47 protein-coding genes, 1 tRNA gene, 3 pseudogenes and 1 other annotated feature (1 of these 52 running past the window's edge) are annotated in these 57,671 nt (G+C 32.0%); of the genes and pseudogenes, 39 read left to right on the top strand and 12 right to left on the bottom strand.

The window, feature by feature from the left end; all coding sequences use genetic code 11:
- Positions 1-178, top strand: partial view of a divalent cation tolerance protein CutA gene (gene cutA / locus HGPT_RS06605; protein WP_019139055.1) — the 3' portion only. Its footprint begins 140 nt before the window's first position; only the last 178 of its 318 coding nucleotides appear in the window; its start codon lies off the left edge, out of view; its stop codon occupies positions 176-178.
- Between the two features lie 34 nt (positions 179-212).
- Here cutA and HGPT_RS06600 read toward each other — a convergent pair.
- Both HGPT_RS06600 and HGPT_RS06595 read right to left on the bottom strand, forming a co-directional pair.
- Positions 213-289 (bottom strand) — tRNA-Arg (locus HGPT_RS06600).
- Positions 290-324: 35 nt separating this feature from the next.
- On the bottom strand, positions 325-1,722 hold the full coding sequence (locus HGPT_RS06595) for a D-alanyl-D-alanine carboxypeptidase family protein (protein ID WP_155799234.1): 1,398 nt from the start codon (positions 1,720-1,722) through the stop codon (positions 325-327).
- Between the two features lie 166 nt (positions 1,723-1,888).
- Here HGPT_RS06595 and folE point away from each other — a divergent pair, with 166 nt between their 5' ends.
- The 10 genes from folE to ftsH all read left to right on the top strand — a co-directional run bounded on the left by folE (position 1,889) and on the right by ftsH (position 13,761).
- Positions 1,889-2,443, top strand: a complete 555-nt coding sequence (gene folE, locus HGPT_RS06590) for a GTP cyclohydrolase I FolE (protein ID WP_019139054.1) — start codon at positions 1,889-1,891, stop codon at positions 2,441-2,443.
- A complete protein-coding gene (locus HGPT_RS06585; protein ID WP_019139053.1) occupies positions 2,443-2,922 on the top strand; it encodes an HD domain-containing protein in 480 nt (159 codons plus the stop codon). Before folE ends, HGPT_RS06585 begins: the two co-directional genes overlap by 1 nt.
- A gap of 18 nt (positions 2,923-2,940) precedes the next feature.
- Entirely contained in the window at positions 2,941-3,759 is an 819-nt protein-coding gene (gene folK, locus HGPT_RS06580; protein ID WP_019139052.1) for a 2-amino-4-hydroxy-6-hydroxymethyldihydropteridine diphosphokinase, read from the top strand.
- A gap of 58 nt (positions 3,760-3,817) precedes the next feature.
- Positions 3,818-4,327, top strand: a complete 510-nt coding sequence (locus HGPT_RS06575) for a glycoside hydrolase family 73 protein (protein ID WP_245544166.1) — start codon at positions 3,818-3,820, stop codon at positions 4,325-4,327.
- Positions 4,324-4,821, top strand: coding sequence for a hypothetical protein (locus HGPT_RS06570; protein ID WP_019139050.1), 498 nt, complete (start codon positions 4,324-4,326; stop codon positions 4,819-4,821). The genes HGPT_RS06575 and HGPT_RS06570 overlap by 4 nt, the downstream gene beginning before the upstream one ends.
- A 15-nt stretch (positions 4,822-4,836) precedes the next feature.
- Positions 4,837-5,556, top strand: a complete 720-nt coding sequence (locus tag HGPT_RS06565; protein ID WP_019139049.1) for a hypothetical protein — start codon at positions 4,837-4,839, stop codon at positions 5,554-5,556.
- An 801-nt stretch (positions 5,557-6,357) separates the two neighbouring features.
- Positions 6,358-8,094, top strand: coding sequence for a copper amine oxidase N-terminal domain-containing protein (locus tag HGPT_RS08735; RefSeq protein ID WP_019139048.1), 1,737 nt, complete (start codon positions 6,358-6,360; stop codon positions 8,092-8,094).
- Positions 8,095-8,253: 159 nt separating this feature from the next.
- On the top strand, positions 8,254-10,782 hold the full coding sequence (locus HGPT_RS06555; RefSeq protein ID WP_019139047.1) for a ribonucleoside-diphosphate reductase subunit alpha: 2,529 nt from the start codon (positions 8,254-8,256) through the stop codon (positions 10,780-10,782).
- A gap of 13 nt (positions 10,783-10,795) precedes the next feature.
- Positions 10,796-11,836 carry a ribonucleotide-diphosphate reductase subunit beta gene (locus HGPT_RS06550; RefSeq protein WP_019139046.1) on the top strand — a complete coding sequence of 347 codons (1,041 nt, stop codon included), beginning with the start codon at positions 10,796-10,798 and terminating at the stop codon, positions 11,834-11,836.
- An 83-nt stretch (positions 11,837-11,919) separates the two neighbouring features.
- Complete coding sequence (gene ftsH / locus HGPT_RS06545; RefSeq protein WP_019139045.1) at positions 11,920-13,761, top strand: ATP-dependent zinc metalloprotease FtsH; 1,842 nt, start codon at positions 11,920-11,922, stop codon at positions 13,759-13,761.
- Between the two features lie 162 nt (positions 13,762-13,923).
- Here ftsH and HGPT_RS06540 read toward each other — a convergent pair whose 3' ends face one another.
- A complete protein-coding gene (locus HGPT_RS06540) occupies positions 13,924-15,927 on the bottom strand; it encodes a C69 family dipeptidase (protein WP_019139044.1) in 2,004 nt (667 codons plus the stop codon).
- 216 nt (positions 15,928-16,143) lie between these two features.
- Here HGPT_RS06540 and msrB point away from each other — a divergent pair, with 216 nt between their 5' ends.
- The 7 genes from msrB (at position 16,144) to HGPT_RS10555 (ending at position 22,600) form a co-directional block, all read left to right on the top strand.
- Positions 16,144-17,085 carry a peptide-methionine (R)-S-oxide reductase MsrB gene (gene msrB, locus HGPT_RS06535; RefSeq protein ID WP_019139043.1) on the top strand — a complete coding sequence of 314 codons (942 nt, stop codon included), beginning with the start codon at positions 16,144-16,146 and terminating at the stop codon, positions 17,083-17,085.
- A gap of 276 nt (positions 17,086-17,361) precedes the next feature.
- Positions 17,362-18,294 (top strand): glutaminase A, encoded by a 933-nt coding sequence (gene glsA, locus HGPT_RS06530; protein ID WP_019139042.1) that lies wholly within the window; start codon positions 17,362-17,364, stop codon positions 18,292-18,294.
- An 11-nt stretch (positions 18,295-18,305) separates the two neighbouring features.
- Positions 18,306-19,709, top strand: a complete 1,404-nt coding sequence (locus HGPT_RS06525) for an alanine/glycine:cation symporter family protein (RefSeq protein ID WP_019139041.1) — start codon at positions 18,306-18,308, stop codon at positions 19,707-19,709.
- Between the two features lie 753 nt (positions 19,710-20,462).
- On the top strand, positions 20,463-20,810 hold the full coding sequence (locus HGPT_RS10090; protein ID WP_245544165.1) for a helix-turn-helix domain-containing protein: 348 nt from the start codon (positions 20,463-20,465) through the stop codon (positions 20,808-20,810).
- Positions 20,811-20,839: 29 nt separating this feature from the next.
- The gene (locus HGPT_RS10085) at positions 20,840-21,025 is read left to right on the top strand and encodes a hypothetical protein (protein WP_040542710.1); all 186 of its coding nucleotides are present in this window, start codon (positions 20,840-20,842) and stop codon (positions 21,023-21,025) included.
- A 245-nt stretch (positions 21,026-21,270) separates the two neighbouring features.
- The gene (mgtE, locus tag HGPT_RS06510) at positions 21,271-22,497 is read left to right on the top strand and encodes a magnesium transporter (RefSeq protein ID WP_342626068.1); all 1,227 of its coding nucleotides are present in this window, start codon (positions 21,271-21,273) and stop codon (positions 22,495-22,497) included.
- Positions 22,472-22,600: a magnesium transporter gene (locus HGPT_RS10555; protein WP_342626067.1), complete on the top strand. Its 129-nt coding sequence runs from the start codon at positions 22,472-22,474 to the stop codon at positions 22,598-22,600. The genes mgtE and HGPT_RS10555 overlap by 26 nt, the downstream gene beginning before the upstream one ends.
- A gap of 79 nt (positions 22,601-22,679) precedes the next feature.
- On the opposite strand, the gene HGPT_RS08725 is transcribed toward HGPT_RS10555, so the two are convergent.
- From HGPT_RS08725 to HGPT_RS06470, 8 genes are all read right to left on the bottom strand, one after another.
- Positions 22,680-23,159: a DUF4825 domain-containing protein gene (locus HGPT_RS08725; RefSeq protein WP_019139040.1), complete on the bottom strand. Its 480-nt coding sequence runs from the start codon at positions 23,157-23,159 to the stop codon at positions 22,680-22,682.
- 163 nt (positions 23,160-23,322) lie between these two features.
- Positions 23,323-24,069: a 5'/3'-nucleotidase SurE gene (surE, locus tag HGPT_RS06500; RefSeq protein WP_019139039.1), complete on the bottom strand. Its 747-nt coding sequence runs from the start codon at positions 24,067-24,069 to the stop codon at positions 23,323-23,325.
- Between the two features lie 23 nt (positions 24,070-24,092).
- Positions 24,093-24,878 carry an MBL fold metallo-hydrolase gene (locus HGPT_RS06495; RefSeq protein WP_019139038.1) on the bottom strand — a complete coding sequence of 262 codons (786 nt, stop codon included), beginning with the start codon at positions 24,876-24,878 and terminating at the stop codon, positions 24,093-24,095.
- Positions 24,879-24,925: 47 nt separating this feature from the next.
- A complete protein-coding gene (locus HGPT_RS10550) occupies positions 24,926-25,186 on the bottom strand; it encodes a hypothetical protein (protein WP_019139037.1) in 261 nt (86 codons plus the stop codon).
- Between the two features lie 803 nt (positions 25,187-25,989).
- Entirely contained in the window at positions 25,990-27,117 is a 1,128-nt protein-coding gene (locus HGPT_RS06485) for a hypothetical protein (RefSeq protein ID WP_019139034.1), read from the bottom strand.
- Positions 27,098-28,906, bottom strand: coding sequence for a HAMP domain-containing sensor histidine kinase (locus HGPT_RS06480; RefSeq protein ID WP_019139033.1), 1,809 nt, complete (start codon positions 28,904-28,906; stop codon positions 27,098-27,100). Before HGPT_RS06480 ends, HGPT_RS06485 begins: the two co-directional genes overlap by 20 nt.
- Positions 28,906-29,610 carry a response regulator gene (locus HGPT_RS06475; protein WP_019139032.1) on the bottom strand — a complete coding sequence of 235 codons (705 nt, stop codon included), beginning with the start codon at positions 29,608-29,610 and terminating at the stop codon, positions 28,906-28,908. The genes HGPT_RS06480 and HGPT_RS06475 overlap by 1 nt, the downstream gene beginning before the upstream one ends.
- 29 nt (positions 29,611-29,639) lie before the next feature.
- Positions 29,640-30,122 carry an Lrp/AsnC family transcriptional regulator gene (locus tag HGPT_RS06470; protein WP_019139031.1) on the bottom strand — a complete coding sequence of 161 codons (483 nt, stop codon included), beginning with the start codon at positions 30,120-30,122 and terminating at the stop codon, positions 29,640-29,642.
- A gap of 212 nt (positions 30,123-30,334) precedes the next feature.
- Here HGPT_RS06470 and HGPT_RS06465 point away from each other — a divergent pair, with 212 nt between their 5' ends.
- The 9 genes from HGPT_RS06465 (at position 30,335) to HGPT_RS10430 (ending at position 38,214) form a co-directional block, all read left to right on the top strand.
- A complete protein-coding gene (locus tag HGPT_RS06465) occupies positions 30,335-30,907 on the top strand; it encodes a GNAT family N-acetyltransferase (protein WP_019139030.1) in 573 nt (190 codons plus the stop codon).
- A 3-nt stretch (positions 30,908-30,910) separates the two neighbouring features.
- Positions 30,911-31,924 carry a DnaD domain protein gene (locus HGPT_RS06460; protein ID WP_019139029.1) on the top strand — a complete coding sequence of 338 codons (1,014 nt, stop codon included), beginning with the start codon at positions 30,911-30,913 and terminating at the stop codon, positions 31,922-31,924.
- Entirely contained in the window at positions 31,899-32,855 is a 957-nt protein-coding gene (locus tag HGPT_RS06455; RefSeq protein ID WP_019139028.1) for an ATP-binding protein, read from the top strand. The genes HGPT_RS06460 and HGPT_RS06455 overlap by 26 nt, the downstream gene beginning before the upstream one ends.
- Before the next feature lie 26 nt (positions 32,856-32,881).
- On the top strand, positions 32,882-34,084 hold the full coding sequence (locus tag HGPT_RS06450) for a pyridoxal phosphate-dependent aminotransferase (protein ID WP_040542786.1): 1,203 nt from the start codon (positions 32,882-32,884) through the stop codon (positions 34,082-34,084).
- Entirely contained in the window at positions 34,071-34,352 is a 282-nt protein-coding gene (locus tag HGPT_RS06445) for a hypothetical protein (RefSeq protein ID WP_019139026.1), read from the top strand. The genes HGPT_RS06450 and HGPT_RS06445 overlap by 14 nt, the downstream gene beginning before the upstream one ends.
- Before the next feature lie 124 nt (positions 34,353-34,476).
- Positions 34,477-36,078 (top strand): potassium/proton antiporter, encoded by a 1,602-nt coding sequence (locus HGPT_RS06440; protein ID WP_019139025.1) that lies wholly within the window; start codon positions 34,477-34,479, stop codon positions 36,076-36,078.
- Positions 36,079-36,096: 18 nt separating this feature from the next.
- Entirely contained in the window at positions 36,097-36,501 is a 405-nt protein-coding gene (locus HGPT_RS06435) for a hypothetical protein (RefSeq protein ID WP_019139024.1), read from the top strand.
- Positions 36,502-36,548: 47 nt separating this feature from the next.
- Positions 36,549-36,772 (top strand) — a binding site (T-box leader).
- Between the two features lie 108 nt (positions 36,773-36,880).
- Positions 36,881-37,780 (top strand): citrate lyase subunit alpha, encoded by a 900-nt coding sequence (locus HGPT_RS10080; RefSeq protein WP_019139023.1) that lies wholly within the window; start codon positions 36,881-36,883, stop codon positions 37,778-37,780.
- Positions 37,759-38,214 (top strand): citrate lyase subunit alpha, encoded by a 456-nt coding sequence (locus HGPT_RS10430; protein ID WP_019139022.1) that lies wholly within the window; start codon positions 37,759-37,761, stop codon positions 38,212-38,214. The genes HGPT_RS10080 and HGPT_RS10430 overlap by 22 nt, the downstream gene beginning before the upstream one ends.
- Here the strand turns inward: HGPT_RS10430 and HGPT_RS06425 are convergent.
- Positions 38,211-38,954 carry a GntR family transcriptional regulator gene (locus HGPT_RS06425; protein WP_019139021.1) on the bottom strand — a complete coding sequence of 248 codons (744 nt, stop codon included), beginning with the start codon at positions 38,952-38,954 and terminating at the stop codon, positions 38,211-38,213. The two genes, HGPT_RS10430 and HGPT_RS06425, sit on opposite strands and share 4 nt — an antisense overlap.
- Positions 38,955-39,168: 214 nt before the next feature.
- Between HGPT_RS06425 and dpaL the strand changes: the two genes are divergently transcribed.
- The 12 genes and pseudogenes from dpaL to HGPT_RS06370 form a co-directional block, all read left to right on the top strand.
- Positions 39,169-40,377, top strand: a complete 1,209-nt coding sequence (dpaL, locus tag HGPT_RS06420; protein WP_019139020.1) for a diaminopropionate ammonia-lyase — start codon at positions 39,169-39,171, stop codon at positions 40,375-40,377.
- Positions 40,374-41,546: a YgeY family selenium metabolism-linked hydrolase gene (locus tag HGPT_RS06415; protein ID WP_019139019.1), complete on the top strand. Its 1,173-nt coding sequence runs from the start codon at positions 40,374-40,376 to the stop codon at positions 41,544-41,546. The genes dpaL and HGPT_RS06415 overlap by 4 nt, the downstream gene beginning before the upstream one ends.
- A gap of 12 nt (positions 41,547-41,558) precedes the next feature.
- A complete protein-coding gene (locus tag HGPT_RS09290) occupies positions 41,559-42,380 on the top strand; it encodes an N-acyl-D-amino-acid deacylase family protein (protein ID WP_218914856.1) in 822 nt (273 codons plus the stop codon).
- Between the two features lie 41 nt (positions 42,381-42,421).
- Positions 42,422-43,144: an amidohydrolase family protein gene (locus HGPT_RS09285; RefSeq protein WP_019139018.1), complete on the top strand. Its 723-nt coding sequence runs from the start codon at positions 42,422-42,424 to the stop codon at positions 43,142-43,144.
- Between the two features lie 57 nt (positions 43,145-43,201).
- Positions 43,202-44,623, top strand: coding sequence for a dihydropyrimidinase (gene hydA / locus HGPT_RS06405; RefSeq protein WP_019139017.1), 1,422 nt, complete (start codon positions 43,202-43,204; stop codon positions 44,621-44,623).
- A gap of 14 nt (positions 44,624-44,637) precedes the next feature.
- Positions 44,638-46,035 carry a cytosine permease gene (locus tag HGPT_RS06400; protein ID WP_019139016.1) on the top strand — a complete coding sequence of 466 codons (1,398 nt, stop codon included), beginning with the start codon at positions 44,638-44,640 and terminating at the stop codon, positions 46,033-46,035.
- A gap of 231 nt (positions 46,036-46,266) precedes the next feature.
- Positions 46,267-46,407, top strand: a pseudogene (locus tag HGPT_RS08905) (transposase); the annotation flags it as partial.
- Positions 46,408-46,774: 367 nt separating this feature from the next.
- Positions 46,775-48,211 (top strand): APC family permease, encoded by a 1,437-nt coding sequence (locus tag HGPT_RS06390; protein ID WP_019139014.1) that lies wholly within the window; start codon positions 46,775-46,777, stop codon positions 48,209-48,211.
- Between the two features lie 18 nt (positions 48,212-48,229).
- Complete coding sequence (locus tag HGPT_RS06385; RefSeq protein ID WP_019139013.1) at positions 48,230-49,549, top strand: M18 family aminopeptidase; 1,320 nt, start codon at positions 48,230-48,232, stop codon at positions 49,547-49,549.
- Positions 49,550-49,707: 158 nt separating this feature from the next.
- Complete coding sequence (locus HGPT_RS06380) at positions 49,708-52,350, top strand: S-layer homology domain-containing protein (RefSeq protein ID WP_019139012.1); 2,643 nt, start codon at positions 49,708-49,710, stop codon at positions 52,348-52,350.
- 432 nt (positions 52,351-52,782) lie between these two features.
- A pseudogene (purF, locus tag HGPT_RS06375) lies at positions 52,783-54,144 on the top strand (amidophosphoribosyltransferase).
- Positions 54,134-57,671: pseudogene (locus HGPT_RS06370) on the top strand (phosphoribosylformylglycinamidine synthase); the annotation flags it as partial. The pseudogenes purF and HGPT_RS06370, both read left to right, overlap by 11 nt.

The raw sequence follows: 57,671 nt of genomic DNA, 5'->3' as shown, positions 1-57,671 counted from the left end.
TCCAATAGAAGGTGCAAATCCTTATATTGGAAGTCTTGGAAAAGTGGAAGAAGTCCTTGAAAGTAAACTTGAATTTAGGATTAAGGAAGAGGATTTAGAAGATTTAATAAGTACAATTAAGTCCAATCACCCTTATGAAGTTCCAGTTATAAATATTATTGAACTAAAAGATATTTAATAATAAAAAATCACCTGCTAATGCAAGTGATTTGTGGCGTCCACGAGAGGAGTCGAACCTCCGGCCCCACGCTTAGGAGGCGTGTGCTCTATCCTGCTGAGCTACGTAGACCTATAAAATTATTGTATATAAATATTTAAGAAGTGTCAATAAATTATGACACTTCTTTTTTGATCAAGCTGCTTTCTCCATGTTAACAAAGATTTCTTCAAAGACTCTTTTAACTTGTTAATTATTCCCTTTTCATAGACCTTGTCTTTTACGATCAAATCACTTGTATAAACTAGATCATCACCATCATAAAAATTGATTTTTCCAACTGAAGAGCCTGCTTCAATCGGTGCTTTTAATTCATCATCAATTTCTACAATTTCTCTAAATTTATCAGTTGATTTAGAAAGTATGTATCCAACATCTTTTTGGTAAACAGGTATATTTTCATCTTGAGAGTCAAGAACTTCTATGGTTCTAATTTCCTTAAAAGTGTCACCAATAGCATTGTATCCATAATCTTCAAAACCTCTTGTCATAAGTCTTTTGCAGGCAACAAATCTTTCAAAATCAGAGTTTGAACCAGTGGTTATTCCAATTAATCTCATGTCTTTGGATTTACCTTCTTCTCCCTTTTCTAGACCAGTTAAGATGACGCATCTTCCTGCTGCATTGGTATAGCCAGTTTTTAAGCCATCTATTTCTGGAACAATTCCAAGAACTGGGTTTGTGCTATATTCAATAAAATTTCTAGCTGGATCTTCTAATTTATCAATTGTCGTATATTTTAATATATCTGGATGAAACTTTATAAGTTCAGATGCTAGTTTAAACATTTCCCTAGTTGTCATCTTGTTGTAGTCAAGTATTTCATAGTTAGTAAGTCCTGTTGGATTTACCATAAGGGCATTTTTCAAACCAAGATCGGCACATTTGTCGTTCATCATTTTTACAAAAGCATCTGTTGAACCTGCTACATATTTTGCCAAGGCAGTTATAGCGTCATTGCCAGATACTACCATTGAAGCTTCCACTAATTTTTCTACAGTTACCTTATCTCCTTCTTTTAATTTAAAAGAAGAACCTGTCAATGCGGCAGCTTCGTGATCTATTTCAACTTCGTCACTCAAGGATATTTTGCCTTCTTGAATTTTATCCAAAACTACAAAGATAGAAACTAATTTAGAAGTTGAAGCCATGGCACGAACTTCATCTAAGTTATAGCCTTCTAATATATCACCTGACTTATAGTCTCCCAGTAAGTAAGATTTTGTTAAGCTTTCCAGAGGAAGTTCTTCTAATTTTTTTATTTTTTCAGCTTCATATAAATTGGCTTTTTGAACCCCTTCTTTCGTCGGAACTAGAAAATTTTGATTTCTAATTGTATTTGGGTCCACTTCTTTTTCTTCACTTGTTTTATTTTCTGTAGCTATATTATTTTCGCTACTTGCATTTGTATTTTCAATAGATTTAGTATTATCTTCTGCTAATACATTAACTGGAGAAGATAAGAGCACTAGACCTAGAGATAAATACAGAAGTAATTTCTTCATCTTGCACCTCGAAAAATATTGTACCAAATTATAAATAGATTGTAAATTAATGACAATCTTTAGAAATAGATAGAAGTGCTAATTTATGGGTAATGTTATCAATGTAAGAGTCAATATGTTATAATAAATTTTATAAATTTAAAAATAAATCTATGAGGAGATCATAATGGATAAACAAAAAATAGAAAAAGCAGTTGAAATGATAATAGAAGCAATTGGAGAAGACAAAACGAGAGAAGGTCTTTTGGAAACTCCTGCAAGAGTTGCTAGAATGTATGAAGAAGTATTTGCAGGACTTGGAAAGACTGCAGAAGAACATCTTTCTAAAACTTTTGAAATTACAGAAGATAATATTGTTGTAGTAAAAGACATTGATTTTTACTCCATGTGCGAACATCACTTCCTACCATTTTATGGAAAGGCTCACATTGCCTATATTCCAAATGAAAAGGTAGCTGGACTCTCTAAGCTTGCAAGAACTGTGGAAACTTATGCAAAAAAACCACAACTTCAAGAAAGACTTAGCATTGAAGTAGCTGATGCAATGATGAAATACCTTGAACCAAAGGGAGTTCTTGTTGTAATAGAAGCTGAACACATGTGTATGAATATGAGAGGCGTAAAAAAACCTGGTTCAAAAACTGTAACAGCTGTGGCCAGAGGAGTTTTAGAAACAGATGAAAAACAAAAACAAGAAGCCTTTAGATTAATTGAATTTTAATGAAAGAAACAGATTTAATACTAAAGAGCCAAATTTTTAATGATTATCTTAACGAATTAGAAGAGCTTGAAAAGGATAGAATTTTTTGTAAACACAACTACGAACATTTTGTATCTGTTGCGAGAATTTGCTACATTCTAAAATTAGAAGAAAATGTTGATGTCGAAAAAGATATGATTTATGCAACTGCCCTCCTTCATGATTTGGGGAGGGTCCTTGAAATCAAGGAAGGTTTAAACCACGCTATTGGCTCAGTAAAAATAGCAAGAGAAATTTTAAAACTTACAGATTTTTCTGATGAAGAAAAGGAAAGAATCCTAAATTGCATAGGGTCTCATAGGAGTAAGGAAAAAGAAGAAGATGAATTTTTTAACATCTTTTATAGGGCAGACAAACTTTCTAGGCCCTGCTTTAGATGTCCTGCCTACAAGGCATGCAATTGGAGTTTTCACAAGAAAAATCACACAATAATATATTAAAGTATTGATGGGAGAATTATGGATTTTATCAAGATAAAAGATCTAGAAGTCTATGCTAATCATGGACTTTTTGAAGAAGAGAAAAAACTTGGACAAAAATTTTTAATTAGTGCAGAGATAGGCATGAGCTTCAGAGATTGTGCAATAGAAAAGAACTTGGATAGGTCCATTGATTATGGAAAATTATCCCACGAATTATATGACTTATTTAAAAATGAAACTGAAGATTTAATCGAAACTCTGGCTTATAAGATGACAAAATTTATTTTTGATAATTATGAAATAGCAAATACAGTAGATTTGACTATAAAAAAACCTTGGGCGCCAATAAATCTTCCCCTAGATACAGCATCAGTTCGCTGTAAGAAAAAAAGAAGAGATTATTATATTGGAATAGGTACAAATCTTGGCGACAGAGAAGGATATATAAATTCTGCTTTAGAAAAAATGGAAGAAGCAGGTCTAAAAATTTTAGATAAAGCTTCTATAATAGAAACTAAGGCTTGGGGTAAGACTGACCAAGGAGATTTTTTAAACACAGTAATTAAAGTATCTTCTTTTGAAGATCCACATGATCTACTTCATATATTGCAAAAAATTGAATTAGATTTAGGCAGAGTTAGACATGAAAAATGGGGAGAAAGAACTATAGACTTGGATATTCTATTGATTGATAGAGAAATTCACTATACAGATGAATTGATAGTTCCACATCCTTATATTGCAGAACGTGAATTTGTATTGGAATCATTAAATGAACTTATTCCAAACTATTTTCACCCAATCTTAAATAAAAAAATAAGTAAACTTTACGAAGAAGTGAAAGATGAAAATTAAGAGGATTGCTTGTGGCTGCCTTATAATTTTAATATTCTTCTTTGGGATAATTTTCGCTATGAATTTTTTAATCAAATCAAGCTCAGAGAGAAGATCCCAAGAAGAAATAGATTTTAGACAGGCATATATAGAAGATACCGAAAAAATGGCTGTGAGAATAGCTAGAAAAAATAATATTTTGCCTTCTGTAATGTTAGCTCAATCAATACTTGAGAGTAATTGGGGTAGGTCTGAACTTTCTAGAGAATATAACAATTATTTTGGAATAAAAGCAGTAAAAAAAGACCAGGGTGTTGTTTTTGAAACTGAAGAATATGTAGATGGAGAAAGTGGAAGATACATGGAGAATTTTAAAAAATATTCTTCAAAAAGAGAATCTTTCGAACATTATGCAAAACTTCTTTCAACAGCCAAGAGGTATGAAAAAGTAAAAACTGCCAAGAATTACAAAGAAGCAGCTCAATATATAAAAGAAGGCGGTTATGCAACAGATCCGTCTTATGCAGATAAAATAATATCAGTTGTAGAAAAGTATGAATTGGATAAGTATGACGAGGTGGGAAATTGACAAAAGTTAGAAAAGAATGGCTAAAAACTAGCATAATTACAATTATTCTTTCTATTATTTTTCTTGTATTTAAATATAACAATCTAGACACAAATAATTTTGTCAAAGTTTTTAACTTCAAAAGTCTGGCAATTTTCTTAGGTATAGTATCACTCTCCACCATAATTGTATTCTTTTTTGTAGATGAAAAGAGATATAAAGATACAAAATCATTTTTTATTTACATGATTATTTTGATGGCGATTGACATAGTAATAACACTGTTTAGATTTAAATCTCTTCAAGGGGTGAGCCCAGCAGAGTTAGAAATTATAAAATTTGAGATTAAGAAATTATTTTTAAATATTGGAATTTACGTTTTTGTATTCTTGGGGATAATTTCAATGTTGAGAAAAAACGATAAAATTGCAGAAGAAATTGCATTAGAAAAAGAAGAAGCAAATAAAAATATGAAAAAAACTAATGGAAATAAAAAGAAAAAGGAGAAAAAATAAGGAAGAGGATAAAAATTGAATAAAAAAACATCAAACATAGTCTTAATAATATCGGCGATAATACCCTTTGGGCTTCAGTTTTCAGGCTTAAAATCAGAACTTGGAAATGGCTCAGTAATGTATTCAATTATGTGGGCAATAGTAAACTATCTCTTTTTGATGACAGCCCTTGACTTTATAAAAAAGTACAAGGAAATATTAAAGCTAGAGGACTTAAATATTAGAAAGAGAACTTATAACCTTAATGTTTTTGTCTACATAGGATTTTTAATATTTGTAAATATATACTTTTTCCAACAAATGTATGTAAGAAACAACGATATAATAAACTTTTTGGCAAATCCCTTATTCTTAATAGGACTTTTCCTATTATTTATATTTAATTTGCAAAATGGAAAATTCCCAAGTAGAGAAGACAAGGACACTATAATTTATGAAATACCCTTTAAATCATCTATAAGAGATGGCAAAGATAGATTAGGAACAGTTGTCGGATCTTATGGTAAGGGGCTAGTAATTGGAAATAACTTTTTCCCTTACGAAAATATGAAATCTATTTCCAAGTCAAAGGATGATCACATTGTGATAAAAGGAAAAGAGGACTCCAAAAACTATATAGTTAATATTGGTTCTTTAAACTCTGCAAATCAGGCAATTATAGAAATTAACAAAGCCTTAAATGAAGGGAAAATTGACGAGAAAAAAATTAATCTAAAAAAGATAAAAAATTTTTAGGAAAACATTGACAAAAGTATAATCATGCTCTATACTATAGGTAAGCTAGCTAGAGAAAACAAATTGGTAACTAAGAAAAGGTGATTCCAATGACAAGTTTTAAATTATCCCGCAAGGGAAAGGTAGCAAAGTATCTCATTTGAAGTAGCTTAGTGCTAAAGGTTGAATGCTTAATTTAAGAGGTATAGAGCTATAGTTACATAACAATTGAAAATTTTAAAATCAAGAGACTCGTAAGGGTCTCTTTTTTTGTTTTAATTACAAAGTTAAGATTAGATGAATTTTAAGAAATTCGAATTAAAAAAGAAAAATTTATTAAAATTAGTGAAAATTCACGAGAAAGTAAAATGCAAGCAAAAGTTGCTATTTATTTACTTGTTAGATAAATATTTTTGTTATATTGAGTTTGAAAATATAAAAATTAGAAAACTACAAAAATAAAAATTAAATTAATAATTAAGGGTATTTATTATATTAGGATATAGAATATGTTACTTCTATAAAGATTTTATAAAATTCTTGACAAAGGTATTTAACGGCAGTATAGTGTAAATATAAAGTATATACACTTATAAACTTTATTTTACATATTTGTTAAAAAAAGGAGGTGTTGAGGGATTTATTAATACATAGTTATTGTTAAAAAAGTAATATTAAATTAGAGAAGAATTGTACTTTATTATATTATATTCAAATATTAAACTTTGTTAATTATTGTATTTAACACATTTTTTGTAATATTCATTTAATTTGCAATGGTTTTTTATATATAATATAATCATGACAAATAGGAGGTATACTATGAAAAAGAAAATTTTATCTATTTTTCTTGTACTTATTGCAGCCATAACACTTGGCGCTTGTAGTGCAAACACAACAGCTTATCTAGATGCATCTCAAAAAGTTGCAGACTGGAAAGGCTCAAAGGTCTCTGGAAAACTCGAATATAATGTCGAAGTTAAGGATCCTGAAAGTAAAGAAACTGTGAATATTAAGTTCCCTGCAAGTTTTACTGGTGAACAAGTGGGTCAAGATAAGGCACATGTATTGATGGATATGGACTTATCAAATTTAAAGAAAGAAATTGCTAAAAGATCAGATAGCCAAGAAGAAATTGCAGGACTTAATAAAGATGTACCGAATAAAATGAAAATGGACATTTTTGTAAAGGACAATGAAATTATTATGTCAAAGGACATCTTTGCACTTAATAGTGATTCTTTTAAGGACATAAAAGAAGATTATATTTCAATTTCAAATGAAGAAAATGGCATTTCACCAAAAACTACAAAATATTTTAATTCAGAAGAATTTAAGACTGATTTATTAAATTTAATGGAAGTTGCTTTAAAAGATTATAAACAAGAAATTGACTTTAAGGTTGAAGGTAACACTTACACTTTGAATACTACTAGTGATGCTGTCATAGATGAATTTATAAAATCTGCCGATGGCGTTATGAAAAATTGGGATGAAGTTTCAACTTCTGCACTAGCAATTGTTGATAAGGCTGGACTTCCAATGACTGAAGAAGATAGAAAAGACTTTAAAGAACTTAACAAAGAATACAAGGCAGAAGATTTAAAAGAAGCTGCTAAAGGAATTAAAGAAACTATTAAAGGATCAAATTTATCTGAAAAAACTACTTTTGAAGAAAATAAAATGATCCAAGAAATAGCAATGAAAGTTAACGTTGCTGATTTTGTAAAAGTTTCTGTTAAGGGAAATTTTGATACTGTGAAAGACGAAAATGTTAAGATTAACTTCCCAACTTCAGTTAAAAAATTGACTTCAGAAGAATATTTGAAGTTAATAATGCCAGAAGTAAATATGTTAACTGTAAGAGTTAATGGCGAAGATATAACTTTTGAAGATCCTGAAGCTCTTCCAAAGATTATTAATGACAGAACAATGTTAGCTGCTCGTGCTTTTTATGAAAAAATCGGCGCTAAAGTTGAATGGAATGGAAAAGATAGAAGTGTAACAGTTTCAAAAGATAATGATAAGATTGTTTTAAAGATTGATTCTGATAAGGCTCTTGTAAACGGAAAAGAAGTTAAGCTTGATTCACCAGCTACAATTATTAAAGATAAAACTTATATTCCAGTAAGATTTGTATCTGAAGCTTTTGGTTATAAGGTTAAATACGATGCAAACGAAGGAATGCCAATAGTTGATATCTTTAATATTACTGAAAAAGAATTAGAAACAAAACTTCAAGAATTAGAAAAAGAAGATAATTATAAAATGATAGCTTCTATGAAATCTTCTGGTCAAAAAGATGAAGAAATAGAAGAAACTTTAAAGAATCTTTATGAAGGTGAAGAATTAGATAAAATTCTTGCAGCTAAGGCTGAACTTGACAAAGATCCAGAACTTCTAAAGAAATACCAAGATCAAATTCAAAAAGAATTAGATGAAATGCTTGGAGAAGTTCCAGAAGAAAAAGAAGAAAGTAAAGAAGAAGATAAACTTACTGAAAAAACTGAAAAATCTGCAGAAAAAGTAGCAAAAGTATTATTTTCAGTTGTAAAATAAGTTAAAAAATTATCCCAAGAGCAAGTTCTCTTGGGATTTTTTTCTTTTAAGTATTTATATTTTTTCTTTCTTCATAAGCTATTTATAAATTTTTGTTTGTGGTACTATATAGTAGTATATGTTTTAAATAATTAATGAAATCTACTATATGGGGGATTTATGAAAATATTAAAAAGAGATAAGAGAGAGGTTGATTTTGATCATTTAAAGATAAAAAATGCCATTGAAAAAGCCTTTGACTCTGTTGGAAAGACTTATGATGATGCTGTAATAGCATCTTATGCCTTAGATATAAAAGAAAGCCTTTTAAAAAACTATGATCCCAAAAACCCACCAACTGTTGAGGAAATACAGGATCTAGTTGAATTAAAACTTATCGATGAAAAAGAAATTGATGTTGTAAAAGCTTATATACTTTACAGAAATAGACATTCTGAAGAAAGACAAATTTTAGATAAATTTGCAAATTTCATTACAGACGAAAATGTCCTAAAGATTTTGAAGTTTGTTAGGAAAAATTATGATCCAAAGAAGTATGAGCTTGAAAATTTATATAACAAGTTTGAGTCTTTTGTAAAAAAAGATCAAACACAAGATGCCTATCTTTCTGAAATTATTAAGGCTGCCAGTGAACTTACAGATAAAGATGCACCTAGATGGGAATTTATTGCAGCTTTATTTTTAAACTACGACCTAGAAAAGAAAATTAAGAGAAATCTTGAAGATTTTAAAATAAATAATTTTTATGAAAAGATTGTTTTCTTGACTGAAAAGGGCCTTTATGGAAAATATATTCTTGAAAATTATTCAAAAGAAGAAGTTCTTGAACTTGAAGAATATATTGATAATTCTAGAAATAGACTTTTAAATTACTCTGGTTTAGATCTTTTGATTAAGAGATATGTTATAAGAAGTCATGACGGAAGATTTGTTGAAACAATTCAAGAGATGTTTATGGGAATTGCAATGCACCTTGCTATACCAGAGAAAAATAAAATTTATTGGGCAAAGAAATTTTATGATATTTATTCAAGTTTAAAGGTAACTGTTGCTACACCAACAATGTCTAATGCAAGAAAACCTTACAATCAACTATCTTCATGTTTTGTGGACACAGTGCCTGATACTTTAAAGGGAATTTATAGATCAATTGATAATTTCGCCCAAATTTCTAAACACGGTGGCGGAATGGGTCTTTATTTTGGAAAAGTTCGTGCAACTGGATCTGATATTAGAGGATTTAAGGGTGTTGCTGGTGGTGTAATAAGATGGATTAAACTTGCTAATGACACTGCTGTTGCCGTAGATCAACTTGGTGTTCGCCAAGGGTCTGTTGCCTGCTATCTTGATGCTTGGCACAAAGATATTCCAGAATTTTTGCAACTTCGTACAAATAATGGTGATGATAGGATGAAGGCTCACGACATCTTCCCTGCTATTTCTTACCCAAATTTATTTTTTGAATTGGCAGAAAAAGATATCAATGCAACTTGGTATATGTTTGACCCTCACGAAGTTTTAGAAAAAAAGGGTTACGCTCTTGAAGATTTTTATGGAAAAGAGTGGGAAGAAAAATATAGAGAATGTATTGATGATAAAAATATTTCTCGTCGTGAAATGAGCGTAAAAGATTTAGTAAGACTTATAATAAAATCACTTACAGAAACTGGAACACCTTTTGCTTTTTATAGGGACAATGTAAATGAAATGAACCCAAATAAACATGTTGGCATGATTTACTCATCAAATTTATGTACAGAAATTATGCAAAATATGTCTGCTATTGAAACTCTTGAAACTACAATAGAAACAGAAGATGGAGATGAAGTCATTGTCACAAAGACAAAACCAGGCGATTTTGTTGTTTGTAATCTAGCATCACTTGTATTAGGAAATATTGACCTAGAAAATGACAAGGAACTCAAAGATATAGTGGCAACAACTGTTAGGGCTCTAGACAATGTAATTGACTTAAATTATTATCCAATACCTTATGCAAAAGTTACAAATAGAAAATACAGATCCATTGGACTAGGAACAAGTGGTTATCATCATGCCCTTGTAAAAGCTGGAATGGCATTTTCTGATATAGAAGATCACTTAAAATGGGCAGATGATCTTTATGAAAGAATTAATTTTCACGCAATTACTGCATCTATGGAAATTGCAAAGGAAAAAGGATCTTATGATTTCTTTGAAGGTTCTGACTGGCAAAATGGAAATTATTTTGACCTAAGGGATTATAAAGATGAAAAGTGGAATAAATTAAGAGAAGAAGTAAAAGCAAATGGACTTAGAAATGGATATATAATGGCAATAGCTCCAACAGGTTCAACATCAATTATCTCTGCAACAAGTGCAGGAGTTGACCCAGTTATGAATAGATATTTCTTAGAAGAAAAGAAAGGTTCAATCTTACCAAGAGTTGCACCAGACCTTAGTCCACAAACTTTCTGGTTATATGAAAATGCCCACGAACTTGATCAAAACTTTGTAATTGAGGCTGCGGCAATTCGTCAAAGACACATTGACCAAGCTCAGTCAATTAACTTTTATATTACTACAGACTTTACAATGAGAAAGATTTTAAATCTATATATCAAAGCTTGCAAGGAGAAACTAAAGTCTGTTTATTATGTTAGAAGCAAGTCTTTAGAGGTTGAAGACTGCGATTATTGTGCGTCATAAAATAGGAGGAATTATGCAACTTTCAAAAAGAGGTCTCTTTAATGAAAAGGGAGATATTGAAACTTCAAAAAGAAGAGTTATTAATGGAAATACTACAAATTTAAATGACTTTAACAACTTAAAATACTCTTGGACAAGTGATTGGTATCGTCAAGCTATGAATAACTTCTGGATTCCAGAAGAAATAAACCTTTCACAAGATGTTAAGGACTATAGAATTTTAGATAAACATGAAAAAACAGCTTATGATAAGATTTTGTCCTTTCTTATTTATCTTGATTCACTTCAAACAGCTCAAATACCAAAACTGCAATCTTATGTTACGGCAAATGAAATCAATCTTTGTCTTTCAATCCAAGGTTATCAAGAGTCTATTCACTCTCAATCCTATTCTTATATTTTGGACACAATATGTTCTCCAGAAGAAAGAGAAGAAATTCTTTACCAATACAAGGATGATGAAGTTTTATTAAAAAGAAATAAATTTATTGGGGACCAATACCAAGACTTTTATGAAGATGAAAACTTGGACAATTTCATGAAGGCACTTATTGCAAATTATATCTTGGAAGGAATTTATTTTTACTCAGGCTTCTCCTTCTTTTACAATCTTGGAAGAATGGGCAAGATGCCTGGCACAGTTTCTGAAATAAGATATATAAATAGAGATGAAAACACTCATCTTTGGTTATTTAGAAGTATAATTCTTGAAATGAAAAAGGAAAATCCAGAAATATTTACAGATGAAAATATAAAAAAATATAAAGAAATGCTTAAAAAAGGTGTTGAAGAAGAAATATCTTGGGGTAAGTATGTCATAGGCGATGAAATAAGAGGTCTAAATCAAAAAATGATTGAAGATTATATTATGTATCTTGGCAACTTGCGTTCTAGAAATTTAGGTTTTGGAAATCTATTTGATGAAAATATCGATGAGCCAGAATCAATGAAGTGGGTCAGCGAATATTCTGATCCAAATCAAATAAAGACAGACTTTTTCGAAGCAAAGCCATCTGCATATTCTAAATCTTCAGTAATTGAAGATGACCTTTAATAATTAAAAATAATTAAGCCGGATTTTTAATCCGGTTTTTATTATCTTTTAAAGGAATTCATCAAAAAAGAGGGAGGTTTATTATGAATGAAGATAAGGGCAATAATAACAAAAGACCCAAATATAATTTACTTAGATATTATGTAATTGCCATTTTGGCAGTTTTTGCTCTCAACTGGTTGATTCTTCCGATTTTAAGTCAAAATAGTATGGAAAATGCATCTTATTCTGATTTTAGAAAGAATTTAAGCCAGGATAAAATTGAGGAAGTTAGTTTTAAACAAGATCAAATTCTTTATAAATTAAAAGACGACAAGAAAATTTACAAAACTGGAAAAATGGAAGATCCCGACATAGTTAAAGACTTAGAAGAAAAAAATATAGAATACGCATCAGAAATTCCAGAAAAGCCAAGTGTATTTATGTCTTTTGTAATGACTTGGGGATTCCCAATTTTACTATTTTTCTTGCTACAAAGGGCACTGACAAGGAGGATGCAAAACCTTGGTAGTGGTGGAATCTTTGGTGGAGGAAAGAAAATTGAAAAGTATGAACCTAGTGGTGAAACTGTAAACTTTGACGATGTTGCTGGTCAAGAAGAGGCAGAAGAATCACTAGTTGAAATAGTTGACTACTTAAAAAATCCAAAGAAGTATACAGACATCGGTGCAAAATGTCCTAAAGGAGCACTTTTAGTTGGTCCTCCTGGAACTGGTAAAACTTTATTAGCAAGAGCAGTTGCTGGAGAAAGTCACGTTCCTTTCTTCTCTATTGCAGGTTCTGAATTTGTTGAAATGTTCGTAGGTCGTGGAGCGGCAAAGGTTAGGGAACTCTTTGAAGAAGCTAAGAAAAATGCTCCATGTATAATTTTTATTGATGAAATTGACACAATTGGCAAGAAGAGAGATTCAGCTGGAATTGCAGGAAATGATGAAAGAGAACAAACACTTAACCAACTTTTGTCAGAAATGGATGGATTTGACGGAAACATTGGTATTGTAATGCTTGCTGCAACTAATAGACCAGAAATTCTGGATCCAGCTCTTTTAAGACCAGGAAGATTTGACAGACAAATTAGAGTTGAACTTCCAACATTAAAAGACAGAATTGAAATCTTAAAAGTTCACGCAAGATCTTACAAAATGGAAGAAGATATAGACTATTCTTTAATAGCAAGATCTACTGCAGGTGCTTCAGGTGCCCAACTTGCAAATATCTTAAACGAAGCTGCATTAAGAGCTGTTAGGATGGGTCAAGATAAGGTTAGACAAGAAGACATACAAGAATCTATCGAAGTTGTAATTGCTGGAGCACAAAGAAAACAAGATATACTATCTCCAGAAGAAAAGAAGAGGGTGGCCTACCACGAAATTGGTCACGCACTTGTTGCAGCCCTACAAACTGGGTCTGAACCTGTGGAAAAAATTACAATTATTCCAAGGACTTCAGGAGCTCTTGGCTACACAATGCAGGTGCCAAAGGACGAAAAAAATCTTTACACTAGAGAAGATTTAATAAATCACATTACAACTCTTTGTGGAGGACGTGCTGCAGAAGAAGTTATCTTTAATGAAGTGTCAACAGGCGCTGCTAACGACATTGAGAAGGCAACAGAAACTGCAAGGTCTATGATCACCCAATATGGTATGGCTGATGAATTTGGAATGGTTAAGTTCCAAGACTCTGGCTCAAGATATATGGGCGATACTGGAAACATGAATTGCTCTGAAGAAACAAGAAAAGAAATCGACGACTTAATGGTCAGCATAGTTAAAAAAGCTCAAGAAAATGCTAGAAAATTGATTTCTGAAAATAGAGAGGCAATGAAAGAACTTGCTGAATATTTACTTGAAGAAGAAACAATAACTGGTAAAGAATTTATGGAAATCCTATCAAAGTACAAGGACTTTGATGAAGAAAAATAAATTTTATAAATTTGTAACTTGTGAAAAGGTGGCTTAGGCTGCCTTTTTTGATTGCAAAAAAAGGTCTAGGGATAAAAATAAAATCCTAGGTTTTTATGCCCAGGATTTTTTGGATTAGAATTATTTTTACAATTTATCTTTGAATAAAAGTTTTAATTTAAATTATTTTGAAAGTTTTGAAATTATTTGTGCAACTTCTGCTCTTGTCAAGTTTTCCTTTGGAGAGAACTTGTTATTTGAAGTGCCGCTTAAAATTTCCTTGTTAGCTAGGAATTGAATGTCTTCGAAAGCCCAGTCAGAAATTTCTTTTTCGTCGTCAAATACAACAAGTTTTTGAGTTGAAATATCGTCGCCCATTAGTTTTAAATAAGATGCTAAAATGTGAGCCATTTCTTCACGAGTAATATTTTCTTTTGCTATGGCTTTAGAAGTTTTTGGAAGAAGTTTATTTTCAACTGCCCAGTTCATATATTCAGTGTAGAACTTACCAGCTTCGATATTTTTGTCTTTTACTTCAGTGTATTTTGTAGTATCAACATTTCCAAGTCTTCCCAAGATTGTTATAAATTCTCCACGGCTAATTTTTTCGTTAGGAGAGAATTTAAGGTCACTTGTTCCAACCATTAATTTCTTGTCAATAGCTTGGATAATTGCTTTTCTTGCCCAGTGATCAATTAAGTCAGTTTTTGAAACTTTTGAAAGTTCTCCTTGAAGATCTTTTTCTAAATCAAAGGCTTCTTTTTCCCATTCCATTGTTTTATTTGTAGAAAATTCGGCTGCTTTTTCTTTATCTTTTGAATAAAGTTCAATCCATTCTTTTTCGATTTGAGGAAGTTCTTTCATAATCTTATCTTCAAAATCTGTAACAGTCTTTCTTGTTGATTCGCCTAGTTCTTCCCTATTTCCAGAAACTAAATCATTTACAGAAGATCCAACCCAGTAATATGAGTTTGCATCATAAGTTGGTGCATTTTTTTTAGCTTCATCTGTTGAATTATTAATATCAGGGAAAATTGGAATCCAAGGAATATTAAGTGGGCTGCCTAAAGTCATCCACATTAGACCTGGAGCTTCTTTAGGATATCCTTCCTTAATTTGGAAGATGTGAGCTTGCATTGTGTTAATAGATCCTATTGGTCTTTTGTGAGTATTAGGATTTGCTTTTCTTTCAGCCTTGTTATCTGATGGGACATAATCTGTTCCTTCAAACCTATTTCTAAAAACATTTAGAGCGTGATTTATGTCAATTTTTTCACTGCCTTCAGAAAGATCATTTAAAAGGTCAAATCTTTTAGCATCGTAAGGAACTTTTGAATTAGGATCTAGATCATGGATACCAGACCAAACCCTTGAACGGCTAGTTTCAGCAATTTCTTTAGGACCATAAGATCCTGCCATGTCCATAAGTCCATCTTCAGTTTCTTTATAAGTTCCTGCTTTTTTTGCAACTTCAACAATATCTTTTGAAGCAATGACATTTTCCTTGTCATTTAAATCAACTCCACCTAGCCAATAATCGTTAGGGAAGATACTGAATTTGTCAGTTGGATAATTTATTGCAACATATTGGTGACCAGTGTAAATTTCCATATACCAAACTTCGTCTTGATCTCCAAAGGCAACAATATCGCCCATAGATGCACCTTGTTTATCTATTGTGTCAGCCAAAAGTTCAATTGCTCCTCTTGCTGATCTTGCATGAGCAAGTAAAAATGTAGTCATGCTTGCTTCGTTGACACCGTCTTTTACAAAGGGATCAGCCTTTAAAACTTCATCTGATGGGTCAGCAGAAACTGTACAGAAGATACCTACGCCTGCTTCGTTGTAGCCAGCTGCATCATAGACACCTTGTTCCATGTCCTTAGGCTTCTTAGATGAGTCTGGAGTGGAGAAGAACTTTAGTGAGTCTTCCTTGTGTATGTATGTAAATCCGTTGTTTACGTCAACTAACTTGTCGCCCTTTTTGATTTCTCCACGTGGGTGAGTTACAAGTCTCATAGTCCTATTTCTTTGGTAATCTTCAGTCCTTCCAAAGATAAAAGAACCATCAGTAGTTAGGTCCTTGCCGACAATAATACCAGTGCAGGCAAAAGTTGGCACAGCCATGGATAAAACCATGCTAGATGCAAGGCCTGCTACTAATAATTTTTTCTTACTACTTTTCATAATTACCTCCTTAATTCTCCTTTTTATAAAATTGTTTTCCTCATCTATAAATAGAGGAATCAGAGAATCTCATAAATATAAGGTAACACCATTAAATATATGTGTCAATGTTTTATTTTAATACTATAATTTATTAATGTATCACTTAAAATCAATAAACAAAATTATTTATTTAAAAAATTTTGGTTTTTGGGTATAGGTGAATTAGGTGATAATATGAAAAATATTAAAGTTATTTATCTCGCAGGTGGATGTTTTTGGGGAACTGAAGGCTACTTCAAGAGATTAAGTGGAATAAAGAGAACTATTGTTGGTTACGCCAATGGATTTAGTGATGAAACAAATTATGAATCTGTGGCAAGGACTGATCACGCAGAAACTGTAAAAATTTATTATGACTTCTCAAGGATTTCTCTAACAGAAATCTTACTCCATTATTTTAGAATTATAGATCCAAAATCAATAAATAGACAAGGAAATGATATTGGTAGACAGTACAGGACTGGTATCTATTGGGAAGAAGAAGACAAAGACTCTGAACAAATTGTAAGAGATTTTATGAAATATGAAGAAGAAAAATTAGGAAAACTTGCAGTTGAAATCTCTCCTATTAAAAATTTTGTAAAAGCAGAAGACTACCATCAAGATTATTTGGAGAAAAATCCTATGGGTTATTGTCATGTGAACTTGAGTCTTGCAGATGATCCTATAATTGATGATGAAAGAGAATTTTTAAACAAAAACAAAAGAGATTATCTAGATGATATTTCCTATGATGTAATGGAAAATTCTGGAACAGAAAGACCTTTTACAAGTGAATTAAATGATGAGTATAGAAAGGGAATTTATGTTGACAAACTTTCTAGAAAACCACTTTTTGTTTCTAGTGACAAGTTCGATGCTGGATGTGGTTGGCCATCTTTTTCAAGACCAATTATTTCAACTTATCTAGAAGAAGATAGGGACACTTCCTTTGGCATGGTGAGAACAGAAGTAAGATCAAAATCATCAGATTCTCATCTTGGACACGTATTTCCAGATGGACCTAGTGACATGGGAGGACTTAGATATTGTATAAATGGTGCTTCTTTAGATTTTGTTCCTTATGAAAAAATGGATGAAGAAGGATATGGTGAATACAAAATTTTTGTAAAATAATTTAATAAATAAAATATATCTTATATAAATTAAAATATATTAAAAATTATTATTAATATTTTAAGAGACCTAAATTTAGCCAAAGGGTCTCTTTTTTATGTACTTTAATATATTTTTTTATATATTTTCATTTATAAAAAACAATGTTTGCTAGATAATAAAAATGATTTCCTCTACTTGTCATCCTCATAGAATTGAGAAATAATGATTGAAAAAGATTTTTTGATATGATAATCTATTAACACAAGGAAAACAATTCCAAATATAAAAAGGGAGGTGAGAACAATAATTTATACAGAAGAAATTTTAGAAGAAGCCCTTAATTTAGGCAGAAAATACCTACATGAAGGTAATGTTGCAGATTATATTCCTGAACTTGCAAAAGTTAATGCCAATAAGGTTGCAATTTCTACAATCGAAGATGGTGAACTTCACAGTGTTGGTGACTCTAGAGTTAGATTTTCTATTCAATCAATTGTAAAGGTAATTCTTTATTCTCTAGCAATGGAAAATTACAAGGTTGCTGAATTAAAAAAATATGTTGGAGTAAGACCATCTGCAAAACCTTTTAACAGTGTCATTGAACTAGAACTTTCTGAAAAAAGGATTCCAGTTAATCCTTTTATCAATGCCGGAGCAATTATTATAGTAGCTATTTTATATAATGTTTATAGAGAAAAAACTTTTGATGTAATACTTGAAAAGGCAAGCGAGTTTTTGGGAGAAGACGTTGATTACAGTAGAGAAATTGCACAGTCAGAAAAAGAATCTTCTTTCACAAATAGGACACTTATCTATTTAATGCTATCAAGAGAACTTCTACCAAGTGACACACCTGTAGAAGAAGTTTTGGATACATATTTTAAAGCTTGTTCAATTCTTGTTAATACAGAAAACCTAGCTCATATGTCCTATGTTATTTCAAATAACGGTGTTGACACTGAAGGCAGAGAAATCATAACAGCAAGAGAAGCAAGAGTTTTAAGATCACTTATGGCAACTTGTGGTACTTATGACTATTCAGGAGATTTTGCAATAAGAGTTGGGCTACCTGCCAAATCTGGAGTAGGAGGCGGTATTGTAACTGCATCAAAAAACAAAACAGGTCTTGCAGTTTATGCTCCAAGACTTGACAAGCATGGTAACTCTTATAGTGGAGTTAGAATGTTAGAACATTTATCGCAAGAATTAGACTTATCAATTTATTAGAGAGGTAGAAAATGAGAGAATTATTATCAGCCGTCAACGGCGTCTTATATTATCCAATATTAATTATTGTATTGCTTGCCTGTGGATTTTATTTCACAATCAGAACAAAATTTATACAATTTAATTTATTAGGTGAAGCATTTAAAGTTATAACAGAAAAACCAGAAGGAAAAGATGATGTATCTTCTTTCCAAGCACTTATGGTATCAACTGCATCAAGAGTAGGTACTGGTAATATCGTTGGTGTTGCAAACGCAATCTGCCTTGGTGGACCTGGTGCGGTATTCTGGATGTGGATTATCGCACTTATTGGTGGTGCATCAGCATTTATAGAATCAACACTTGCACAAATTTATAAAAAACGTGGAGATGATGGAGTATCCTATGGTGGACCTTCTTACTACATAGAAAATGCCATTGGATCAAGAGGAATTGGAGTTTTATTTGCAATAGCTCTTATTGCAACTTATGCAGTAGGATTTAACATGCTTGCATCTTTTAACCTTCAAGACTCTTTTAGAGTTTATGATTTCTACGTACCAGGAAAAACTTCTTGGATTATAGGTGCAGTTCTTGCAATAATAGCAGGATATTGTGTACTTGGTGGTGGAAAGAGAATTATAAAATATACATCTTTACTAGTGCCAATCATGGGAGTTATTTTCGTAATTATGGCTCTTGTAATGATCGTTATCAATATTACAAATATTCCAGCAATGTTTGGAATGATCTTTAAAGATGCATTTAACTTTAAGGCAATCTTTGGTGGAGTTGCAGGTTCAGCCTTAGTAGAAGGTATTAAGAGAGGTCTTTATTCTAACGAAGCTGGTATGGGTTCTGCTCCAAACGCAGCAGCATCAGCATCAGTTTCTCACCCTGTAAAACAAGGTTTAGTACAAATGATTTCTGTATTCCTAGACACAATTGTAATTTGTTCTGCAACTGCATTTATGTCACTTTCATCAGGAATAGCTCCAACTGAAGATTTAGCAGGAGCACCATTTGTTCAAGCATCACTTTCTACAGTATTTGGAAAATATGGTAACTTATTTATCACAATTTCACTTGCCCTATTTGCTTTCACAACATTACTTGGAAACTTATACTACGTTGATTCTTGTTTAACTTACCTTAACAAAAAAACACCTTCAAAGACATTTATGCTTTGCTACAGAATTATAGCAATCTTATTAATCTTTGTTGGAGCAGGAATTGAAATGTCACTTGCATGGGATATAGCAGACTTCTTAATGGGAGTTATGTGCTTAATTAACATTCCATCAATTTTATATCTTGGAAGCATTGCACTCAAAGCTCTTGAAGATTATAAGAGACAAAGAGCTGAAGGTAAAAACCCAGTATTTAAAGCAGATGCAATTGGAATTGACACTTCTAAATTAGATTACTGGAAATAATATAAGTGTAAGGATAAAAATAATTAAAATATAAAAATAAATTTGATGTGCTCATATAAAAGGGACACAAAAATAATTTAATTTAAACTTAAAAGGGTGTTAGCTATATTATTTAGTTAACATCCTTTTTCTTTTACCAGAAAAATTTTATTTGATTTTTTTAAGTTATTTTTTAAGCTTAAAAATTTGTTGTTATATTAATTAACTTTGAAGTTAAGAATTTTATTTTCTTCTTGTCATGATATGTTATTTTTACTTTAATTTTTTATTAAAAGTATTCTACATAATAAAAACAGTCTTAGCCTAATTATTGTGTATTAAGGAAAATTTTAAAAATTCATGTTAAAAAGATTTGGAGCTTATTAGAAGTAATGAAATTTAAAATTTAATTATATTTAAATTACAGAAAATAAGTTTTAAATTTATTTTAAATAATAGTAAATTTATTTTAAATAATACAAAGTAAGTTTTAAGTTTATCTTAAACACTATAGCTTGTAAAAATATAGATTTTACTTATTTAAATATATTATTAAAAGTAAAAAATTTTTGAAAAAAGCTAAAAAAAGCTTGATGCAACCAAAAGTTGCCCTCTATTTGCTTGTGGTGCTTATATTTTTTTGTTATATTAAATTATAAATTAATATGCTATTTAAAAATTTATTTTAAATTTTGTTAAAAAATAAGTGAGATTAATTTTAAATTAAAAGATGAATATTATTTTATGAAATAAAAACTACAAGGAGATGGACACATGTATGGCGAAAAAATAAAATCCAAGAGAAAAGAAAATAAATTATCACAAGAGGAACTGGCAAATAAACTTGGAATTACAAGACAAGCCATATCAAAGTGGGAAACAGAAAAATCAACGCCAACTATGACAAATCTAAGGGAGCTTTCAGAGGTCTTTGGAGTAGAAATGGCATATTTTATTGGTGATAATAAAGAGGAAATCGAAGAAAAAGACAAAAAAGAAGAAAATATAAAAAAAGTAAACAAGAAAAAAATGGTTTTTAAGGGAATTTGGGATATTTTTATCTATGCCTGTCTCTTATTTATAGGAATTTTCTTTTTTCTGTCTATTATTTTCTTTTTATAGAAAGATTTTTGGGGAGAGATCCCAGTGAAATGCCCTATTTAATATTCACAATTTACATGATAATTGCACTAATATCTTTTCCACAAGCATATAAAGATTTGGCAGAAAAGTTGGAAGGCTTGGAATACAATGTGTTCTCAAAACTTGTTCTTCCAGTAATCTACATGGCATCTCCTATGATAGTCTTTTATTACATTATTAAAAAGAAAAACTAGATCCACCAAAAGAGGTGGATTTTTTATGTGAAAATTAAAAATAGTCTAATTGTTTCTTATATGATAAAATAACAAATATGGAGGTGTTTGTATGGATACCAGTCGACCCTGGATTAAATGTATAAGTCTATGCGATAAAGAAAGTTTTGTGATTTACATATTGTAAGTCTATTTAAGTGTGCCTCTTTACCGCCTAGACAGCGGATTTTTTTATGCAGAAAATCATTAAAGAATAAGGAGGTAACATGAACAACTTAGATAGAGAAAGGTTAAAAAACTTGCAATACAGAATCAACAAGATGGATCCTGTTGATATTGCAGAAAGACTAGAAGACCTCTCAAAAGAAGATATTGCAATTTGGATAAAACTTCTTAATAAGGACCTCTTGGCGGATGCTTTTTCACTTTTGCCTAGAGAGAAAAAAATCGAGATTATAGGCTCGCTTTCTGAAGATAGAATTATGAGTCTTATGAAAGAGTTGGAAGAAGATGAAGTTGTAGATACTTTGCAAGAACTTCCTGCCAACATGGTAAGAAAGTTTATGGACCAATATATAGAAGAAGATAGAAGACCAATTATTAATGAACTTTTGGGATATCCAAAGGAATCTGTTGGTTCTATTATGTCAGTTGGTTTTATATTTGTTAAAAATACTACTACTCCAACAGAAGCTCTTGAAAAAATTATTCATTCTGATCTCGATGCAGATAGGCTAGAACAAGTTTGGGTTACAAATAAATCTTTAGTTTTAATTGGATATGCGAACTTGGCAGACCTTCTTCGTAATAGAAATAAAACTGATGATATTGAAGAATTTATGCACCCTATAAATGCCAGTGTATATGCAACGGATGACCAAGAACTTGTTGCAAAGTTGGCACATAAGTATGATTTATCAGAAATTCCTGTAACTGATTCTGAAGGAAGACTTATTGGTATTGTGCCAGCAGAATGGGCAATCGACGTAATGCATGAAGAGTATGAAGAAGACTTGGGTAACATCCACGGTATTAGTGAATCTTCACCAGAACATTACTGGGACAAGTCAGTCCTAAAACTTGCAAAGGACAGGACAATGTGGCTTATAATTTGTCTTGTGACAGCAACTTTTACTAGTTTTATTATAAAAAAATATGAAGCACTTCTGGCTTCAAGTGTTGCATTGGCTGCTTATATACCGATGCTAATGGACTCAGGTGGAAATGCTGGAACGCAATCTTCTACAACAGTTATTCGTGGTATTTATACAGGAGAAATTGAATTTAAAGAATTTCTTCAAGTTATGTTTAAGGAACTTAGAATAGGTTTAATTGTTGGTGTCATTCTTGTAATTGTAAATATTGTGAGAATGTCCATACTAGATAGTGTAAGTATAGGAGTAACTTTAACAGTTTCTGTTACTCTTTTAACTACAATAGTTTTATCAAAAAATTATTGGTGGAACATTGCCACTTATTGCAGAAAAAATTAATGTTGACCCAACAATAATGGCAGGTCCACTTATTACAACAATTGTGGATACCTTAGTATTATTTGTTTATTTTGAAATAGCGACAATCCTAATAGGAGTTTAAAATAAAAAGAGAAGGATATTTTGATTTGATTCCCATAAGTTTTATTTAGGGAGTTTAAATCATTTATACCTTCTCTTTTTTATTTATCCCAATTATTTATAAAGTTTTCAAAATTTTCTTTATTTTCTGAAATCTCTTCAAGGCTAGTATTTTTTTCTTCCAAGATCTCTTCTATTTCTTTTCTATAAAAAATAAAAATCTTATCTTTTAACTCTTTATTTTTTTCCTCTTCAAAATCTCTGCCACTTTCCACATAATAAATTCTGTCCAGATTTTTTATTAGGGCAAAACTTGTTATGGCATTTTTAAAAATATCTTCTCTTTTTATATTTGATGTATCTTTTACAAAGACTTTAATACCATAGGGCGATTTTCTTGAAAGAATTTCAATTGCTCCCACTTCAAAGTCCTTTGGATAATCTTGATTTGATATTATATGTGAAACTTTGGAGTTGTCACCAACATAATTTGTCTTGTAATTGTAAAGACTATCTGTCCTTCTAGTTTGACAGGCAGATAAAATTAGAATGAGGGCAAATATTATATGTAATTTTTTCAAATTCATCACCTCTTTATTAGATTATAACAAAAAAATAAAAAGTCACTAGGACTTTTTAAATTCATTTATTTACATTATTGTTCTAAAAAATATTCCAAAGATTAAAAAAATTAAAAATAATAAAGTAAATTTGTAATTCACGATTTTTCCTTTCGAGGACTAATTATTTTAACATTTCTCTCAATTCATTTATAAGAGTTAAGTTAGTTACATCGTACAAGAGAGGACTTAGAGTTGCGTAGCCTTCTTTTAGATAGTGGATGTCAGAATCTTTGTCGTTGTTTTCTTTAGGGAAGCCCTTTAATCTCATATTATAACCTTCGCCTTCTTCTGATATGTCGTAGATAGACATAACGTCAGCTCCAACTTTGCAAACTTCTATTCCATTTAGCTCTTCATAATCAAGGTAAGGCACGTTTATATTTAAAACTTGAATCCTTTTTAAATCTTCTATTTTGTTAAAGACATCTACAGCTACTTTTGCTGCAGTTTCAAATTTTGAATGACCCTTTATCCACTGAGCTGACACAGCAATGGCAGGAATATTAAATAAATTTGCTTCAATTGCTGCAGAAACTGTTCCTGAATAAAGGACATTTGTTGCTGCATTAAATCCAGAGTTTATACCTGAAAAGCAAAAGTCAAATTTTTCGTCTAATAAATGGACTGCTGCTCTTACACAATCAGCAGGTGTTCCATAAACGCAAAGGCTTTTAACTTCTTCAAGACCTTCTAATTTTGTCTCTTGAACCATAAGTGGACTCTTAAAGGTAATAGCATGAGATTTACCAGAATTTTCAACATTTGGTGCAGAGATTGTGACCTTGTGTCCTTCTTTTATGAGGGCTCTTGCTAGGATTTCTATGCCTTCTGCATTTATTCCATCGTCATTTGTAAGTAGTATGTTCAAATATTTCCTCCCTTTAAATTCTATTAAAGTTCATAGACTTCTGATGGCACAAATCTAGGTGCAACATCAATTTTGTAGTCTGTGTTTTCTATTTTATTTTCCGATGCAAGGGTATCATTAATTGTCTTTAGTGCCAAGTCTGGCAAGTTGTTGTCTGTGGAAAGATGACCTAAGAGAACTTGCTCTTGTTTCTTTTTCAAAATCATTGAAAGAACTTCTGCTGCATTTTCATTTGAAAGATGTCCCTTAGTAGAAAGTATCCTTTGTTTTGTCGGATAAGGGTAACTTCCATGTACTAGCATATCTACATCGTGGTTTGATTCAAGATAAAAAAGTTCTGAACCATCCATTTTTTCCATGGCATCTTGATTAACCCAACCTGTATCAGTTAAAAGAGAAATCTTTTTATTTCCTTTTATTACAAATCCACAACCACTTGCACAATCATGAAAAGTGGATATGGGCATAATTTCAAGGTCCTTAAAAGTAAAGCTCTTTCCATTTTCAAAGATAAAAGTATTCTTTGGATCGAGTTTTTTAACTGTAGGAAGCATGCCATCTAAAGTCATCATATTTGAAAAAACTTTTAAATCGTGTCTTCTTGATAAAACTCCCACAGATTTTATGTGGTCAATGTGCTCGTGAGTTACAAATACAGCGTCAATGTCACTGGCCTTAACACCAATTTTTTCCAAGTTTTCTTCGATTTTTTTGCCAGAAAGTCCAGCATCTATAATAATTTTTGTATCTTTATATTCAACATATTGGCAGTTGCCACTAGAGCCACTTGCCAAAGAGCAAAATTTCATAAAAACCTCCACACATATTCTAACATAGGCTTTTAAAATTGTTAAGTTCAGTAATTCGATAGAACTGTGTATTCACCGTCTGTAAATTTAACTTTCCAAGAAGGGATGGCACGACCGTTTACTGCACGAGTGATGTCTTCAATATAACCTTGGTCTTCTGGATTAAAGTAAAAACATGGCGTGATTTTTTCTATGGTCTTGTTGTAATAATCACTTTTATTTAAGAGAGATAAAAGGGCTCTTGGAGCAGGTGTCAAAAATATTTTTTGCTCAGATTTATCGAGGGCCTCTAGCCACAGTCTATCCATGGACATGACTCCCCTTTTATCTATTATAAAATTGGTGTAGGAAGATTCTACAGGTATATTGTCAAAAATTTTAGTGTAATTTAGAATATATTTTCCATCAGATTCTTCATAATAACTTAGATAAATATCTCTTGTGTCATATTTTTTATCAAGTAAAAATTTTGTGGCAATTTTTTGTGCTTCTTCAAGATTTTTTATATCGTAATTATTTTCGGATTTTCTATTTTCATAGTAGACTCTTCTACCATTAACTAGATTTATATATTCATCATTTAAGGATATTTCAGCAAGGTCTGTACTAGGTCTTTCTACACTTCCCTTGCCATCAAAATACCTTTCCTTTATATCTTCTTCTGTTGAAGTCTCAAAAGAAACTAAAACAGAAGGAAGTTTTTTAATTGATCTTGGGATTTTTGTGTCAAGACTTATGTTTTTTTCTGATAATAGGGCAGTTACTTCTTTTACAAAATCCCTTCTAGTAGATTCGTTTCTAAGCCTAAAATTGTTGTAGTGACTGTAGCAAAATAAAACTACATTGGCAACTATTAGGGCGATTATTAAAATTTTTTAACTTTTTTCCAATCCATAAAGCTACCTCACCATCATTAGCCTTCCATCTTCAGTGTTGAAGTAGTACATACTTCCCATGTATGCCATTTCAAAAGCCAGCATTGGCTCTTCAGCCTCATAATTATTAAAACTAAGATAAACTAGATTTAAGTTGTCAATTGAAGATAAAATATCCATTACAGCTTTGTAATCAAAGACCTTCCTGTTCTTTTTTAAAATCTTGTGAATACCCTCTATATAAATTTTTCTTTTTTGTAAATTGGGTTGTTGTCCTTACGAATGTAGTATTCCCTATAATTTTTTACAAATTCAGAATAGACATCAATTTCTATAAAACTGTGGTCCTTTGATGGCAGAACTAGAGGTATTTGACCTTCCTTTAAGTTAAAGAAAAATCTATATCCCAAGTTGTCGTTGTAGTTACATGGTTCTATTTTTTCAAGATAAATACCAGAACTAATTCCAGTTTTTTGGGCAATAAATTCGATAGCACGATCAAGAGACTTGTTTAAATCTCTTGTTTTAACATCAAAACTAGATTCAAGGGAGTATTCTATTATCCCATCGCTTGAAAGAGATAGATATTCATTTTCGTAGACATAAGTATTTTTCCCGTCCACAGTCATTTCTCTAATAAAGTCAATGGGAATACCCAAAAATCTTTCGGCAAGATTTGATTTTTTATTTTCTTCAAGATTGTAGAGTCCAGAAACATAGGATACCTTTTGAAGAGAAAGATAATCTTCATCTGGAATATAAATATCCTTTTTTATACCATAGGCCTCATAAAAATTCACAGCTTTAATTCCCTTGGCTTTTACTTCTTTTAAAATTTCATCAATTTCAAAATCTACTTTTATATCCACAAGTTTGTAAAAATTTTTGCTTCCGCTAATATAAATTTCTCCAAGATCAGATATATAAATTGAATCGACACTTAAATTTATGTCGTTGCTATTTCTCTTGTCACCTATGAGATTTACAAAAACTGAACCTGATAAAGGAGAATTAAATTTAAAAACTAAGGATTTTTCCTTTTGAAGATTTAAATACTCTTCAGTATCAATTAATTTTAAATTTTCTGAAGTTGCCTTTTGAAGTTTTTCAGAAATATTTTCTCCAGTCATTTTCCAATAAGGTCTAAGATCAGTTGTCATGTAGTGCTGTCTATCTCCAAGGTTTGCAATTATCCTTTGAGGTGTCAAGATTTCTTGCAAAAACTCATCAACATCTCCAATTTGTATTTCATCTTCAGTTTTTCCATCAAAGGAAAGCCAAAGATTTTTTGATTGAAGTACAAGCAAGAGAATTAAGAAAAATATTAAAAAAGTAGAAAGTGACTTAGGATACTTCTTCTTCATAATTATCACCCTCACTGGCCTTAAAGAGTAGAGTAATTGTGGTTCCCTCTCCAAAAACAGATTCAATACTTAAATTTCCCCCAAAGGATTTTATCATTTCTGTTGCAATAGAAAGGCCAAGTCCTGTTCCACCCATTTCTCTACTTCTTCCTTTTTCAACTCTATAAAATCTTTCAGTTATTCTTGGTAAGTCTTCTTTTGGTATTCCAATTCCATTATCAGTTACCTTTATTTCTACAAAATCATCTTTATTTTTTGCGTCAATAGAAATTTTACCCTTGTCTTTGGTGTACTTGCAGGCATTGGAAATAATATTTGTAAGAATTTGATCTGCACCATTTCTGTCGGCATAGATATCTTTTACGTCCATGGCAATATTTAATTCAATCTTGTGATTTTTTTGATTTATAAGTAAGGATTGAGATTCAATTGCCTCGTCAATAAATTCATAAGTGTCAAAATTCGAGAAGTTTACCTTGTCCTTATTGTAGTCAATATTAGAAAGAGAAAGTAAATCTGTTACAATTCTAGACATTCTAGAATTTTCCCTATCAATTACCCTTAAAAATTTCTTTTCAGACTGTCTATCAAGTTCGCTATCAAGAAGAGTTTCTGTGTAAGATTTTATTGTAGTTATAGGAGTTTTTAATTCGTGACTTACATTTGCCACAAATTCTTTACGCATTATATCAAGCATGTGCTCCTTATTTACGTCTTGCAAAACAACTATTAGACCAGAATTTATGAGGGCATCTGACTTATAGGGAGCATACTTAATTTTATAAAAAGTATCAGAAATCTTAGTAAGTTCTTCTCCCTTTAGACTCTCGACCTTTTTGTAGTCAATATTGTATAAATTAATTGACTTTAAATTAATTTCTCTGTTGAAGTCTTTTTCTGAAATATTTAAAATCTTTTTAGCTATGGAATTTGCGTGGATTAGCTTGTTACTTCTATCAATAGCAATTACGCCTTCAGCCATATAGTTAAAGATGGTATCTAACTTTGATTTTTCAAGATCCATTTTTTCTATAGTTTCACGAAGTTCCTTAGTCAAGAAATTAAACATCATACCTAATTCACCAATTTCATCATTGCTTTTTATTTCAACACTTTGGTTAAAATTACCCTTGGCAAGGGCCTTAGCCTTTTTAGTCAAGGAACGAATAGGTCCTGTTATAGAATTGGCAATAAAATAACCGAGAATTGATGTTGTTATAAGTGAAATTAAAGTTGCATAAGTAATTATAATTTTTGAATCGTCAATTACAGAATAAATTGAATTTAAATTTCTTGTCATGTAAATTATTGCAAGTATATTTCCATCTCCAGATAAAATTGGTCTGGCAATGTGTTTTTCTACATTTCCTTCGTTTTTGTATTCCACAATTTTTTCTCGAGTTTTGCCAGATAGGGCATCCATAACAAGTTTTGGTTCAATAAATTTTAAAGAATAGGCATCTTCTTTTTCCTTTGTGGAAATATTTTTTGTGTTAGCAAGGATTTTTGGAGCCTTTTCAGGTGAAATTATATAGGCTGATTCTTCACTGGAAATACCCCAGTCTTTTAGAGTTTCATCAAGCTGGGGTAGTGTTTCATAATTATTATCTTTAAAAAAAGCAGATGTTGTTGTGGCAAGGGTATCCATAGTTTTTACCATAGATGTTGTTGCCGTTTCTAATTGCACATTTTCTAACCTATCAATTATAAAAGTAGAAGCGATAAACATAGAAATTAGTACAAGAACAACATAAATTAAAATAAATCTAGATTTAATAGAGTGATTCATTAGCCTTCACCATTATCTGATGCAAAGAAATATCCAACTCCTCTTTTAGTCTTGATGTATTTAAAGCCTTTTTTCTCATCTTCTATTTTTTCACGGAGTCTTCTAACAGTAACATCAACTGTCCTTATATCGCCATAATATTCATATTCCCAAACCTCTTCAAGAAGTTCTTCTCTTGAAAAAACTGTTCCAGGATATGATGCTAAGAATTTTAGAAGTTCAAATTCACGAAGTGTAAGTTCAACAACTTCGTCACCTCTTCTTACTTGGTATTTATTTAGATCAATTTCAAGATCCATAACCTTTAAGATAGATGAGTCATCTTCTTTTTTGTCTTGACCATCAAATCTTCTTAGGACTGCCTTTACTCTTGCGAGAAGCTCTCTCATAGAGAAGGGCTTGACAACATAATCGTCTGCACCAAGTTCGAGACCAAGCACCTTATCCACTTCGTCTTCTCTTGCTGTCAACATAATTACAGGTACATCAGAATTTTTTCTAATTTCCCTTAATGCCTCAAAACCATTTAACTTTGGCATCATTATATCTAGAAGGATCAAGTCGTAATTATTTTTTTCTGCAAGACTTATGGCATCTCTGCCGTTGTCAGCAGTTTCCATAATGTAGCCTTCCTTTTCAAAATTAAACTTTATAATATCAGAAATTGCAGATTCATCGTCTACTACGAGTATTTTCTCTTCCATAAAACCATCCTTTGTGTAAACTCTTTTGACTATTCCTCAATTCTTGTAAAGATTTCGTCATTTCCCTTTTCAGAATAAAGGATTAGAAGAGTTTTTGTATCAAGTATTCCATCGATTTGTAAAATCATATCATAAAATCTAGTTAAATCTGAAGTGTTTATAGTTTTTATTCTGAGCATAATACAGTGCTCACCTGTAACCCTATAACATTCAAATATTTTAAATTTATCATCTTTTATCTCCATAATTTTTGAGATAAGTCCTTTAAAGTCATTGGTATTGACCTTGGCTAAGACATAAGTGTCCACATTGTAGCCGATTTTTTGCCAGTCAACTAGGACTTTATAGCCCTTGATGTAACCAGCATCCTCCATCTTATATATTCTTCTATGAATAGCAGGTCTTGTAAGATTCAATTTTTTTGAAATATCTTCGTGGCTCATGCGACCATTTTTTCTCAAGAGTTCTAGTATCTCGATATCAATTTCATCTAAATTGTCATTTTTTCTCATAAAAATTCTCCCCTGTTACGAATTGTACAATTTTTTTATTAACCTTACTTTATTTTAACATAAATAGAAAAAAATTAAATATAATTAAACAATGTAAAAATAAAAATATTTCTTTTTGAATAAAAAGATATAAAGTCACTTTAATTTAAAAAAACTTATAGTTCTTTATAGACATGTCAAAATAGTATATAATGAATTCTAAGGAGGCTCTTATGGAAAATTATCCATGTCTTAGTTTTAGAAAGATGAACTTGAGAGATGTTTATACTTTTAAAAATTGGGGACGCCATAAATCACCTCTTTTTTTGGAGTATAATTTTATAGAAGAGTCAGAAGAAGATATAATAGAATGGTTTAAGTGGAAGACAAGAAGGCCTTTTTCAGAATATTTTGTAATAGAAATGGACAAAAAAATCATTGGCTATTTGTCTCTTAAAAATATAAATACTATCCTAAAAAAAGCAGAGCTTGGCGTGGTCCTTGACCCAGACTATATCAATAGGGGAATTGGAAAGAGGATACTTAGGCTCTTTTTGAATTACTTAAAGAAAAGAGGCTTTAAAAAGATAATTTTGTTTGCAGCTGATTACAACAAAAGGGCAATAAAAGTTTATAAAGAACTTGGCTTTAAAGAGAAAAATAAGTTTCTCATGAAGTTTCCCAATGGAAATTATAATGAGAAAAATCCTGATTTTTATGAAAATAAGTCTTCATTTAAAGTTATTTTAAATAGAACTTTTAATTATGCCATAAGGATGGACTTAGACCTTGAAAGAGATTGGTGAAATATGTTTTTACTTGAGAAAAATAAATACGACCTTGGAGAAACTTCCATTGAAAATATTTTTTTAAATGACTTTATGCCTGCTGCTAATGGAGAATTTGTAAAAGTTTATCTCTTGGGCTACAAGTTTGCTAAAGAAAATAGAAGTGATATTAGTGACGAAAATATTGCTGATTATTTAGGTATTCTTGAGTCTGATGTCAGAAGAGCTTGGGATTACTGGAAAAAGATGGGTATAGTTGAAATAGAAGATGGCAAGGTTAAGTTTGTAAATTTGAAGGAACTTTATATTAAAAATGTCTACAATTTAAAGGAAGAGGAAAAGAAAAAAGACAGAGGATATTCTGATATTGTGGCAAATCCAACTTATGCAAATTTACTTACGAGAGCTGAGTTTTTAATGAGAGAACCCATAGCTCCAATGAAAAAAATCGACATAATAAATTGGATAACAGCTTACAATATGCCAGCAGACTTAATAGAAGAGGCCTTTTTCTACACAACAGAAATCAAGGGAATTTATAATATTTCTTATGTGGAAAAAGTTGTGAGAAACTGGTCAAGAGATAATATAAGGACCATGAAAGATGTTGAAAAGTCATATATTGAACATGATGTAAAATATTATAGATATGAAAAAATCATGAGGTATATTGGAGTAGACAAGAAGTTTAGTCAAGTTGACTTTAACATTATAAATTCTTGGTTTGATGAATTTAATTTTTCCAAGGATTTAGTCCTTGAAGCTTGTAAGAGGACTTCCAAAATTTCTAAACCAAATGTAAATTATGTTGATGCCATCCTCATGAAATGGAAGGATTTGAATATTACTTCTGTGGAAGAAATTGAGGAGAAGGATCAAAAGAAAAAGAAGAGAAAGCCAACAGCTTTTCACAATTTCAAGCAAATCACAGACAATTATTCAGAAGATGACCTCTTTGATGTTGCTATGAGAAAACAAAGAGAGGGCTTTAAAAAGCTAGGTGTTGATTATGGAACTGACAGCCAAGATAAGTAATTATTATGAGAATTTGAGGAGAAAGAATACTGAAACCCATGAAAAAAGGTTGGAAGAAGTCTATAAAAAGATTCCTGAAATAAGGCAAATTGATGCTTTAATAAGAGATATTGCCCTAAGAGAATCGATTAATCAAATAAAAAACCCAAATTCAGATAAGTCACTTGAAGCTTCAGAAAAAATTTATAATTTAAAGATAAATAAGATGGACTATTTAGAGAAAAGCGGATATCCTAGAGACTATCTTGAAGAAATTTACACTTGTAAGGACTGTCATGACACAGGTATAAATCAAGATGATGAAAAATGCCACTGTTTAAAGAAATTAATTGTCTCAGAATTATATGACATGTCTTCAATTTCTTATATGCTTGATAGGGAAAATTTTGACAAGTTTGATTTAAATATTTTTTCAGAAAAAGTTTATGAAAAGTATCAAATGTCTCCTAGAGAGAATATGACAAATATCTTGGCAATTTCCAAAAAATATATTAGGGATTTTCATGAAAAAAATGATTTAAATCTTTTGCTTTGGGGTCCCACAGGTCAGGGCAAGACTTTTTTATTAAATTGTATTGCAGCTGAACTTATTAAAAGCGATGTAATAGTGATTTATCAGACAGCCTATGAAATTTTAAAGACAATAGAAGACAGAAAATTTAAAAACATAGAAGATGACAAGTACAATCTCTATTTTGAGGCAGATCTTTTAATAGTTGATGATCTTGGAATTGAATTTGTAAATTCTTTTACAACTTCAGAGATTTTTAATATCATAAATACAAGACTTTTGCGAGGCAAAAAAACTCTTATTTCCACAAATTTATCGCCAAAAGAATTGTCGGAAACTTATACTGACAGAGTTTTTTCACGAGTTTTTCAAAAATTCGTTCCAATTAAATTTTTTGGACCAGATTTAAGATGGCAATAGCTATAGACAGATTGAAGGGAGAAAAAATGAAATTATCAAATAGAATTCAAAAAGTAGAATATTCAGCAGTTAGGAAGCTTACACCATATGCAGATAAGGCAAAAGCTGAAGGCAAAAAGCTTTATGCTCTAAATATTGGAGCACCAGATATTGATGTGCCAGATGTTTATTATGACACTTTTAAAAATTTAGAAAAGGGACCACTTCCTTATGCTCACGCTCAAGGTCTAGTAGAACTCAGGGAAGCTACTGCAAATTATTATAAAAATAGAAATATAAAATTTGATGCTAAGGATATTTACATCACAAATGGTGCCAGCGAGGCTTTATTATTTACCTTCCAATCAATTTGTGATGCAGGGGACGAAGTTTTGACAACTGATCCTTTTTACACAAATTATATGACAGTCTTTGAACAATTAGAAGTTGAACTTCAAGCTTTTAAGACTGATCCTAAAAAGGGTTTTGCCCTTCCAGAAGTTGAAGAAATCGAAAAAAATATTACTGATAAAACTGTTGCTATTCTTCTTTCAAACCCAACTAATCCAACTGGAGCTCTTTATTCTGAAGAAGAAATCCTAAGAATTGTTGATGTAGCAAAAAGACATGAATTATTTATTGTTGCAGATGAAGTTTATAGGGAGTTTGTATACGATGGAAATACTTATAAATCCTTTGGAGAAGTAGAAGGAATAGAAGAAAATTTAATTTTAATTGATTCCATATCAAAGAGATTTGGTGCTTGTGGGGCAAGAATTGGATCAATTGCATCAAAGAATGAAGAATTTAAAGATGCAATAAATAAACTTTGCAACTGTAGACTTGCAGCGCCAACTCTTGAACAAATGGCTGCAGCAAAATTATATGGTATTGATAAATCCTACTTTGAAGAAGTAAATAAAGAATATCAAAAAAGACGTGATGTCATCTATGAAGAATTAATTAGCATTCCTGGCGTAACAGTGGAAAAACCAAAGGGAGCATTTTATGTAATGCCTAAACTTCCAGTTGATGATACAGAAAAGTTTGCAGTTTGGCTAATAGAAAACTTTGATATTGATGGAGAAAGTCTAATGTTTGCTCCAGCTGCAGGATTTTTCAAAAATAAGGAAGATGGAAAGCAAATGGTAAGACTTGCCTTTGTCCTAAATGTTGATGATCTTAGAAAGAGTATGAGAATTTTAAGAGAAGGTATAGAAGCCTATGTGAGGGAAAATGAAGAAAGATAAGATTTTAAAGATTTTAGAAAAAACAATAATTTTTCTGGTAACTCTTATAATGATATCTGTCCTTGCAAATCAATATATAAGGACAAGTGAGGGAGCAATAAATCAAAGTCTTAGGACTCTTCAAATTGTCCTAGCACTTGTTATAATTGTCTTAACTCTAATTATGGCAATTATCAGCAAGAATAAAAGACTTTTCTTTAGTCTAATTGCTTTTTATGCACTAACAGGAGTTTTATTTTATATTTTTAAATCCGCTAATAAGATTTAAAACATATAGAGATGATTTTACACTTTAATATAATAGATGTGGTATAATCACATTATAGCTAGGGACTGTCTTTTGGCAGTTCCTTTTTTAAAAATAGATTTTATAATTAGAAAGAGGAGAATTTATGAATCTATTACTTATAACAGTAATTCTTTTGCTGGCAATGATTGCTACAAAAATATCTAACAAGTCCGGTCTTCCTGCCCTACTTTTGTTCTTGGCTCTGGGTGTTATTTTTTCTGCCTTGGGATATGATTTTAATAATTTTAAAATTGCAGAAAATATTGCCACAATAGCACTTATGATAATAATTTTTTACGGTGGATTTGGAACTAACTGGAATATGGGTCGTGAAAGGGCAAAGGAATCCATAATTCTTGCAAGCCTTGGAGTTTTTGCAACAGCAATTATAACAGGACTATTTTGTCATTATATTTTGAAATTTGATTTTTTAGAATCCATGCTCCTTGGATCAGTTGTAGCATCAACTGATTACGCTTCTGTATCAAATATACTTGTATCAAAAAACTTAAACTTAAAATACAAGACGGCATCTCTACTTGAAATAGAAAGTGGATCCAATGACCCCACAGCTTATACAATGGCCTATGTAATTTTTTCAATTTTGTCAGGCTATAGTGTGTCAATACCCATTATTATTTTGCAGCAAGTTTTAATAGGCTTAGCTGGCGGATTTTTGCTGGGATATATTTTTATAAAAATTATAGAAAAATTATCCCTTGACGAAGATGGATTCTTCTCAGTATTTTTGGCAACTATGATGATAGGAACTTATGCAGTTACACAAATCTTTGGAGGAAATGGATTTTTAGCCCTTTATGTCTTGGGAATTTATATAGGAAACCACGAATTCAAGAAAAAAAGAGATGTAGTTTTCTTTTATGATGGCTTGTCGTCCATTTTTCAAATTGCCATGTTTTTCTTATTAGGACTTTTATCAGATATTCACATGATAATTAAGGCCCTGCCAATAGGTTTTATAATAGCGATTTTTATGCTCTTTATTGCAAGACCACTAGCAGTTTTTGGACTAATGGCGCCCTTTAAAATGAAGAAAAACCAGCTAGCTATAATTTCTTTTGCAGGACTAAGAGGGGCAGCTGCTATTGCCTTTGCGATTATGGTTATAAATAGCGGAATAAAATTATCCATAGATATTTTTCACATAGTTTTTGTAATTTGTATCTTTTCACTTTTAATCCAGGGAACAGCCCTTCCCTTTATTACAAAAAAAGTTGACATGTACGATCCAGATGACACAATTTTAAGGACCTTTAATTATTACTCAGATAAAACAGATATAGGCTTTATAAGAACTCGTGTTACGAAATTATCTCCTTGGGTAAATAAACAAATATCAGATATTGAACTTGCCTTTAATCTAATTATTGCAAAAATAGAAAGAGATAATACCAGTATTGTCCCAAGAGGTAACACATATTTAAGAGATGGAGACATTTTAGTTTTGGGAGGAGAAACTTATTTCGATTACACAGGAGAAGATTTACTTGAGATAAAAATTTCTGATAGTCATAAGTGGGCAGGAAAAAGGGTAAAAGATCTTCACATAGGAAAAGATGAACTTATAATTATGGTTCAAAGACCCAATGGAGATATAATTGTTCCAAGAGGAGAAACCCTATTAAATTTAGGAGATAGAGCAATTATATCTAGGGAAATAAATGAAATCAAGGACCCAGACTAATTTGAAACGGAGGAAATTATGTCAGAAGAAAAAGAATTAAGAGAAGCTAAAGAAGCCCTAATTGATCTTAAAAACGAAATAGACAAGACCATAAAGATGACGGAATCTGCATCTAGGTGGGGTATAGCAGACATCTTTGCTGACTCTGGAATAATTGGTCTTATAAAAAGAGGGAAAATAAAAGACATAAACAGAAGTCTAGAAATTATAAGGGAAAAATTAGAAAGGGCAAAAAAAGAATTATATGACATAAGAATTAATTTAGACGAAGAAATTCCAGACTCAACTTATGATTTTTTCGTGGATATAGTTTTTGATAATATCTTTACTGATCTTCGTGTAAATAGAGAAATTAAGGAAATTAGAGAAAATCTATTTGATTTAAGAGATAGAGTCGATGAACTTATAAAAAAATTAAATTAAAAATATCCTTGACACAAATAGTTGAGAGTGTTAGTATAATAAAAAATTTAAACCATTTGAAGAGAAGAGTAATCCAACTTGGAATTTTACAGAGAAACCCGTTTTGCTGAGAGGGTCAAAGGAAGATTTGGGTGAACATGGCCTCTGATGGGATTAGTCGATATTAGACTTTTCCGGGAGCTCCCGTTATAGAGATAGAGTATGTTGGTACTTGAGAGTGGCATTCATTTATGCAAAATAGGTGGTAACGCGGAAATTATTCGTCCTTATTGTTTTTTAAACAGTAAGGACTTTTTTTATACATTCTCAAAATGGATTAAAAAAAGGAGAAAATTACAAAATTTTAGTAGCAAGTAAGGTCGACCTAGTAGGATCTTTTTTGAGACCAAGAGATTTAAAAATTGCAAGAGAAAAGTTTTCTAAGGGGGAAATTTCAGAAGAAGAACTTAGGGAAGTTGAAGACAGAGAAAAAGAAAAGCTTGTGAAAAAGCAAAAGGAAGCTGGCCTAAAAATTATTTCTGATGGAGAGTTTAGAAGATTCTGGTGGCACTACGACTTCTTCTGGGGTCTTAAGGGCATAGAAAAGTACACTTTGGCTGAAGATGAACTAATCCACTTCCATGGAGAAACCCTAAGACCTGACGGAGTAAAAATTGATGTTGCTTTTGTAGGTGCGTCTTCTGAGGATGAATTTGGAAATGCAACTGGAGCTTATGGCAAAAATGTTTGCGGAACGCTAAGTTACCCAATGATAGATGTGCAATATGCAACAAAATCCATTGTTATTACAGACAATCTAGTTCCATACCCTTGTGAAAAATGGTCAGTTACACAAGATAATGTTGATTATGTTGTTGTAGATGAAATTGGCGACGCATCTAAAATAGGTGTGGGAGCAGCAAGAATAAGCAATAGACCATTAGACTTAGAGATATCAAGGCAAGTAATAGATGTTATAAAATACTCAGGATATTTTAAAGAAGGTTTCTCATTCCAAACAGGAGCAGGAGCTATTGCCATAGCTTGTACTGATTTTCTAAGAAAAGAGATGGAAAAAGAAGGGATTAAAGCTTCCTTTGCATTGGGCGGAGTGACAACCTATATATCTGAGATGCTAGAAGAAGGCCTAATTCAAAACGTTTTGGCTGTACAATCTTTTGATGCGAATTCTGCTAAGGTTCTATTTGAAAATCAAAGAATGATTGAAATAGATAGTGGGAAGTATGCAAATCCAAACTTAAAGGGTTGCTCTGAAACATGGTTAATGTTGGTATATTAGGTGCTTTAGAAGTGGATACTGATTTTAATGTTAATCTACTTGTTGGATCTAATGGAAAGATGCTAAGCGGAATTGGTGGAGGTCCTGATGTTGCAGCAGGGGTTGACCTCTCAATAATTGCAATACCAATTAATAGAAAAAGAACTCCTAGTGTTGTAGATAAAGTATTTACAAAATGTACTCCAGGAAAAGATATAGCTGTTGTAGTTACTGAAGCAGGAATAGCATTAAATCCGAAACATAAAAACTATGAATTTTTAAAGAATAACTTAGAAAAATCTTCTTTAGATTTAAAAACCATAGAAGAACTTAGAGATATTGCATACAAGATTACAGGTAAACCAAGTGGCATAGAGACAACTGATGAAATTGTAGCAAATGTAGAAGATAGATATGGTGATATTATAGATGTAATTAAAAAAATAAAATATTAAATAATGAAAAAGAAGTGCATCTTATTAAAAGGATGCGCTTCTATATATTTATAAAGAATTTTTTTAGTTATTGTTTTTTCCTTAACTAAGTTTATAGAGTTATACCAATTTTTCTTCAGATATTCTTTTGCTAAGTTAAGATTCTTGTCTTTCATGGCTTCTATTATTTTAATGTGCTCGCTATAAGTATTCTGTTTACCATCGTTATCTTTGAAAAAAGAAAGTTCAACACGTTGAATCTTCTTCTTTAAAGGATGAATTATAGGTGGAATTTCTGGATTTCCAGACAAGTATATAATTTTATCATGAAATTCATTATCGTGGTTCAATAGCTCCATCGTATCAGCGTTTTTGAATGCAGTATCTAGTTTAGAGTTTATTTTCTCTAAGTCTTTGATAAAATAATCGTCAACTTTCTCAAAAGCTTGTTCAAGGGCTAACATTTCTAAGCTAGCAACAACAGAATAAGTGTAAAGGGAAGACTCTAGGTCTATAGGTGCTACTATTGTCCATCTATTTGCTTTTGATAAAATTAGACCTTCATTTTCTAATCTCAGCAAAGCTTCTCTTACTGGGGTTCTGCTTGTACCCAAGTGTTGTGAGATCTCGTTTATATTTATTTTGGTTTCTGGCTCTAGATATCCAGTAATTATCCAATTAGATAATTTTTCATAAACCACATCTTTTATAAAAGTTCTATTAATTTTTGCATTCTTCATTTTTTCTAACTTAATATCCAAAATCAAAACCTCACATTTATTATTAATCTAAAGTATATCACAAAAAATAAAATGTATAGTTGACAAATCTCAAATATAAAGTATAATATGTAATATATCACACAGCAACCTTTAATAAAAGAAACCGTTATTCTATTAAAGATTGTTATTGTTATTATAAGATAAAAAGGTTAAAAAAATTATTACATATTTTACTAAACAAAGGAGAGATAGGATGTTAAAAATTTTTACGAGACTTAAAGATGACAGGAGAGAGAAATACGACACGAGCTTCTTAAATGAAGAGGTAGCAAGAGAGGTTCATGACTACCACATGGGCTTTCCTATGTATGAAGAAACTCCCTTTGTTGATTTGAAAAATCTTGCAGAAAAGGCTGGAGTAAAAAATATTTTAGTTAAGGACGAATCTTATAGGTTTGACTTAAATGCCTTTAAGGTTCTTGGCGGAAGTTTTGCAATTGGAAAGGTAATTGCTGAAAAGCTTGGGATGGATATAAAGGACCTAACTTTTGAAAAGCTAACATCACAAGAGGTAAAAGATAAATTAGGCGATGTAACTTTTATAACTGCAACTGATGGAAATCACGGTCGTGGAGTTGCATGGGCTGCAAATAAATTAAATCAAAAATCAATTGTATATATGCCAAGGGGCTCAGCCGAAGAAAGAGTTAAGAATATTGAAAAAGAAGGCGCTACAGTAAAAGTTTTAGACTTAAATTACGACGAATGTGTTAGACAAGCTAATCAACTTGCAGAAGAAAAAAACTATATCATGGTTCAAGATACAGCTTGGGATGGTTACGAAGATATTCCAAAATGGATCATGCAAGGTTACATGACTCTTGCTTGGGAAATGTACGAAAGTCTGCAAGAGAAGAATTTAAAACCAACGCATGTATTTTTACAAGCAGGTGTAGGGTCTTTTGCAGCAGCCACAACAGGATTTTTTGCAAATATCTATGGGGATGACAAGCCAATTATTACAATAGTTGAACCAGATACAGTGGCTTGTATTTATGAGTCTGCAAAAGCAAATGAAAGAGTTTTAGTTGGTGGAGACCATAAGACAATAATGGCTGGACTTGCTTGTGGGGAACCAAATACTTTTGGGCTAAAGGTACTTTTAGATAATTGTGAACATTTTATAAGCGCATCAGACGAATTTGCTGCTTTTGGCATGAGAGTTTTGGGAAACTCTTACAAAGATGACAAGAAAATCATCTCTGGAGAAAGTGGAGCAGCTCCTTTCGGTGCAATTTTAAAAATCTTAACTGACGATAGATATGAAGATGAAAGAAAGGAACTAAACATAAATGAAGATTCAAATTTAATATTTGTTTCAACAGAAGGCGACACAGATGCTAAAAACTATTTAAACATAGTTTGGGATGGAAAATACGAAAGTACAGGAGGTAGGAAATGAGCAAGTTAAATGCAGTAGACTTAACACAAAAGCTAATAAGACATGAAAGTTATTCAGGAAATGAAAAAGGCGTATCGGAAGAGTTAGCAAAATTCTTTAAAGAAAATGGCTTTGACGATGTCCATGTTGATAAATATGGAAACACAATTGGCCACATCAAGGGTTCTAGACCAGGACCAAAGATTGTATTTGATGGACATATGGATACAGTGCCTGTAACTGACGAAATTGAATGGAAATATCCTCCTTTTGAAGCAGAAATCCATGATGACAAAATCTATGGAAGAGGAACAAGTGACATGAAAGGTGCACTTGCATCAATGGCAGTTGCAGCTAGAAACTTTAATGAAAAAACTGCTGGAGACTTTGCTGGAGAAATTTATGTAGCAGGAATTGTTCACGAAGAATGTTTTGAAGGAGTTGCTGCTAGAGAAGTAAGTGCATATGCAAAGCCAGACTATGTAATAATTGGTGAAGCATCAAACTGCAATGTAAAAATAGGACAAAGGGGAAGGGCAGAAATCAAAATTGAAGTTTTAGGAAAGCCAGCTCACTCAGCAAATCCAGAAAAGGGGATCAACGCAGTTTACAAGATGTGCAAGGTAATAGAAGCAATAAGAGATCTAAAGCCAACTCACCACGATAGACTTGGATATGGAATATTAGAACTAGTTGACATTAAATCAAGTCCTTATCCAGGAGCATCAGTTGTGCCAGAAAAATGTATTGCAACTTATGACAGGAGACTCTTAGTTGATGAAACTAAAGAATCAGTCTTGGCTCCAATAAATGAACTTTTGGAAAAATTAATGAAAGAAGACAGTGAACTTAAAGCCAGGGCCTATTACTCAATAGGAGAGGAAAATTGCTTCACTGGAGAAATTATTGAGGGGGAAAGATTTTTCCCAGGCTGGATCTTTGACGAAGAGGAAGATTGGGTTGAAAAAGTTGTAGCAAAACTAAAAGATAAGGGACAAAATCCAGACATAACCCAATACAACTTCTGTACCAATGGCAGTCACTATGCAGGAGAAGCAAAGATAAAAACTCTAGGCATTGGACCATCAAGAGAAAACTTAGCTCACACAGTTAACGAATATATAGAAGTTTCAGAACTTGAAAAAGTTGTAGATTCTTACGAGGCAGTAATGGAAGCATTACTAGTATAAAGGAGATAGGTTATGTACGATATTTTGATAAAAAACGGAACAGTTGTAGATGGAACTGGCTCAAAACCTTACAAGAAAAACATAGCTATTAAAGATGAAAAAATGTATTTTGTTGATGGAAAAGTTGAGGCAGACAGAGTTATAGATGCAAAAGGGAGATTAGTTACTCCTGGATTTATTGACACTCACTCCCACTCCTCAATGTTAGTAATAGAAGATCCATATCTTGCACCAAAACTATTTCAAGGAATTACGACAGAACTTGTTGCTCAAGATGGTATGGGACCAGCACCAGTTAATGATGAGACAGTTAAACCTTGGAAAAAAGCAATGGCTGGACTAGAAGGTGAATATGATTATGAATGGGACTGGAGAAGCGTAGAAGAATACTTAAATAAAGTTGACAAACTAGATCTTGGACCAAATATCGCCTACCTTGCACCACATGGAAATGTGAGAATGGTTAGTATGGGACTTGAAAATAGAAAGCCAACAGCAGAGGAACAAGAGAGAATGAACGAAGAACTTCAAAAAGCTTTTGATGCTGGTGCTTTTGGGATGAGTACAGGAATGATTTACCCACCATGTGTATATGCAGATGTAGATGAGTTTATTGATCTAGGAAAAGTTATAAAGAAAAATGGCGGAGTTTTTGTAACTCACCAAAGATCAGAAGCAGATGCAATGCTTGAATCCATGGATGAAATTCTAAAGATTGCAAGAGAAGGTGGATGTAGAACTCACTTCTCACACTTTAAAATCTGTGGAAAGAACAACTGGGACTTAATTCCAGGAATCTTAAAAAACTCGATGACGCAAAAGAAGAAGGACTAACAATTTCCTTTGACCAATATCCATATGTCGCAGGATCAACAATGATGTCTGTAATCCTTCCACCATGGGTACACGATGGAGGAACTGATAAGTTAATAGAAAGACTTAAGGATCCAGAACTTCGTGAAAAAATGAAAAAGGACATCAAAAATGGAATTCCTGGATGGGATAACTTCATAGACTTTGCAGGACTTGAGGGAATATATATAACATTTGTTAAGAACGAAGAATCAGAAAAATACGTTGGTATGAATCTGGTCGAATTAGGAGAAGCAACAAATAAAGATCCTTATGATGCAATATTTGACTTAATTAGAGATGAAGAAAATATTGTTGGTCTTGTGGATTTCTATGGTAAAGAAGAACATATAAAGACATTTATGATGAGAGATGAACAAAATGTTTGTACAGATGGAATAATAGGTGCAAAACCACACCCAAGGCTTTATGGTGCTTTTGCAAGAGTTCTTGGAAAATATTGTAGAGATGAAAAAGTATTTCCAGTTGAAGTTGCTATCAGAAAAATGACTGGTAAAGCAGCAGACACAATAGGAATTACAGATAGAGGATACCTAAAAGATGGATATGCAGCAGACATATTAGTAATAGACTTTGACAACATTAAAGATAATGGCGACTATACAAACCCTAAACAATTGGCAACAGGTATTGGCTATTCTATAATAAACGGAAATATATTGATCGAAGAAGGAAAGGCTACTCCTAAAAAAGCAGGAAAAGTTTTAAGGTTTAAAGGTAGATAAATTGATTTTTGCTCAAGCTATTTGTTTAATAAGAAATTAAGAAAATGGAGGGTTTTTATGTACGATTTAATAATCAAAAATGGAAAGTTAGTTTATGATTCTTACACTATTGAAAATGATCTAGCTGTTAAAGATGGAAAAATTGTTCAAATTGGGAAGTTTTCTGATGAGCAAGCTAGTAGGGTAGTTGATGCAACTGGTAAATACGTTTTGCCAGGTGGAGTAGAGGCTCACATGCACTGTATGGCACCTTTCCAAGGAGCATTAGGAGCTAATACATTCTATGAACAAAGTATTAGTGCTTCGTTTGGTGGAGTAACAACTTTTATGGATTTTGCTAATATGTCAAGGGGTCAATCTCCATTTGAACAAGTTAAAGCAAGAAGAAAAGAAATGGAAGAGTCTGCAATTGACTATAGCGTGCATGGAAAATTTATTGAAGCAAATGAATCGACTTTAAAAGACATAGACAAACTAGTAGAATATGGGACACCAACATTTAAAATGTTTATGACTTACAAAAAAGAAGGCGTAATGGCTGAGGATGAAACTATTCTTAAGGTTTTCCAAAAATGTAAAGAAGTTAAAGGTTTACCGATGCTACACTGCGAAAGTAATCCAATAGCTGAAAACAATATAAGAGAATGTGAAGAAAAGAATGACTTATCATGGGTGAATTTTGCCAAATGTAAACCTGTTTTATGTGAAGCTGAAGCATTTTCTAGAGCAGTTTGGTTTGCTAAGTATGTGGATACGGGTATCATTGTTGTTCACACAACAAATAAAGAAGCTCTCGATGTAGCTAGAGAGGCTCATAGTAAAGGGTTCCCAGTTTATGTTGAAACAGGTCCTCACTACTTAACGTTATTTGATGATCTTTATGAAAGGGAGGACGGATATCTAGCTATATGTTCTCCACCACTAAGAACACCAAAGCAAGCTGACGAACTATGGGATGGTATAAAAGATAAAACTATTTCATTAATAGGTTCTGACGACTGTACATTTGATGTTGATGAAAAGTCAATGTTCTTAGAAAAAGACTCTGAAGGAAAGTTTATACAAGATTTCAGAAAAGTTGTTAATGGTTTGTCTGGATTAGAAGTTAGATTACCAATAATGCTTTCTGAAGGGGTCAATAAAGGAAGAATAAGTATCAATGATGTAGTTGCTTTAACTAGTACGAATATTGCGAAAGTTTATGGATGTTTCCCTCAAAAAGGTATTTTGGCAGTAGGATCAGATGCGGACATAGTAATAGTTGATATGGATAAAGAAGTCACATTAAGTAAAGATGTACTTCACAACAACATAAGCTATTGTTTACACGAAGGAATGGAAATTAAAGGGTATCCTGAAATGACGATTTCTCACGGAAATATAATAATTGAAGATGGAAAGTTTTACGGAGAAAAGTTTGCAGGCAAGTTTGTAGAAAGGTCAATTGATCAAAATATTATACAAAAATTTGATTTATAACTGGAGGGTTAAGTATGAATAATAATAATAACTCACTAAAAAATAAAGAGCTCATGCCTACAAGTGATAACGAAAGAACTATGTCGTTGGCAGATTATATTATATTGTGGTCGGGAATGACAATAAACATAGTTGCGTTTAGTTTAGGGGCACAATATTTTGATAATGGTAAAGGGCTGTCACCTCTTATGATATCGCTTGTAATGATTATAGGGTATGGAATTGTTACATTACTTACAGCGATGGTTGGGGATATTGGAACAAAATATGGAATACCGTTTGCAGCATATATAAGAGCTCCATTCGGCTATAAGGGATCATATATAGCCAGTATAATTAGAGCTATTCCTGGGCTTTACTGGTTTGGTTTTCTAACATGGGTTGGGGCGAATTCACTAAATACAATGTTCGGTATATTTGTCCCTGGCTTTGATAATTTGACTGTAATTATAATTATTTTTGCAGCAGTACAAATTATGAATACTATGTACGGAGTAGAGGCTATGGCTAAGTTTGGTTGGATTGCGATTCCGTGTTTGGCCATAATGTTTACGGCTATTACTATCAAGATACTGAATGTCTATAACATCACCATACCAGACGTAATGGCAACTACTGCTGAAGGTGGTTACTCAATACCGTTTGCTATATCAGGTATTGCAGGCGGATGGATTACAATGGCACTTAATGGTGGCGATTTGACTAGACAAATAAAAAGATATCCTGATTTCCATAAAATGAATTTTTGGAAAAGAAATAAAAGAGCTATAGTTGGACAAGTAATTGGGTTGATGCTAGTTGGAGTATTAACTATGCTTGTTGGAGTTATAGCAGGAATAACAACAGGATTCTGGGACTTAAATGATGTAGTACCTCATCTTTTTACAAATAAAGTTATGGTATCATTGTGTTTGATAGTTATAATGTTTGCTCAGTGGAGTACGAATACAGCTGCTAACTTGCTTCCACCATCACTTGCTTTATTAAATATTTTTCCTAAGTTAAAATACTCATACAGTACAATAATCTGTGGATGTATCAGTATTTTGATGATGCCATGGAAATTACAAAGTCAAGGTGGATTCCTGGTTACTATTCAGTCATGGATCTCATTAATGTTAGGACCAGTAATCGGTATAATATTAACAGATTATTTCTTGATAAGAAAAACTCAGGTTAATATAAAAGACTTATATAACCCTGAAGGGCAATATAATTATAAAAATGGATATAACTTTGCAGCAGTTTTAGCAACATTTTTATCATTCGGTCTGGCCCTATTTGCTGGGGACTATGCTTTTTACGCAGGACTTTTAATAAGTGTTGTAGTATATTATGTTTTAATGAAATCTGTTGTGTTGAAAAAGTATGACCAAAATATAGGTAAGTCAGTCCTATTAGAAGAAAACTAAGCTCTGGAACTAATGGAATATATTTTAAGAAGGTAAAATTTATTTCAACGCTATGTCAAATATTGAGGAGACTCGTTAATTCGAGTCTCTTTTTTGTTCGCTTTAGCATGAATAAACCACCAGCTATGCTGGTGGTAGGAAAAAAAGCTTTAGCTTCAAGCAAAAAACCTTCCATGATAAACTATATATGTTACTGGCAGTAGCATATATAGAAAAGGGAGGTATCCTAAAATGAATAAAAATAGTTTATCACATACATCCTGGAATTGTAAGTATCACGTAGTATTTGCTCCAAAATATAGGATACAAGTAATTTATGGAAGATTAAAACAAGATATAGGGAATATATTAAAGGATTTATGTGATAGAAAATGAATAAATATAAATAAATATAATAGAAGCGGAATGCTGCCGGTAATAGGCTCTTAAAGGGGTAAAACAAAATTTTTAATAAGAAAACAAAGGAAAAATACACTTTTAAATTCTCTATAAAATTGTATTTTTAGAGAAGAGTCTTGAGATGAAATTTTTATAAATATAATAATTTCTCACGTAAAACCACTATAAATTTGTATATTAAGGGATATAAAACTTTATTTATAAAGTGATTTAAAGCGTCAATCCAAAAAAGCAAGCAAGAAAAATGTTTTTATAAATTCTTATTTTCACTAGACGACTTATTTTTTTAAGGTTATAATTAACTAAATCATGCAATTATTTTTATGAGAGGAGAGTTTAAATGCAAGATTCACAAAAGAAAATTAAGTGGAATGCGCTGGCTTTTATGGCATTTTCCACTTTATGGGGTTTTGGAAATGTTGTTAACGGTTTCGTATTCTTTAACGGAATTCAAGTAATATTTTCATGGATCCTAATGTTCGCACTTTATTTTATTCCAAACGCTCTAATGGTTGGGGAACTTGGTTCAGCCTTCAAGGATGAGGGTGGTGGAGTTACATCATGGATAAGATCAACTTCTAGCGATAAGCTAGCTTATTACGCAGGTTGGACTTATTGGGCATGTCACATTACCTACATCGCTTCTAAGGGTTCTGGTGGACTAAAGGCAATGAGCTGGATGTTCTTCCAAAACGCAGAAGTTTATGACTCACTACCAACTGTTTATGTACAAATCGCAACTCTAGCAGTATTTTTAATTTTCTGTTGGGTAGCAAGTAGGGGACTTAACCCACTTAAAAACCTTGCAACTATTGCAGGTTCAAGTATGTTTGTTATGGGTATTCTTTATATTTTAATGATGCTTGCTGCACCAAAGATCAATCCAAATGGTGGTTACCAAGCTATGGACTGGTCTCTTAATAATTTAATCCCAACATTTGATATGAAGTATTTCACTTCTTTATCAATTCTTGTATTTGCTGTTGGTGGTATTGAAAAGATGAGTCCTTATGTAAACAACCTGGAAGGTAACCCTTCAAAGCAATTCCCTAAAGCAATGATTTTTGCTGCTGTAATGGTAATTATTTCAGCTATTTTTGGTACTATTGCTATGGGAATGATGTTTGATCCTGCTATTATTAATTCAGATCCAGCAACTTTTGACTCTTATGCAGCTAATGGTGCTTATTGGGCATTCCAAAAAGTTGGGGAATATTATGGACTTGGAAATGCACTTATGATTGTTTACGCTTTATGTAACACTATTGGTCAATTCTCTACACTTGTTGTAAGTATTGATGCACCATTAAGAATGCTACTTGATGATGATAAGACAAATAAATACATTCCAAGAAAGCTTCTAAAGAAAAATAAATATGGAGCTTACATCAATGGTATTAAACTTATAATTGTTCTTGCTGGTTCAATTATCCTTGCACAAATTCTTGTGCCAGGTGCTGCAACAGTATTAAGACAACTTACAAAACTTAACTCAATTACAATGCCACTTCGTTATTTATGGGTATTCTTGGCATATATTTTCTTGAGAAAGAACAGAGGCGATGTAGAAAGAGATTTCTACTTTACTCGTAAACAAGGCCTTGCTTTATTCTTTGGCTTCTGGTGCTTTATAGTAACAGCTGCTTGCTGTATGCTAGGAATGATTTCAGATGACCCAATGCAAATGGCACTTAACGTAATTACACCACTTGTACTTGTTGCACTTGGAGTAATTTTACCAATGATAAGAGCAAAGGAAGATAAAAAACTTAGCTAAATTCTAAAAGGAGGAAGTATGAATTATTTAGAAACTTCAAAAGAATTGTTAGAATTTATTAGAAAGAGCGCAAGTATGTTCCACACAGTTGACACTGTGAAATCATACCTTGACGCAGAAAATTTTACAGAATTAAAAGAAGGCGAAAGCTGGAATATTGAAAAGGGCAAAAATTATTACACAACAAGAAATGACTCAAGTATAATTGCCTTTAAAGTGGGTAGTGACTTATCAGACTACCACTACCAACTTGTGGCTTCTCACTCTGATTCACCAACTTTTAAAGTAAAAAGTGTGCCAGAGCTTGAAGGACCAAAGGACTATGTAAAACTAAATGTGGAAGTGTATGGAGGACCAATTGATTCAGTTTGGTTTGACAAGCCACTTACACTTGCAGGAAGAGTCCTAGTAGAAGAAGATGGAGCTATAGTTTCAAAGCTACTAAATATCGATAAAGATCTTTTAATTATTCCAAATGTTGCAATCCACATGAATAGGGATGTAAATAAGGGCTACAACTACAATAGACAAGTTGACCTACTTCCACTATTTACAACAGGAGCAATGAAAGTTGGAGATTACAACAAGATGATAGCAGAAGAACTTGGAGTTAATGAAGATCAAATTATTTCTAAAGATTTATTCCTTGTAAATAGACAAGAAGGAAAAATTTGGGGTTACAAAGATGAATTTGTATCATCACCAAAACTTGATGACCTTGAATGTGCCTTCACTTCACTTAAAGCCTTTTTAGAAGGATCAAATGATTTGGCAGTAAATGTTTACTGCTGCTTCGACAACGAAGAAGTTGGATCCAACACAAAACAAGGTGCCATGTCTACTCTTTTACAAGACACATTAAAAAGACTAAATGCATCCCTTGGCTTTGAAGAAGAAGAGTATCACAAGGCAGTTGCAAAATCTTTCCTTGTAAGTGCTGACAATGCTCATGCAGTTCATCCTAACCACAAGGAATTAACTGACGATGAAAACAGAACTTTTATGAATGAAGGTATTGTAATAAAAGAAGCTGCAAATCAAAAATACACATCAGACGCTTTTTCACAAGCAGTATTTAAGAAGATTTGTGCTCTTGCTGATGTGCCAGTTCAACACTTTGCCAACAGAAGTAATATGCAAGGTGGATCAACACTTGGAAACTTATCAAATACACAAGTATCCCTTCACGCAGTTGATATAGGACTACCACAACTTGCAATGCACTCCAACTATGAAACAGCTGGAGCAAAGGATCCAGCCTATATGGTTAAGGCACTTACAAAATATTACAACTCAAATATAAAAATAGAAGGAGCATCAAAAATCTCCATCGAATAAGATTTAAATTCATAATTTAAATAAATACTTTTTTGGGCAGACTTAGGTCTGCTCTTTTTTTGTTGAAATAAAATTTTACATAGCTTTTACTTTTTATAATCTCAATATAAATATTATTTTTTTATAATTACCCATGGAAAAATGAGGAGGTTAAAAAAGTGAAAAATAATTGGAGAAGAAGTTTTTTGTCACTATTTTTACTTGTTGCATTGTTTGTATCATTTATTCCAAGTGGAATATTTGCACAATCAAAAGTAGTTGCAGAGTGGGATTTTAACAGGGATAATTCTACAGGTTCAATTATTGATGGAAGTCTTGTAATTAAAGATGTCAGTGGCAATAATAATGACTTGTTAATGCAAACTTACTCAAAGGGTCATTTGACAGAAGATAAGTCTAGTGAAAATTGGGAAGATTTTTTAAAGTTTTCTGATGAATCCGTCAATGGAAAGGGATCAATTGAATTTGCTGGACTTGCAAAAGATAAGGGAGCTGATTTTATTACTAATAATGATGCAGCAATAAATAAGGAAACTTTTGAAGAAGGTTATACTATTGAGATTTTATATTATTTGCCAAAGGATTGGACTAGTAAAGATGAATGGATGGGGATTATGGCAAGACAAATTGACAAAACAGAAGATGTTAAAACTATGGATGAACCACAATTAGGTTCAACATCAATAGCAGTTTCAAATTGTAAAGAAGTGCAGTACTTAACAGCAAATAAAGACGACTCACACATGATGGATTCATCTGTATGGTCTGTTGCCATGGATAAGGGTGGACAATGGTATCACATTGCCATAACTTGTGATGACAAGGGAAATATTAAATCATATCTAAATGGAGCTGAATCTTTTAGAAATTACAATTCTAGGGACGGTGGAGAAATGAAGGGAATTTTTGCTGATCCTAAGGATGGAAGATTTAGAATTGGTTCTTCTTGGTGGAAAGAAGGAAGTCAAAGTTTGGATAAATTTTTAAATGGAAATATAGAAACTATAAGAATTTCAAGAGGAGAACTTGATAAAAGTGAATGGATAGTAAAAAATCCTGAAGTTCTTGCTGGAGATTTTGGATCAAATAGAGAATTTTCTTTAGAAAATAAAAATAATTATAATTTTGTATTTTTGCCAGACACTCAAAACACAGTAAAATTTAGAAAAGATGTAATGAATACAGCGATTGAAGGACTTATAAATGATGCGAATAAGGGAAATATAAAAGCTGTTGCTCATCTAGGAGACATAGTCGAAGATTTTGATTCAGAAGAACAATTTAAAGATTCTAGAAATATTTTTTATAAACTTGCAGATTCTAATTTAAAAACTCTGATTATACCTGGAAATCACGATTATTTACCAGAAGCTGGCTATAAATATGGCGACAAAGATTTCTATTTAAATCCCAATAACAAACCACAAGATTTATTTTATACCAATTATTTTGGAAAAAATTCAGAATTTTTACAAAAAGCAACTTATTTAGTAAATGATTCTCCTTCTGGAAGATCTTCTTACATGAAGGTAAGGGCAGGTTCTTATGAATATCTTATGATAGGACTTTCCTGGTATGACCTGGGACGAGATAAAGAGTGGTTTGAAAATATTTTAAAGAATAATAGAGAAAACCCAACAATTATTGTCAGTCATAACATAGTTGATTGCTCCTACACAGAACCATCTTCAGTACAATTATCAAAAGTTGGCGATGAAATTTGGAATATTATAAAGAAGTATGATCAAGTTTTTATGACAGTATCTGGACACTATCACGGGGCAGGAAACAAGATCTATCAAAATGACAATAATAAAATGGTCCTAACTGTTTTAGCTGACTATCAATTTTCCTATAATGGAGGAAATGGATTCTTTAAATACGCAGAGTTTGACGAAGATAACAACAAAATTTTCTTAAAAACTTATTCTCCTTATGCAGCAAGTCTTGATGAAAGTGAAAAAACTTTCTTTGATGTAAATTATATGTCTGGCAAGGGAAATGATGATTTAATTGACTTTAACTTTAGGGACAGATTTAATTTTGCAAAAATATATCCTAGAGAAGATAAGCTAGACGATAAAAAGGAAAACAAAAGTGAAATTCCTTGGACAGAAATAGATGATAATGCTAAATATAAGGATAATGAAAATAAAATTGATAGCATCTTTACAAGACATCACCGTGAAAAAACTTATCCAGTAGATGTTACCTATTCTCTATCTTCAAAGAATAAAAATAATATCTTAGATAAAAGTTATGAAACAAAAAATATAGAAGAAAGAGATTACAAAAATCACTGGGCTAGTGAATTTATAGAAAAAGTTTTAGATAAAAAGCTAATGGATTTAGATGCTGGAAAGTTTTATCCAGATAGAAATGCCACTAGGTTAGAACTTGTAAAAGCACTTGCAAAGATGCAAGATGTCAATCCATCAAATTACAATGAAAACATCTATAAAGATTTAGATAATAACAAAGACAAGGGATATGTAGTCTGGGCTAGCAAAAATGGAATTATCTATGGATATGATGATGGTGAATTTAAAGCTAATAGAGAAATTTCAAGAGAAGAAGTAGCCGCTATTTTAAATAGATATGTTGAAAAATTAGGCATTTATAGGAAAGAATTTAAGGATATTAAATTTAAAGACGAAGATAAAATATCAAATTGGGCAAAAACAGAGGTCAAAAAATCTGTTTCCAGAGGACTTTTCCAAGGAAGAGATGATGGAAGATTTGACCCTAAAGAAAATATTAGAAGAGGGGAAATCTCAAGGGTAATTGTAAATTTACTCTAACAATTTAAATAAATACTTTTTTTGGGCAGACTTAGGTCTGCTCTTTTTTATGCTTTAGAAATATAAAAAGTTTTTAAGTTTGGAAAAATATATTTTAGATTGATTTTATGGACAAGTTTATTGGGATTTTTGATGGAGTAAAAAATTATTTAAAAACATAATGAAATTTATTCTAAATTTAAAGCTAATTATTACAAATTTTTCTATTTATGATATAATTACTTTATTATGAATTGGAGGATTAGTTGATTTTATGATTTTCTTGCCTGTGTTTTCAAAAGTTTCTATACATAGAGATTACGGACTTAGAAACGCAATATTTGCGACTAATTTTTCACATACAGATATTGATAGCTCATCTTTTTGATGAGCTTTTTTAATTGGAGGAAGAATGGAAGATTTTTATTATTGGAAGAATGAGGTGGAAGACTAATGTGTGGAGTTATAGGGATTTACTCACAAAATGATGTGAGCAAAAAATTATTTTACGGACTTAATTCTCTTCAACACAGGGGACAAGAAGCAAGTGGTATTTGTGTCTTTAATGGAGAAAATATGGTATTAGATAAGGGTATGGGTCTTGTCTATGATAATTTTGATGATGAAAGTTTCTTAAAGTTAAAGGGAAATATTGGAATTGGTCATGTCAGATATGCAACAGCTGGTGGATCTTATGAATATAATTCACAACCACTCCTTGCTTTTTCTAAGAACAAGGAATTTGCCCTTGCTCACAATGGAAATCTTGTAAATCATGAATCAATTAGGTCTGAACTAGAAGATGAAGGTATGCTTTTTCAAACTGCAATTGATACAGAAGTAATTCTTTCTCTTGTTGCCAAGTATTACCAAGGCGACATTATTGAAGCTGTTAAAAAAACTATGGCAAGGATAAAGGGAGCTTACAGTGTTGTAATGCTTTTTGAAGATAAATTAGTTGCTTTTCGTGACCCCAATGGTTTTAGACCACTTTTAATTGGCAGAGCAAAAAATGGAGAAGTTATAATTGCATCAGAAAATGCTCCTCTTGAAATAATTGGAACTGATGCTATAAGAAATGTTGAACCTTCAGAAATTGTTGTTGTCGACAAGAAGGGCATCCATTCTGATTTTTTGAAAAGGCTGAAAGAAAACACTGCATCTTTGAATATGTTTATTTTGCAAGAACTGATGCAAATTTAGATGGAGTTAACTCATATAATTTTAGAAGAAGATGCGGAGAAATTTTATCTAAGGAAGCACCTGTTGATGCGGATCTTGTTATTGCTGTTCCAGACTCAGGAACACCTGGTGCAATGGGTTATGCTCAAGAATCTGGAATTCCTTTTGCAGAAGGTCTTGTAAAAAAATAGGTATATGGGAAGAACTTTTATAAAGCCAACAGCTGAAGAAAGAGAGCTTTCTGTAAAATTAAAGTTAAATCCTCTTGAAACAGTTTTAAAGGACAAGAGAATAATCCTTGTAGATGATTCTGTTGTAAGGGGAACAACTTCCAAGAATTTGATTAAGAGAATGAAAAAAGCTGGTGCCAAGGAAGTCCACATGAGAGTTGTTTCTCCTCCAGTAAAATATCCTTGTTATTATGGAATAAATACGCCATCAAGACAAAAACTTATTGCTGCAAACTATTCTGTTGAAGAAATGAGAGAAAAAATAGGTGCAGATTCCCTTGCCTTTATATCTATGGAGGGAATGTTAGATGCAACTTTGATGAAAGAAAATAATTTCTGCGAAGCTTGCTTTAATGGCAATTATGCAGTTGAGCCAAAGGAGTTAATTGAAGATGAAAAATAATGTTAAAAGAATTTATATCTGCAAGAAAAATGAATTTGACCACCAATCAAAGGCCCTAAGAGAAGAAATCAAAAATTCTCTTGGCATCGAGCCTACTTATATTAAAACTTACAGGAGATACGATATAGATGTATCAGATGAAACTCTTGAAAAGACTATGGCGAGTGTTTTTTATGAAGCTCCAGTAGAAGAAGTTTATTATGAAGATTATAAAAAATTAGAAGATTCTTTTGAAAATCCAATAGGAATTCAATATCAAGCAGGTCAATTTGACAATAGAGAAGACGGACTTGTTCAAACTCTTGCACTTTTTACTGATGAAAAAATCAGGGCAAAGGTGACAGAAGTTTATGATATTGGTGGGGTTAATGAAAAAGAACTTGAAAAGATAAAAGCCTTTTTGATTAATCCAGTTGATTCGCAAGAAGTTGATGTTTACAAGGAAACTGAACTTCGTGAAGATGCAAAGAAAAACCACGAAAATCTAGTTTATGATGGTTTTAATGAACTTGATAAAGATGGTCTTGTGAAATTTGTGGAAGAAAAATCTCTTGCCATGAGTCCAGAAGATTTGGAAGTTTTGCAAGATTATTTTAAATCTGAAAATAGAGATCCAAATGAAACTGAAGTTGCAATAATAGACACTTATTGGTCTGACCACTGTAGACACACAACCTTTAACACAGAACTTGATGTTGATTTTAATGTAGTGACAGAACTTGATAAGGAAATTAAAAAAGCTTTTGATGACTACCTAAAGATGAGAGAAGATTTAGATGTCAAAAAGCCAATTACTCTTATGGGACTTGGCACAATTTTATCCAAGGAACTTAGGAAAAATGGCAAACTTGATGATTTAGAAGTTTCATCAGAAATAAATGCTTGCTCTGTAAAAATAAAGGCTAAAGTGGAAGTAGATGGAAAAGAAGAAGAACGTGACTATCTACTTATGTTTAAAAACGAAACTCACAATCACCCAACAGAAATTGAACCTGTTGGAGGAGCTTCAACTTGTCTTGGTGGGGCTATAAGAGATCCACTTTCTGGAAGATCCTATGTTTATCAAGCTATGAGAGTAACAGGAGCAGGAGATCCTTTCACTCCAATAGAAAAAACTCTTGAAGGTAAACTTCCACAAAAGAAAATCGTCACAGAAGCAGCTCTTGGATATTCTTCTTATGGAAACCAAGTTGGAGTTGCAACTGGTCTTGTTGATGAATTGTATCACCCAGGATATGTGGCAAAGAGAATGGAAACTGGCGCAGTTATAGCAGCATGTCCTCTTGAAAATGTAAAGAGAATCGAACCAAGTGAAGGAGATATTGTAATCCTACTTGGCGGAAAAACTGGTAGAGATGGAATTGGTGGAGCAACTGGATCATCAAAATCTCACAATGTTTCTTCTATTGAAACAGAATCTGCCCAAGTTCAAAAGGGTAATGCACCAGAAGAAAGAAAAATCCAAAGATTATTTAGAAATCCAAAGGCAGCAAAATTAATCAAAAAATGTAACGACTTTGGTGCAGGTGGAGTTTCTGTTGCCATAGGCGAACTCGCAGACTCTATTGAAATAAAATTAGATAAAGTTCCATTAAAATACATGGGATTAAAACCAAGAGAAATTGCAATTTCAGAATCTCAAGAAAGAATGGCAGTTGTTGTAACTAAAGATGATGTAGATAAATTCATGGAACTTGCTGACAAGGAAAACTTAGAAGCAACAGTTATTGCAAGAGTTACTGGCGATAATAGACTTAAAATGTACTATGAAGATGATCTTATCTGCGACATGAGCTATGATTTTGTAAATCAAACAGGTGCCAAGAGATTTGAAGAAGTTGAAGTTGCTTCAGAAGACCTTCCAGAATTTTTGGAAAATAAAGATGGACTTGAAGATCTTGAAAAATATTTATCAGACTTAAATATAACATCTAAGAAAAATATGATTGAACTCTTTGATTCATCAGTTGGAGCTGCAACTGTTTTACAACCACTTGGTGGAAAAAAACAAAACACACCAGCACAAGTTATGGCAGCCCTAATCCCAACAGATGAAGGAGAGTCCAAAACAGCATCAGTCATGTCCTATGGATTTAACCCTGAGCTATCTTTTGAATCACAATATCTTGGAGGTTACTATGCAGTAATAGAATCCATAGCAAAACTTGTGGCTGCAGGTGCTCCCCTATCTGGCATAAGACTTTCCTTCCAAGAATTTTATGAAAAAATGGACAACAAAAAATCTTGGTCAAAACCACTTAAATCACTTCTTGGAGCATTAAAAGCATCAAGATTTTTCGAAGCACCTCCAATTGGAGGCAAGGACTCAATGAGTGGAAGTTTTGAAGATATAAATGTTCCTCCAACACTAATTTCCTTTGCAGTAAATACTGTTGATGCAAAAAATATTATAAGTCCAGAATTTAAGGGAAAAGGAAAAATTGGTATCATAAAGACAAATAGAGATTCTATTGGAGCACTTGACCTTGATGAGGCAAAAGCAAACTTCAAAAAACTTCAAGAAGAAATTGAAAAAGGAAATATAATTTCTGCAGCAGCAATTAACCACAAGGGAAGCCTTCCACAAATTTTTGAAATGGCAATAGATAACACTTGCTTTGACATAAAATTAGAAGATTTATATTCACCACTTTATGGATCTTTTATAGTAGAATACCTTGAAGATAGGGACTTTATAGAAAATCTTGGTGAATTTAAAGAAGGAGAAATGCTTGTAAATGGAGAAAAATTAGACCTAGAAAAACTTTCAAAAGCATATCTAAACACAATGGATAAAATCTTTAAGCCAATTGATTCAAATAAACTTGAAAAATTTGAACAAAAGAAAGCTCCAAAGAGAAGAATGAAATCCAAAAAGCCAGTTGATGAAGTTAAAGTCATTATACCAGCTTTCCCTGGCACAAACTCAGAATATGACACAGCAAGAGCTTTTGAAAGAGCTGGAGCAAAAGCTGAAGTGCTTGTATTTAGAAATAAAGACGAAAAGAGCCTAGAAAAATCTATAGAAGAATTTGCAGAAAAAATATCAGATGCACAAATACTTGCAATCCCAGGCGGATTTTCACTTGGAGATGAACCAGGCGGATCAGGTAAGTTTATTGCAAATGTAATTAGATCTGAAAAAGTAAAAGATGCAATAGAAAAATTATTAGAAGACAATGACGGGCTAATCCTTGGAATTTGTAACGGCTTCCAAGCTCTAGTTAAAACAGGACTACTTCCTTATGGAAAAATTAAAGACCTTGAAGAAGATGACCCAACTCTAACTTATAACACTTGTTCAAGACACATAGCTAGAGTAGTCGACACAGTTGTTATGTCAAATAATTCACCATGGCTTGCAAAGCTTCAAGAAGGAAAAACTTACAAGGTTCCAATTTCTCACGGAGAAGGAAGATTTATAGCAAGTGAAGAAAAATTAAAGATATATTAGATAAAGAACAAGTTGCAATGTCTTATGCCGATGCACCAAATGGATCACTTCTAAATGTAGAAGCCTTGATGTC

Origin of the sequence: Peptoniphilus timonensis JC401 (assembly GCF_000312025.1) — a bacterium.
Classification (GTDB): domain Bacteria; phylum Bacillota; class Clostridia; order Tissierellales; family Peptoniphilaceae; genus Peptoniphilus_A; species Peptoniphilus_A timonensis.
The sequence above is the reverse complement of the archived record's forward strand: the minus strand, read 5'-3'. Positions and strand labels throughout refer to the sequence as shown.

Excerpts from the sequence above, each read along its gene's own strand:
- HGPT_RS06585 (WP_019139053.1), top strand. The coding sequence starts at position 2,443 with ATGAAAGAAACAGATTTAATACTAAAGAGCCAAATTTTTAATGATTAT.
- HGPT_RS10090 (WP_245544165.1), top strand. The coding sequence starts at position 20,463 with ATGTATGGCGAAAAAATAAAATCCAAGAGAAAAGAAAATAAATTATCA.
- HGPT_RS06485 (WP_019139034.1), bottom strand. The coding sequence starts at position 27,117 with ATGAAGAAGAAGTATCCTAAGTCACTTTCTACTTTTTTAATATTTTTC.
- HGPT_RS06540 (WP_019139044.1), bottom strand. The coding sequence starts at position 15,927 with ATGAAAAGTAGTAAGAAAAAATTATTAGTAGCAGGCCTTGCATCTAGC.
- HGPT_RS06460 (WP_019139029.1), top strand. The coding sequence starts at position 30,911 with ATGTTTTTACTTGAGAAAAATAAATACGACCTTGGAGAAACTTCCATT.
- HGPT_RS06550 (WP_019139046.1), top strand. The coding sequence starts at position 10,796 with ATGCAACTTTCAAAAAGAGGTCTCTTTAATGAAAAGGGAGATATTGAA.
- HGPT_RS10085 (WP_040542710.1), top strand. The coding sequence starts at position 20,840 with ATGCCCTATTTAATATTCACAATTTACATGATAATTGCACTAATATCT.
- HGPT_RS10430 (WP_019139022.1), top strand. The coding sequence starts at position 37,759 with ATGGTTAATGTTGGTATATTAGGTGCTTTAGAAGTGGATACTGATTTT.
- dpaL (WP_019139020.1), top strand. The coding sequence starts at position 39,169 with ATGTTAAAAATTTTTACGAGACTTAAAGATGACAGGAGAGAGAAATAC.
- HGPT_RS06445 (WP_019139026.1), top strand. The coding sequence starts at position 34,071 with ATGAAGAAAGATAAGATTTTAAAGATTTTAGAAAAAACAATAATTTTT.
- folK (WP_019139052.1), top strand. The coding sequence starts at position 2,941 with ATGGATTTTATCAAGATAAAAGATCTAGAAGTCTATGCTAATCATGGA.
- HGPT_RS06465 (WP_019139030.1), top strand. The coding sequence starts at position 30,335 with ATGGAAAATTATCCATGTCTTAGTTTTAGAAAGATGAACTTGAGAGAT.
- folE (WP_019139054.1), top strand. The coding sequence starts at position 1,889 with ATGGATAAACAAAAAATAGAAAAAGCAGTTGAAATGATAATAGAAGCA.
- HGPT_RS06595 (WP_155799234.1), bottom strand. The coding sequence starts at position 1,722 with ATGAAGAAATTACTTCTGTATTTATCTCTAGGTCTAGTGCTCTTATCT.
- hydA (WP_019139017.1), top strand. The coding sequence starts at position 43,202 with ATGTACGATTTAATAATCAAAAATGGAAAGTTAGTTTATGATTCTTAC.
- HGPT_RS06455 (WP_019139028.1), top strand. The coding sequence starts at position 31,899 with ATGGAACTGACAGCCAAGATAAGTAATTATTATGAGAATTTGAGGAGA.
- HGPT_RS06435 (WP_019139024.1), top strand. The coding sequence starts at position 36,097 with ATGTCAGAAGAAAAAGAATTAAGAGAAGCTAAAGAAGCCCTAATTGAT.
- HGPT_RS09285 (WP_019139018.1), top strand. The coding sequence starts at position 42,422 with ATGATGTCTGTAATCCTTCCACCATGGGTACACGATGGAGGAACTGAT.
- HGPT_RS06475 (WP_019139032.1), bottom strand. The coding sequence starts at position 29,610 with ATGGAAGAGAAAATACTCGTAGTAGACGATGAATCTGCAATTTCTGAT.
- HGPT_RS06385 (WP_019139013.1), top strand. The coding sequence starts at position 48,230 with ATGAATTATTTAGAAACTTCAAAAGAATTGTTAGAATTTATTAGAAAG.
- HGPT_RS06470 (WP_019139031.1), bottom strand. The coding sequence starts at position 30,122 with ATGAGAAAAAATGACAATTTAGATGAAATTGATATCGAGATACTAGAA.
- msrB (WP_019139043.1), top strand. The coding sequence starts at position 16,144 with ATGAAAAATATTAAAGTTATTTATCTCGCAGGTGGATGTTTTTGGGGA.
- HGPT_RS08735 (WP_019139048.1), top strand. The coding sequence starts at position 6,358 with ATGAAAAAGAAAATTTTATCTATTTTTCTTGTACTTATTGCAGCCATA.
- HGPT_RS06575 (WP_245544166.1), top strand. The coding sequence starts at position 3,818 with ATGAATTTTTTAATCAAATCAAGCTCAGAGAGAAGATCCCAAGAAGAA.
- HGPT_RS06415 (WP_019139019.1), top strand. The coding sequence starts at position 40,374 with ATGAGCAAGTTAAATGCAGTAGACTTAACACAAAAGCTAATAAGACAT.
- HGPT_RS10550 (WP_019139037.1), bottom strand. The coding sequence starts at position 25,186 with ATGGATAGACTGTGGCTAGAGGCCCTCGATAAATCTGAGCAAAAAATA.
- HGPT_RS06450 (WP_040542786.1), top strand. The coding sequence starts at position 32,882 with ATGAAATTATCAAATAGAATTCAAAAAGTAGAATATTCAGCAGTTAGG.
- HGPT_RS06440 (WP_019139025.1), top strand. The coding sequence starts at position 34,477 with ATGAATCTATTACTTATAACAGTAATTCTTTTGCTGGCAATGATTGCT.
- HGPT_RS09290 (WP_218914856.1), top strand. The coding sequence starts at position 41,559 with ATGTACGATATTTTGATAAAAAACGGAACAGTTGTAGATGGAACTGGC.
- HGPT_RS06400 (WP_019139016.1), top strand. The coding sequence starts at position 44,638 with ATGAATAATAATAATAACTCACTAAAAAATAAAGAGCTCATGCCTACA.
- HGPT_RS06495 (WP_019139038.1), bottom strand. The coding sequence starts at position 24,878 with ATGAAATTTTGCTCTTTGGCAAGTGGCTCTAGTGGCAACTGCCAATAT.
- HGPT_RS06480 (WP_019139033.1), bottom strand. The coding sequence starts at position 28,906 with ATGAATCACTCTATTAAATCTAGATTTATTTTAATTTATGTTGTTCTT.
- HGPT_RS06525 (WP_019139041.1), top strand. The coding sequence starts at position 18,306 with ATGAGAGAATTATTATCAGCCGTCAACGGCGTCTTATATTATCCAATA.
- HGPT_RS06555 (WP_019139047.1), top strand. The coding sequence starts at position 8,254 with ATGAAAATATTAAAAAGAGATAAGAGAGAGGTTGATTTTGATCATTTA.
- mgtE (WP_342626068.1), top strand. The coding sequence starts at position 21,271 with ATGAACAACTTAGATAGAGAAAGGTTAAAAAACTTGCAATACAGAATC.
- ftsH (WP_019139045.1), top strand. The coding sequence starts at position 11,920 with ATGAATGAAGATAAGGGCAATAATAACAAAAGACCCAAATATAATTTA.
- HGPT_RS06390 (WP_019139014.1), top strand. The coding sequence starts at position 46,775 with ATGCAAGATTCACAAAAGAAAATTAAGTGGAATGCGCTGGCTTTTATG.